Annotated in this window: 63 protein-coding genes and 1 CRISPR repeat array (2 of these 64 cut by a window edge); of the genes, 55 read left to right on the forward strand and 8 right to left on the reverse strand. The window is 44.9% G+C overall.

Going from position 1 to position 57,671, the window contains the following annotated elements:
• Window positions 1-3,125, forward strand: partial view of a DNA-directed RNA polymerase subunit beta' gene (rpoC, locus tag AC27FN_RS08375; protein ID WP_487167547.1) — the 3' portion only. 517 nt of this gene lie to the left of the window's left edge; only the last 3,125 of its 3,642 coding nucleotides appear in the window; the start codon falls outside the window, past its left edge; its stop codon occupies window positions 3,123-3,125.
• A 106-nt stretch (window positions 3,126-3,231) separates the two neighbouring features.
• On the opposite strand, the gene AC27FN_RS08380 is transcribed toward rpoC, so the two are convergent.
• From AC27FN_RS08380 to AC27FN_RS08390, 3 genes are all read right to left on the reverse strand, one after another.
• Window positions 3,232-4,911, reverse strand: coding sequence for an oleate hydratase (locus AC27FN_RS08380; RefSeq protein ID WP_487167548.1), 1,680 nt, complete (start codon window positions 4,909-4,911; stop codon window positions 3,232-3,234).
• Window positions 4,912-4,923: 12 nt separating this feature from the next.
• Window positions 4,924-5,271, reverse strand: a complete 348-nt coding sequence (locus tag AC27FN_RS08385) for an ArsR/SmtB family transcription factor (RefSeq protein WP_487167549.1) — start codon at window positions 5,269-5,271, stop codon at window positions 4,924-4,926.
• Between the two features lie 114 nt (window positions 5,272-5,385).
• Window positions 5,386-6,081, reverse strand: coding sequence for a prepilin peptidase (locus AC27FN_RS08390; RefSeq protein WP_487167550.1), 696 nt, complete (start codon window positions 6,079-6,081; stop codon window positions 5,386-5,388).
• Between the two features lie 270 nt (window positions 6,082-6,351).
• Here AC27FN_RS08390 and rpsL point away from each other — a divergent pair, with 270 nt between their 5' ends.
• The 3 genes from rpsL to fusA all read left to right on the forward strand — a co-directional run bounded on the left by rpsL (window position 6,352) and on the right by fusA (window position 9,464).
• Window positions 6,352-6,765, forward strand: a complete 414-nt coding sequence (gene rpsL, locus AC27FN_RS08395; protein WP_017262644.1) for a 30S ribosomal protein S12 — start codon at window positions 6,352-6,354, stop codon at window positions 6,763-6,765.
• Between the two features lie 20 nt (window positions 6,766-6,785).
• Entirely contained in the window at window positions 6,786-7,256 is a 471-nt protein-coding gene (gene rpsG / locus AC27FN_RS08400; protein ID WP_407884260.1) for a 30S ribosomal protein S7, read from the forward strand.
• A gap of 105 nt (window positions 7,257-7,361) precedes the next feature.
• Window positions 7,362-9,464 (forward strand): elongation factor G, encoded by a 2,103-nt coding sequence (fusA, locus tag AC27FN_RS08405; protein WP_487167551.1) that lies wholly within the window; start codon window positions 7,362-7,364, stop codon window positions 9,462-9,464.
• Between the two features lie 96 nt (window positions 9,465-9,560).
• Here the strand turns inward: fusA and AC27FN_RS08410 are convergent, their stop codons facing one another.
• Both AC27FN_RS08410 and AC27FN_RS08415 read right to left on the reverse strand, forming a co-directional pair.
• A complete protein-coding gene (locus AC27FN_RS08410) occupies window positions 9,561-10,982 on the reverse strand; it encodes a C69 family dipeptidase (protein WP_487167552.1) in 1,422 nt (473 codons plus the stop codon).
• Window positions 10,983-11,104: 122 nt separating this feature from the next.
• Window positions 11,105-11,665 carry a cysteine hydrolase family protein gene (locus tag AC27FN_RS08415; RefSeq protein ID WP_487167553.1) on the reverse strand — a complete coding sequence of 187 codons (561 nt, stop codon included), beginning with the start codon at window positions 11,663-11,665 and terminating at the stop codon, window positions 11,105-11,107.
• Between the two features lie 437 nt (window positions 11,666-12,102).
• Here AC27FN_RS08415 and rpsJ point away from each other — a divergent pair, with 437 nt between their 5' ends.
• The 42 genes from rpsJ to AC27FN_RS08625 all read left to right on the forward strand — a co-directional run bounded on the left by rpsJ (window position 12,103) and on the right by AC27FN_RS08625 (window position 42,231).
• On the forward strand, window positions 12,103-12,411 hold the full coding sequence (gene rpsJ / locus AC27FN_RS08420) for a 30S ribosomal protein S10 (protein ID WP_407884252.1): 309 nt from the start codon (window positions 12,103-12,105) through the stop codon (window positions 12,409-12,411).
• Between the two features lie 65 nt (window positions 12,412-12,476).
• Window positions 12,477-13,136 (forward strand): 50S ribosomal protein L3, encoded by a 660-nt coding sequence (gene rplC, locus AC27FN_RS08425; RefSeq protein ID WP_487167554.1) that lies wholly within the window; start codon window positions 12,477-12,479, stop codon window positions 13,134-13,136.
• A 26-nt stretch (window positions 13,137-13,162) separates the two neighbouring features.
• Window positions 13,163-13,789 carry a 50S ribosomal protein L4 gene (gene rplD / locus AC27FN_RS08430; protein WP_487167555.1) on the forward strand — a complete coding sequence of 209 codons (627 nt, stop codon included), beginning with the start codon at window positions 13,163-13,165 and terminating at the stop codon, window positions 13,787-13,789.
• Window positions 13,789-14,076: a 50S ribosomal protein L23 gene (rplW, locus tag AC27FN_RS08435; protein WP_487167556.1), complete on the forward strand. Its 288-nt coding sequence runs from the start codon at window positions 13,789-13,791 to the stop codon at window positions 14,074-14,076. Before rplD ends, rplW begins: the two co-directional genes overlap by 1 nt.
• Before the next feature lie 88 nt (window positions 14,077-14,164).
• Window positions 14,165-14,998, forward strand: coding sequence for a 50S ribosomal protein L2 (gene rplB, locus AC27FN_RS08440; RefSeq protein WP_487167557.1), 834 nt, complete (start codon window positions 14,165-14,167; stop codon window positions 14,996-14,998).
• 69 nt (window positions 14,999-15,067) lie between these two features.
• Window positions 15,068-15,346 (forward strand): 30S ribosomal protein S19, encoded by a 279-nt coding sequence (gene rpsS, locus AC27FN_RS08445; RefSeq protein ID WP_407879286.1) that lies wholly within the window; start codon window positions 15,068-15,070, stop codon window positions 15,344-15,346.
• A 16-nt stretch (window positions 15,347-15,362) separates the two neighbouring features.
• On the forward strand, window positions 15,363-15,710 hold the full coding sequence (rplV, locus tag AC27FN_RS08450) for a 50S ribosomal protein L22 (RefSeq protein ID WP_487167558.1): 348 nt from the start codon (window positions 15,363-15,365) through the stop codon (window positions 15,708-15,710).
• A gap of 12 nt (window positions 15,711-15,722) precedes the next feature.
• Complete coding sequence (rpsC, locus tag AC27FN_RS08455) at window positions 15,723-16,385, forward strand: 30S ribosomal protein S3 (protein WP_407884240.1); 663 nt, start codon at window positions 15,723-15,725, stop codon at window positions 16,383-16,385.
• Between the two features lie 2 nt (window positions 16,386-16,387).
• Complete coding sequence (gene rplP / locus AC27FN_RS08460; protein WP_487167559.1) at window positions 16,388-16,810, forward strand: 50S ribosomal protein L16; 423 nt, start codon at window positions 16,388-16,390, stop codon at window positions 16,808-16,810.
• Window positions 16,811-16,812: 2 nt separating this feature from the next.
• On the forward strand, window positions 16,813-17,013 hold the full coding sequence (rpmC, locus tag AC27FN_RS08465) for a 50S ribosomal protein L29 (RefSeq protein WP_407884236.1): 201 nt from the start codon (window positions 16,813-16,815) through the stop codon (window positions 17,011-17,013).
• 27 nt (window positions 17,014-17,040) lie between these two features.
• On the forward strand, window positions 17,041-17,304 hold the full coding sequence (gene rpsQ / locus AC27FN_RS08470) for a 30S ribosomal protein S17 (RefSeq protein ID WP_407884234.1): 264 nt from the start codon (window positions 17,041-17,043) through the stop codon (window positions 17,302-17,304).
• 47 nt (window positions 17,305-17,351) lie between these two features.
• Window positions 17,352-17,720 (forward strand): 50S ribosomal protein L14, encoded by a 369-nt coding sequence (rplN, locus tag AC27FN_RS08475; protein ID WP_017262660.1) that lies wholly within the window; start codon window positions 17,352-17,354, stop codon window positions 17,718-17,720.
• A 49-nt stretch (window positions 17,721-17,769) separates the two neighbouring features.
• Window positions 17,770-18,078, forward strand: coding sequence for a 50S ribosomal protein L24 (gene rplX, locus AC27FN_RS08480; RefSeq protein ID WP_407884232.1), 309 nt, complete (start codon window positions 17,770-17,772; stop codon window positions 18,076-18,078).
• A gap of 27 nt (window positions 18,079-18,105) precedes the next feature.
• The gene (gene rplE, locus AC27FN_RS08485; RefSeq protein ID WP_407884230.1) at window positions 18,106-18,648 is read left to right on the forward strand and encodes a 50S ribosomal protein L5; all 543 of its coding nucleotides are present in this window, start codon (window positions 18,106-18,108) and stop codon (window positions 18,646-18,648) included.
• Window positions 18,649-18,665: 17 nt separating this feature from the next.
• Window positions 18,666-18,851 carry a type Z 30S ribosomal protein S14 gene (locus AC27FN_RS08490; protein WP_407884228.1) on the forward strand — a complete coding sequence of 62 codons (186 nt, stop codon included), beginning with the start codon at window positions 18,666-18,668 and terminating at the stop codon, window positions 18,849-18,851.
• Window positions 18,852-18,939: 88 nt separating this feature from the next.
• Window positions 18,940-19,338: a 30S ribosomal protein S8 gene (gene rpsH, locus AC27FN_RS08495; RefSeq protein ID WP_407884226.1), complete on the forward strand. Its 399-nt coding sequence runs from the start codon at window positions 18,940-18,942 to the stop codon at window positions 19,336-19,338.
• A gap of 29 nt (window positions 19,339-19,367) precedes the next feature.
• Window positions 19,368-19,904 carry a 50S ribosomal protein L6 gene (gene rplF / locus AC27FN_RS08500; protein ID WP_487167560.1) on the forward strand — a complete coding sequence of 179 codons (537 nt, stop codon included), beginning with the start codon at window positions 19,368-19,370 and terminating at the stop codon, window positions 19,902-19,904.
• A gap of 82 nt (window positions 19,905-19,986) precedes the next feature.
• Window positions 19,987-20,343: a 50S ribosomal protein L18 gene (gene rplR, locus AC27FN_RS08505; RefSeq protein ID WP_407884222.1), complete on the forward strand. Its 357-nt coding sequence runs from the start codon at window positions 19,987-19,989 to the stop codon at window positions 20,341-20,343.
• An 18-nt stretch (window positions 20,344-20,361) separates the two neighbouring features.
• Window positions 20,362-20,862 carry a 30S ribosomal protein S5 gene (gene rpsE, locus AC27FN_RS08510; protein ID WP_487167561.1) on the forward strand — a complete coding sequence of 167 codons (501 nt, stop codon included), beginning with the start codon at window positions 20,362-20,364 and terminating at the stop codon, window positions 20,860-20,862.
• A gap of 14 nt (window positions 20,863-20,876) precedes the next feature.
• On the forward strand, window positions 20,877-21,062 hold the full coding sequence (rpmD, locus tag AC27FN_RS08515) for a 50S ribosomal protein L30 (RefSeq protein ID WP_407884218.1): 186 nt from the start codon (window positions 20,877-20,879) through the stop codon (window positions 21,060-21,062).
• Window positions 21,063-21,094: 32 nt separating this feature from the next.
• Window positions 21,095-21,529, forward strand: a complete 435-nt coding sequence (gene rplO, locus AC27FN_RS08520) for a 50S ribosomal protein L15 (RefSeq protein WP_487167562.1) — start codon at window positions 21,095-21,097, stop codon at window positions 21,527-21,529.
• Window positions 21,530-22,870 (forward strand): preprotein translocase subunit SecY, encoded by a 1,341-nt coding sequence (secY, locus tag AC27FN_RS08525; RefSeq protein WP_487167563.1) that lies wholly within the window; start codon window positions 21,530-21,532, stop codon window positions 22,868-22,870.
• A 2-nt stretch (window positions 22,871-22,872) separates the two neighbouring features.
• Window positions 22,873-23,541, forward strand: coding sequence for an adenylate kinase (locus AC27FN_RS08530; RefSeq protein WP_487167564.1), 669 nt, complete (start codon window positions 22,873-22,875; stop codon window positions 23,539-23,541).
• A gap of 185 nt (window positions 23,542-23,726) precedes the next feature.
• Window positions 23,727-23,942, forward strand: coding sequence for a translation initiation factor IF-1 (gene infA, locus AC27FN_RS08535; RefSeq protein ID WP_017262672.1), 216 nt, complete (start codon window positions 23,727-23,729; stop codon window positions 23,940-23,942).
• 30 nt (window positions 23,943-23,972) lie between these two features.
• Complete coding sequence (gene rpmJ, locus AC27FN_RS08540) at window positions 23,973-24,092, forward strand: 50S ribosomal protein L36 (RefSeq protein ID WP_081495882.1); 120 nt, start codon at window positions 23,973-23,975, stop codon at window positions 24,090-24,092.
• A gap of 24 nt (window positions 24,093-24,116) precedes the next feature.
• Entirely contained in the window at window positions 24,117-24,482 is a 366-nt protein-coding gene (rpsM, locus tag AC27FN_RS08545) for a 30S ribosomal protein S13 (RefSeq protein ID WP_487167565.1), read from the forward strand.
• 32 nt (window positions 24,483-24,514) lie between these two features.
• Window positions 24,515-24,904: a 30S ribosomal protein S11 gene (gene rpsK, locus AC27FN_RS08550; RefSeq protein WP_407884208.1), complete on the forward strand. Its 390-nt coding sequence runs from the start codon at window positions 24,515-24,517 to the stop codon at window positions 24,902-24,904.
• Between the two features lie 77 nt (window positions 24,905-24,981).
• Window positions 24,982-25,926, forward strand: a complete 945-nt coding sequence (locus AC27FN_RS08555) for a DNA-directed RNA polymerase subunit alpha (protein WP_407884206.1) — start codon at window positions 24,982-24,984, stop codon at window positions 25,924-25,926.
• Between the two features lie 30 nt (window positions 25,927-25,956).
• On the forward strand, window positions 25,957-26,340 hold the full coding sequence (gene rplQ / locus AC27FN_RS08560; protein WP_487167566.1) for a 50S ribosomal protein L17: 384 nt from the start codon (window positions 25,957-25,959) through the stop codon (window positions 26,338-26,340).
• Window positions 26,341-26,613: 273 nt separating this feature from the next.
• The gene (locus AC27FN_RS08565) at window positions 26,614-27,048 is read left to right on the forward strand and encodes a hypothetical protein (RefSeq protein ID WP_487167567.1); all 435 of its coding nucleotides are present in this window, start codon (window positions 26,614-26,616) and stop codon (window positions 27,046-27,048) included.
• A gap of 86 nt (window positions 27,049-27,134) precedes the next feature.
• Window positions 27,135-27,974: an energy-coupling factor ABC transporter ATP-binding protein gene (locus AC27FN_RS08570; protein ID WP_487167568.1), complete on the forward strand. Its 840-nt coding sequence runs from the start codon at window positions 27,135-27,137 to the stop codon at window positions 27,972-27,974.
• Window positions 27,950-28,813: an energy-coupling factor ABC transporter ATP-binding protein gene (locus AC27FN_RS08575; protein WP_487167569.1), complete on the forward strand. Its 864-nt coding sequence runs from the start codon at window positions 27,950-27,952 to the stop codon at window positions 28,811-28,813. The genes AC27FN_RS08570 and AC27FN_RS08575 overlap by 25 nt, the downstream gene beginning before the upstream one ends.
• Complete coding sequence (locus tag AC27FN_RS08580; RefSeq protein WP_487167570.1) at window positions 28,813-29,616, forward strand: energy-coupling factor transporter transmembrane component T family protein; 804 nt, start codon at window positions 28,813-28,815, stop codon at window positions 29,614-29,616. The genes AC27FN_RS08575 and AC27FN_RS08580 overlap by 1 nt, the downstream gene beginning before the upstream one ends.
• 24 nt (window positions 29,617-29,640) lie before the next feature.
• A complete protein-coding gene (gene truA, locus AC27FN_RS08585) occupies window positions 29,641-30,417 on the forward strand; it encodes a tRNA pseudouridine(38-40) synthase TruA (RefSeq protein WP_487167571.1) in 777 nt (258 codons plus the stop codon).
• Between the two features lie 128 nt (window positions 30,418-30,545).
• Entirely contained in the window at window positions 30,546-30,989 is a 444-nt protein-coding gene (gene rplM, locus AC27FN_RS08590) for a 50S ribosomal protein L13 (protein ID WP_407884192.1), read from the forward strand.
• A 13-nt stretch (window positions 30,990-31,002) separates the two neighbouring features.
• The gene (rpsI, locus tag AC27FN_RS08595; protein WP_407884190.1) at window positions 31,003-31,395 is read left to right on the forward strand and encodes a 30S ribosomal protein S9; all 393 of its coding nucleotides are present in this window, start codon (window positions 31,003-31,005) and stop codon (window positions 31,393-31,395) included.
• Between the two features lie 155 nt (window positions 31,396-31,550).
• Window positions 31,551-35,780: a type II CRISPR RNA-guided endonuclease Cas9 gene (gene cas9, locus AC27FN_RS08600; RefSeq protein WP_487167572.1), complete on the forward strand. Its 4,230-nt coding sequence runs from the start codon at window positions 31,551-31,553 to the stop codon at window positions 35,778-35,780.
• A 192-nt stretch (window positions 35,781-35,972) separates the two neighbouring features.
• Window positions 35,973-36,842 (forward strand): type II CRISPR-associated endonuclease Cas1, encoded by an 870-nt coding sequence (cas1, locus tag AC27FN_RS08605; RefSeq protein WP_487167573.1) that lies wholly within the window; start codon window positions 35,973-35,975, stop codon window positions 36,840-36,842.
• Complete coding sequence (cas2, locus tag AC27FN_RS08610; RefSeq protein ID WP_487167574.1) at window positions 36,839-37,159, forward strand: CRISPR-associated endonuclease Cas2; 321 nt, start codon at window positions 36,839-36,841, stop codon at window positions 37,157-37,159. Before cas1 ends, cas2 begins: the two co-directional genes overlap by 4 nt.
• Window positions 37,159-37,818, forward strand: a complete 660-nt coding sequence (gene csn2, locus AC27FN_RS08615) for a type II-A CRISPR-associated protein Csn2 (RefSeq protein WP_487167575.1) — start codon at window positions 37,159-37,161, stop codon at window positions 37,816-37,818. The genes cas2 and csn2 overlap by 1 nt, the downstream gene beginning before the upstream one ends.
• A gap of 36 nt (window positions 37,819-37,854) precedes the next feature.
• Window positions 37,855-39,408: direct repeats of the CRISPR family, unit length 36 nt; unit sequence GCTTCAGATGTATGTCAGATTAATGGGATAAAGAAC.
• Window positions 39,409-40,333: 925 nt separating this feature from the next.
• On the forward strand, window positions 40,334-41,470 hold the full coding sequence (locus AC27FN_RS08620; RefSeq protein ID WP_487167576.1) for a YncE family protein: 1,137 nt from the start codon (window positions 40,334-40,336) through the stop codon (window positions 41,468-41,470).
• Window positions 41,467-42,231, forward strand: a complete 765-nt coding sequence (locus tag AC27FN_RS08625; RefSeq protein WP_487167577.1) for a hypothetical protein — start codon at window positions 41,467-41,469, stop codon at window positions 42,229-42,231. The genes AC27FN_RS08620 and AC27FN_RS08625 overlap by 4 nt, the downstream gene beginning before the upstream one ends.
• 80 nt (window positions 42,232-42,311) lie before the next feature.
• On the opposite strand, the gene AC27FN_RS08630 is transcribed toward AC27FN_RS08625, so the two are convergent.
• On the reverse strand, window positions 42,312-43,265 hold the full coding sequence (locus tag AC27FN_RS08630) for an NAD(P)-dependent oxidoreductase (protein ID WP_487167578.1): 954 nt from the start codon (window positions 43,263-43,265) through the stop codon (window positions 42,312-42,314).
• A 388-nt stretch (window positions 43,266-43,653) separates the two neighbouring features.
• On the opposite strand from AC27FN_RS08630, the gene AC27FN_RS08635 reads away from it, so the two are divergent.
• From AC27FN_RS08635 to AC27FN_RS08665, 7 genes are all read left to right on the forward strand, one after another.
• Entirely contained in the window at window positions 43,654-45,138 is a 1,485-nt protein-coding gene (locus AC27FN_RS08635) for a cytochrome ubiquinol oxidase subunit I (protein WP_487167579.1), read from the forward strand.
• Window positions 45,131-46,129, forward strand: coding sequence for a cytochrome d ubiquinol oxidase subunit II (cydB, locus tag AC27FN_RS08640; protein ID WP_487167580.1), 999 nt, complete (start codon window positions 45,131-45,133; stop codon window positions 46,127-46,129). The genes AC27FN_RS08635 and cydB overlap by 8 nt, the downstream gene beginning before the upstream one ends.
• Window positions 46,130-46,177: 48 nt before the next feature.
• Complete coding sequence (gene cydD, locus AC27FN_RS08645) at window positions 46,178-47,923, forward strand: thiol reductant ABC exporter subunit CydD (RefSeq protein WP_487167581.1); 1,746 nt, start codon at window positions 46,178-46,180, stop codon at window positions 47,921-47,923.
• Window positions 47,920-49,668, forward strand: a complete 1,749-nt coding sequence (cydC, locus tag AC27FN_RS08650) for a thiol reductant ABC exporter subunit CydC (protein WP_487167582.1) — start codon at window positions 47,920-47,922, stop codon at window positions 49,666-49,668. The genes cydD and cydC overlap by 4 nt, the downstream gene beginning before the upstream one ends.
• A gap of 152 nt (window positions 49,669-49,820) precedes the next feature.
• Complete coding sequence (locus AC27FN_RS08655; protein WP_487167583.1) at window positions 49,821-50,978, forward strand: AAA family ATPase; 1,158 nt, start codon at window positions 49,821-49,823, stop codon at window positions 50,976-50,978.
• A 9-nt stretch (window positions 50,979-50,987) separates the two neighbouring features.
• Complete coding sequence (locus AC27FN_RS08660; protein ID WP_487167584.1) at window positions 50,988-52,349, forward strand: vWA domain-containing protein; 1,362 nt, start codon at window positions 50,988-50,990, stop codon at window positions 52,347-52,349.
• Complete coding sequence (locus AC27FN_RS08665) at window positions 52,346-52,642, forward strand: hypothetical protein (protein ID WP_487167585.1); 297 nt, start codon at window positions 52,346-52,348, stop codon at window positions 52,640-52,642. Before AC27FN_RS08660 ends, AC27FN_RS08665 begins: the two co-directional genes overlap by 4 nt.
• An 88-nt stretch (window positions 52,643-52,730) precedes the next feature.
• Here the strand turns inward: AC27FN_RS08665 and AC27FN_RS08670 are convergent, their stop codons facing one another.
• Both AC27FN_RS08670 and AC27FN_RS08675 read right to left on the reverse strand, forming a co-directional pair.
• The gene (locus AC27FN_RS08670; RefSeq protein WP_487167586.1) at window positions 52,731-54,833 is read right to left on the reverse strand and encodes a hypothetical protein; all 2,103 of its coding nucleotides are present in this window, start codon (window positions 54,831-54,833) and stop codon (window positions 52,731-52,733) included.
• Between the two features lie 160 nt (window positions 54,834-54,993).
• Window positions 54,994-55,968: a polyprenyl synthetase family protein gene (locus tag AC27FN_RS08675; protein ID WP_487167587.1), complete on the reverse strand. Its 975-nt coding sequence runs from the start codon at window positions 55,966-55,968 to the stop codon at window positions 54,994-54,996.
• 176 nt (window positions 55,969-56,144) lie between these two features.
• Here AC27FN_RS08675 and AC27FN_RS08680 point away from each other — a divergent pair, with 176 nt between their 5' ends.
• Entirely contained in the window at window positions 56,145-57,065 is a 921-nt protein-coding gene (locus tag AC27FN_RS08680) for a UbiA family prenyltransferase (RefSeq protein ID WP_487167588.1), read from the forward strand.
• Window positions 57,066-57,165: 100 nt separating this feature from the next.
• Window positions 57,166-57,671, forward strand: the 5' portion of a protein-coding gene (locus AC27FN_RS08685) for a glycoside hydrolase family 73 protein (RefSeq protein WP_487167589.1). 178 nt of this gene lie beyond the right edge of the window; 506 of the gene's 684 nt are visible here — the first part of the coding sequence; the start codon lies at window positions 57,166-57,168; the stop codon falls past the right edge of the window.

Consider the following 57,671-nt stretch of genomic DNA (forward strand, 5'->3'; position numbering starts at 1 on the left):
AAGCGATCCGTAAGTTATTAGCGACCGTTGACCTTGAAAAGGAAGCTGATGAACTAAAGGCGGAATTAAAAGAGGCCTCTGGTCAAAAGCGGACACGTGCGGTGCGCCGTTTGGACATTTTGGAAGCTTTCATTCAGTCAGGGAATCGTCCTGATTGGATGGTCATGGACGTTGTGCCGGTTATTCCACCGGACTTACGGCCGATGGTTCAATTGGAGGGTGGCCGTTTCGCCACTTCCGATTTGAACGATTTATACCGACGGGTGATTAACCGTAACAACCGCTTGAAACGGTTGCTCGATTTAAATGCGCCTGGGATCATCGTGCAAAATGAAAAGCGGATGTTACAAGAAGCCGTCGATGCCTTAATTGATAACGGTCGTCGTGGCCGTCCAGTCGCTGGGCCGGGTAATCGTCCGTTGAAGTCGTTGTCACACATGTTGAAAGGTAAGCAAGGAAGATTCCGCCAAAACTTACTGGGTAAGCGGGTTGACTACTCCGGCCGTTCCGTTATTGATGTTGGCCCAACTTTGAAGATGAACCAGATGGGTTTGCCAGTTCCAATGGCAATGGAGCTCTTCAAGCCATTCATCATGAAAGAATTAGTTAAGCGTGAACTCGCCTCAAACATTAAGAACGCTCGACGTAAGATTGATCGTCAAGATAATGATGTGTATGACGTGCTAGAAGACGTGATCAAGGAACACCCTGTGTTATTGAACCGCGCCCCTACTTTGCACCGTTTGGGTATTCAGGCCTTCGAACCGGTCCTAGTTTCCGGTAAAGCGATGCGGGTTCACCCATTAGTATGTGAAGCCTACAATGCCGATTTTGATGGTGACCAAATGGCCATCCACGTGCCGTTATCTGATGAAGCACAGGCTGAAGCACGTTTGTTAATGCTGGCAGCTGGTCACATTTTGGCACCTGCTAATGGTCGTCCAGTGGTAACCCCATCACAAGATATGGTGATTGGGAACTACTACTTGACGACTGAAGAGGCTGGTCGTGAAGGCGAAGGCATGATCTTTAAAGATCTGAATGAAGCTCGTGTCGCTTATCAAAATGGTTACGTACACCTTCATAGTCGTGTTGGGGTTCAAACAGCCTCAATGCCAACTAAGCCATTTACCGACGAGCAGCGCACTCGCGTCATGATCACGACGGTTGGTAAGATGATCTTTAATGCGATCTTGCCAGAAGCCTTCCCTTATCTAAACGAACCGACCGCTGCTAACTTAACGGATGGCATTGATGATCGTTTCTTCTTGGCACCAGGCGAGGATTTGAAGGCAGTTTTGAGCAATCGGCCTTTGAACGATCCATTTAAGAAGGGTTTCTTAGCGGACATTATCGCTGAAGTGTATAAGCGGTATAAGGTAACCGCTACCTCACTGTTGTTGGACCGAATGAAGGATCTTGGTTATTACGAATCCACAAATTCTGGTTTAACGGTCGGGATTGCGGATATTTCAACGTTAAAGACGAAAAATGACATCGTTCTTGAAGCCCGTAAACAGGTTGCCACGATTTCAAAACAATTCCGTCGCGGGTTAATCACCGATGATGAACGTTACCAACGGGTCATCGATGTTTGGAACACCGCCAAAGATGATATTCAAGAACAATTGGTTGATTCCATGGAGTGGAATAACCCAATCTTCATGATGAGTGATTCTGGTGCGCGTGGTAACATTTCGAACTTTACCCAATTAGCCGGGATGCGTGGTCTGATGGCCGCGCCTAATGGTCAGACGATGGAATTACCAATCGTTTCAAACTTCCGTGAAGGTTTGTCAGTGTTGGAAATGTTCATTTCCACTCACGGGGCCCGTAAAGGGATGACTGATACGGCCTTGAAGACTGCCAACTCCGGTTACTTGACTCGTCGGTTGGTTGATGTCGCACAGGATGTTATCATTCGTGAAAAGGATTGTGGCACGGATCGTGGTCTAACCATTCATGCCATTACGAATGGAAACGAAATGATTGAATCACTGTACGACCGAATTCTTGGCCGTTACGCGATGAAGTCTGTCAAGCATCCAGAAACTGGTGAGACTTTAGTTAACGCCAATGAAATGATTGACGAAGACGTGGCCCAGGCCATTGTTGATGCGGGTGTGACCGAGGTTGTGATTCGTTCGGCCTTTACTTGCAACACGCAACACGGGGTTTGTGAACGTTGTTATGGTCGGAACATGGCCACTGGTGATAAGGTTGAAGTTGGGGAAGCCGTTGGTACGGTTGCTGCTCAATCAATCGGCGAACCAGGGACGCAGTTAACGATGCGTAACTTCCATACTGGTGGGGTTGCCGGTGACGATATCACCCAAGGGCTTCCTCGTGTGCAAGAAATTGTGGAAGCACGGAATCCTAAAGGTAAAGCTGAGATTTCTGAAGTCACTGGGACTGTTGTCTCAATTGAAGAAAACCCAGCTGAACGGACTAAAGAGGTTACGGTTAAGGGTGAAGCGGAGACGCGGACCTACACGTTACCACTGCGGGCACGGATGCGTGTGGCTGAAGGAGACTTTATCCACCGTGGTTCTGCATTGAATGAAGGGTCAATTGATCCGAAGGAATTGTTGAAGGTGCGTGACGTTCTATCGACTGAAAATTACTTACTTCGTGAAGTGCAACGGGTTTACCGGATGCAAGGGGTAGGGATTGCCGACAAGCATATCGAAATTATGGTTCGTCAAATGATGCGGAAAGTTCGGGTCATGGATCCAGGTGATACGGATATGCTGCCAGGAACGTTGATGGACATTGCCGACTTCAAGAATGCCAACACCAATACGCTGATTGCCGGGGGGATTCCGGCGACTAGCCGTCCCGTAATCCTGGGAATTACGAAAGCTGCTTTGGAGACAAATAGTTTCTTATCAGCTGCGTCATTCCAAGAAACAACTCGTGTCCTGACGGATGCTGCCATTCGTGGCAAGAACGATCCGTTAGTTGGTTTGAAGGAAAACGTCATCATCGGGAAGATTATTCCTGCTGGGACGGGGATGCCAGATTATCGGAAGATTCAGCCGAAAGAAGCTGAAGCGACTGGTACTGAGGGTGTCTATTCCATCAGTGACCTAGAAAAGAAAATGCATGAGGAAGATGCAAAGTAAGTGAGCCACGGCTGATGAGCTGAGTGTTTTCTGACGAAATCAAAAAGGATCTTGTTTCAAAATGTCACTTTGGCATTTTGAACAAGATCCTTTTTTGATTTATTTTTTATCGCAACATGGTGTGTAACGCTTTGGCCATGACTTTAGGATCCTTTTCGTAGTGATGCATCTGAGTCAGCTGACTTTCTGGAATACCAAGGAATTTATACACGGCAACTTGCGCACAGCGGATGGAATATTGTTCAGTAAATACCATATCAAATGGTAACTCGGCAAATTGACTGATGAAGGCTAGGTTGTGACTGTGGTCAGGAACGACTTTGGGTCGATCACCAACGGCGCGCCGATTAAAGAGTGCGCTGGCGTATGGCATAAATACGGGGATGACATTTTCAGTGCTGGCCATAATCTCTTCAAGGTGATCGCCAATTTTATCTTGACTCTCGTCGACTTCGTTCAGATGACCGATTAATTCGGTTAAAATCTCGCGTCCGGTCATTTCCATGAACGTTTTATCAACATAATCACCCTTACGTCGAGGGTACATGACATAACCCCAAAAGGTCGTTTCATTCTCCTTTTGTGCATGAAAATGTGGTTGATGGTGGACCACGATGGACATTAGACCGTTGCTATCGATCCAAGTATTTAACGCGTTACCTGGCTGTTGTTGAGTAATACGGGTAATTTGGTTAAGCAAGTAGTGGCTGTCATTAGTAACGGTATAGCTTAACCACTCGCTTTGTCCCCGATCGTTAAAGAATTTGTCAGGATGGCCTAAGTTGTAGAAGTGCTCTGTCGCTTGTTTCCACAATTGGGCGCTAGGTGCGTATTCGTGATTTTCTGTAACTGGGGTATCCATATCGCCAATGGACGAACTGTCGGTCACTGAGCCGTTTGTATCGAAAACAAAGTCAGTTTCATTAACATCGACGTGACCGGTTCGATGATCACCGTCTATCTCTTCATAATCAAAGCCAGTCACAATAATGTCGTCTCGCAACGGGGTATCTTTAAAAGTTAGTTGGGTGACTTTGCGGTTGTTAATGAAAGTGACACCTTGGTCTTGTAAAAATTGCCGCATTGGCAAGATGATACTCTCATATTGATTGTAGGGTGTTCGAGTCACGCCGGCCAGTGTATTGATGCGGCTAAATTCCAGAATCATCCGATTCATGTATCGACGCAGTTCCATGGCAGAACTTTGACGTTTGAACGCAAAAGTCGTCTGCCACATGTGCCAAAAGTTAGTCGTGAAGAAATGCGGTGAACTGGCAAAATACTCATCGATTCCGATATCATTTAACTGCTGTTCCTTACTTTCAGGCAGCATTACCAACTTCGTCAACAAGTATCGATCACGATTGTCAAATTGCATGTGGCGATAGTCATTTTCATCACCTTTGTTATGAATTCCGTTGACCTTATCCATTAAACGAGCAACATCGTGGGTCGGATGTGCATGATCAAAATCTAGGATTTCTTCAGTGATTGATTTTCCGGGTTGATCAAGTGAGGGAACAAAGCGGCCAATGTCCCATAAGTTTTCGTATGTTTCTTCATTTAACATCCGGCCACCTTTAGCTAAAAAGCCCTGATCGTTAGTAAGCTTTTTATTGCCGTATTCTGTTTCAAAGTCGGTGGTGGGTGCGCCATCATTAGCACCATGGGTTTCTAAGCCGTACATGGTGATTTGGTCGCCATGCCAGCCACCATCACGAATCAAATACAAACCAGCAGATAAATTTCCAATACCAGTCCCAATCATGTATGCATGTTGTGCCATTTTGACAACCTCCTACAGTTGATTACTGTTTCTGATCGTGGTTAAAAGATGTTCAACTTGTGATAATGCGTTATCGAAAGTTAAATAATACCGATGATGAAGACCCTCTTGGGTAATCGCCACTAAACCAGCTTGTCGCAAAATTTTTAGATGATGGGAAACCGTTGGCTGAGATAAATTCATCTGCGCCGTTAATTCAGTGACGGTTAGACCACCTTGTACGTGTGCACCCAACAGGATAATGAGACGTTGTCGATTAGGGTCGGCAAGGGTGTTGAGTAGGTCCAAATTATCAATAAATTCTGTTAAAGCTTGTTGCTGTGCAGGTGTTAATTCCGTATTTGAATTGTCTTCAGACATAATGACGACCAGCCTTCATTGATACATTTAACTTCATGAATATTGTAACGCCAAGTTTCAACTACTGCAATCGCTTACATCGCTGTTCCGTCAGCAAGATATTGGATCGTTATCTCAATATGAATAAGAGAGTCGCCACAGGATAACTAAACTGGTCGCCACCCATAGGTAAGGGAAGAAGGGGAGTTTTGTTTGTTTGCTATGGTGGCAATTATGGACGAGAGCCAACATCGAAGCTGTAAAGATGATTAAAGTAGTCGTTTGAAAATTGAAAGTTAGCCAACTGATCGCAAAAAAATCTAAATCGCCCTTACCCAGCCACCCATCAGTGAGGGGACATTTATTTAAAAACAGGTAGCAAATAAGGACCGTTAGTAAGTGGTAAACGGTGGGGGGATTTAATAATAGCCCGGTTAAAAGCAAGCCGAGTAAACCGAGCACCGGTACTTGCAGGTGGATTGCGTCAATGACGCTTAAAGCAAGCAGGATCAAAATGAACAATAAGTGCAACAAGAGTTGTTGCGGTGTCCGCATTTCGTAAGCTAAAACACCAACCGCGCCTGTCATTAATTCGGCTAGTGGGTAGCTTAGTGAGATTTTTTGCTGGCAGTTGTGACACCGGCCAACCTGTAACAACCACCCTAAGCAAGGTAACAGTTGCCACCAAATTAAGGTCATGCCACAATAATCGCAGTGTGAGCGCGCCAATAAAATCGGTTGATGTTGTAAAGAGCGGTTAGTTACACACATCACCGTTGATGCAAGCGAGCTACTGACGGCAAATGTGAGGCCGATCAGAATGAATGTCATCAGCAAACCCTCCATTTTTTATTCAAACATACGGAAATCGACTGAAAATCAATGTGAAATCCATTGAGAAACCTTGACGATAAGTAGGTCTGATGATATTCTATTAAAGGTGCTTTTTTGTGAAAGTGTCTGCCATCTATGGCGGCTGGAACTTAAACAGCAATCATTTGTGGAAAACAGATTTGGGTTTTCTTTTTTTAATAGTCAAAAAAGAACCGCCTGGATGTGTGGACTTAAACTGAAACGAAAATTTGGAAGGAGGACTTTTAGATGCCAACGATTAACCAACTCGTTCGTAGTGGTCGAAAATCTAAAACGTCAAAATCAGATGCCCCAGCTTTAAACTTCGGGTACAACAGCTACAAGAAGGAACAAACCAATAATGCAGCACCACAAAAACGTGGGGTCGCCACTCGTGTCGGTACAATGACACCAAAGAAACCTAACTCAGCTTTGCGGAAATATGCCCGTGTGCGTTTGTCTAACTTGATTGAAGTTACGGCTTACATTCCAGGTATCGGTCACAACTTGCAAGAACATAGTGTGGTCTTGATTCGTGGTGGTCGTGTGAAGGATTTGCCTGGGGTTCGTTATCACATCATTCGTGGTGCGCTCGATACTGCCGGTGTGACTGACCGGAAGCAGAGCCGTTCTAAATACGGTACTAAGAAACCTAAGGCTTAATCAAGAAAGGAAGATAGACGATGGCTCGTAAAGGACATATTCCAGCACGTGAAGTGTTGCCAGACCCAATTTACAACTCAAAGCTGGTTACCCGTTTAATCAACCGCTTGATGTTAGACGGTAAGCGGGGGACAGCTTCAACAATTTTGTACGCTGCCTTTGATCAAATCAAGGAAACAACCGGCAATGAACCTTTAGAAGTATTTGAAGAAGCAATGAACAATATCATGCCTGTATTGGAAGTTAAGGCTCGCCGTGTTGGTGGCTCTAACTACCAAGTGCCGATCGAAGTTCGTCCAGAACGTCGAAGCACATTAGGCTTACGTTGGTTGGTGCAATACTCACGGCTACGTGGTGAACACACCATGACAGAACGTTTAGCACGTGAAATCATGGATGCTGCCAACAACACTGGTGCGTCAGTTAAGAAGCGTGAAGACACTCACCGGATGGCAGAAGCCAACCGTGCCTTTGCTCACTACCGCTGGTAATCATCCCTGGCCCCTTAGGCTGGTAGCACGCCTTGACACCCATCATTTCATGCGGTGTCATTTTTGGGGTAAAGGGTTGTTAAACGTAATTTAAAGGAGATAACAATGGCTAACAAACGTGAATTTCCGTTGGAAAAGACGCGTAATATCGGAATCATGGCCCATATTGATGCCGGTAAGACGACGTTAACTGAACGGATTTTGTATTACACGGGTAAGATTCATAAAATTGGTGAAACCCATGATGGGGCTTCACAAATGGACTGGATGGCTCAAGAACAAGAACGTGGGATCACGATTACTTCCGCTGCCACGACTGCCCAATGGAAGGATCACCGGATTAACATTATTGATACACCAGGACACGTGGACTTCACGATTGAAGTTGAGCGTTCTTTACGAGTGTTGGATGGTGCGATTGCGGTCTTGGATGCCCAAGCAGGGGTTGAACCTCAGACAGAAACAGTTTGGCGTCAAGCTTCTACCTACGATGTTCCCCGTATTGTGTTCGTTAACAAGATGGACAAAATGGGGGCTGACTTTGACTTCTCCGTTGATTCATTAGGGGATCGGTTACAAGCTAATGCGCACGCGATTCAAATGCCAATCGGTGCTGAAGATGATTTCGAAGGGGTCATTGACTTAATCGAAATGAAGGCCGACCTGTATGATGAAGATGCATTAGGGACGGAATGGGACACAGTTGATATTCCGGAACAATACGCCGCAGAAGCGCAAAAACGGCGTGATGCATTGGTTGAAGCCGTTGCTGAATCAGACGACGATTTGATGGAAAAGTACTTGAACGGTGAAGAAATCAGCAAGGAAGAATTAAAGGCTGGAATTCGTCGAGCAACCTTAGCTAACGAATTCTTCCCCGTTCTTGCCGGCTCAGCTTACAAGAACAAAGGGGTCCAGATGTTAATGGACGCCGTTGTCGACTATCTTCCTTCGCCATTGGACGTTAAGCCTTACACGGCGACTGATCCAGAAACTGGTGAAGAAGAGGACTTAGTTGCCGGAGATGACAAGGACTTCGCTGCCTTGGCCTTTAAAGTGGCTACTGACCCTTATGTTGGTCGTTTGACATTTATCCGGGTTTACCAAGGAACTTTGGAATCCGGTTCATACGTGTTAAATGCCACGAAAGGTAAACGTGAACGGGTTGGTCGTTTGCTACAAATGCACTCAAACCAGCAAAACGAAATTCCTGAAGTCTTTTCTGGGGATATCGCAGCGGCCATTGGTTTAAAGAACACGACTACTGGTGATTCTTTGACTGATGTTGACCACCCATTGCACTTGGAATCAATGGTCTTCCCAGACCCAGTTATTCAAGTTGCTGTTGAACCGAAGACTAAAGCTGACCAAGACAAGATGAATAATGCCTTGCAAAAGCTGTCTGAAGAAGACCCAAGTTTCCGTGCAGAAACAAACCCTGAGACCGGTGAAACCTTGATCTCTGGGATGGGTGAACTTCACTTGGACATCATTGTTGACCGGATGAAACGCGAATTTAAGGTGGACGCGACTGTTGGTGCCCCTCAAGTTGCGTACCGTGAAACAATTACCAAGTCTGCCCAAGTTGAAGGTCGTTTCATTCGTCAGTCTGGTGGTAAAGGTCAATATGGTGATGTTTGGATCGAATTCACACCTAACGAAACCGGTAAAGGTTACGAATTCGACGATGCCATCGTTGGTGGGGTTGTGCCACGTGAGTACATCCCGTCAGTTGACCAAGGACTTCAAGAAGCCATGGCAAACGGGATGATCGCTGGCTACCCAGTTGTTGACGTTAAGGCCAAGCTTTATGATGGTAGTTACCATGATGTCGACTCCTCTGAAGCTGCCTTTAAGATTGCCGCATCCTTAGCTTTGCGTGAAGCGGCTAAGAAGGCTGCACCGGTTATCTTGGAACCAATCATGAAGGTTGACATCGTTGCCCCTGAAGATAACCTTGGGGATGTTATGGGTCACGTAACTGCTCGTCGTGGGACGGTTGATGGTATGGAAGCACGTGGGAACGCGCAAGAAGTTCATGCTTTTGTACCATTGGCTGAAATGTTCGGGTATGCGACAACCTTGCGTTCATCAACGCAAGGCCGTGGGACCTTCACCATGACATTTGACCATTATTCAGCTGTACCAAAGGCTGTTCAAGAAGAAATTATCAAGAAAAATGGTGGTAACCACCACCCAGAAGACTAATTCTTATTAGTCGGTAAAAGAAAAAGTGGTTCACCAAGCGACTGTGACGTTGCCTGGTGAACCACTTTTTTTATCAAAGCAATTGGGGAAACCTAATTAGTAGTTGTCGCGAGTGAAAGCGCCAAGAACGTGATTGCCTCCTTTGGCAACCACTGTGGTGAGCAGCTCGCCAGTCGCGGCCATAATATGGTCAGCAGTGACTTGGTTGGCGCTTGTTAACGCATCAGTCAATTCGTCACCAGTCAGGTCGCTTAATTGCTGGTCTAGTTCGGCGATTCGTTGGTGACCGTAGCCAAGCGTTTTTTCTTGGTAACTTTCAACATCACTAATGAGTAACTGAAAATGGTCGGCAACGATTAAACTAATCAGGCGGTTGGCCCAGTAAGCATTGTGACTATTGAGGACATTAGTGGTGTCGCGGTAACTAGCGGGGGTGTCATTAACATTGGTGAAGAAGGGGACCAATGTGTTAAATGGATTGGCAGCCATGGCAACCCACTGAATCGCGGAACGACCAGCTGGCAAATTAGGACGTAGTTGTAAAACGCACAGTTCTTGCGTGCGATTGATGCCAATCGGTCGAAACGGTGCAGTGGTTCGAGAAGCACTCAAGGCAAACGGGTCATAGGGGGTGTCTTGATAATGCGAACTGAGCACATATTTGATATCTTCGATGGTGATCTTTTTGTCTGCGTAACTAATGAAAGATAAGTTATCACTCATGGGACCTTGATCGGTGACGCTACTTGGACTGAAATAACGCTGTGCATACCAAGCTCGTGGCGTATTGTAGTGATGATCCAATTGGGAATGGGAGCCGAAGATTTCACGGAAGTTGAACCCCTGTCCCAAATTTAAATGATGATCTTTAACGAATTGTTGTAAGTCATCAGCAAACATGAAGTGATCAGGATCAGCAAAGTCAATTTCTTGAATGCCAGTTTGGTTGGGTGCCACGACATAGGCGTCATCGGGAATACGTTGAGCAACCCAGTGGTGGCCACCAGCCGTTTCCATATACCAAATTTCATTAACGTCTGAGAAAATGATCCCGTTAGATTCATAGGTGCCGTGATTTTTGAGAATTTCACCAACTCGTTTAACCCCTTCGCGTGCTGAATGAATGTACGGCAAAGTAACGGTCAGCAAATCTTCTTCACCGACACCATCTGCAACGAGCGGGTCGGCGCCTAGAATACGTTCATTGGTAGTGATCGTTTCGGTCGCACTCATAGCCACGTTATCGGCGTTGATGCCAGCTTCACCCCAAATGCCGCTAGTAGCAACCGCGTTGGGAATTGCGGTATAGCGTAGTGGATTATCAGGAAGTCTTACAGCAAACTTGCTAAGTTTAGCATGGTAATCGCGTGGTTGATCAGCTGCTTTAACGACAACAAACTTTTTAGGGTCAACCGCGGCGCCCGCGTCTTCATTGCGGGCAATCAGTGTTGAACCATCGTAACTAGCTAACCGTCCGACTAAAATGGTCGTACAGGTGCTTAATTCAGATAAGGACATAATAAAAGCCTCCAAAGTGTAATAACAAACAGGATTCTCTGTCAGCATAACACTTTTGGTGGCCTTTATTTTTTGCGTTTCTTCTATATAAATAAAGATAGCAGTTTAGAATACATGGCTTGTTAATCAGTCACCTTAGCCCCTAAGGTCTGTTCAAAGTGGCGTAATGCCCATTCGTGGCCAGCTTGATCAAAAGAAGCCACGGCTTGACGAGGGATGGTGAGTTGATAGTCAAGATTATATGCGTCAACAGCCGTATGCAGGACGCAAATGTCGGTGCAAACGCCAGCGAGCGTCAGGTTAGTGATTTGACGACTACGCAGATAATTATCCAGATTCGTATTAGCGAAGGCGCTGTAGCGATTTTTGTCGAAGTAATAGAGATGGTCGTTGTCACGATGTTCTTGGTACCAAGTTTCTAAATCACCAAAAAGTTGTCGACCCCAAGTGTCTTTTAGATTATGGGGTGGGAAAAGTTTGGTTTCAGGATGGTAGGGGTCGACACCATCGTGTAAATCAGTTGGCAAAATGACGTAATCATCGTTGTCCAAGAATTGATTGGCGAGTGATAAAATTGCGGGGGCGATCTGTTGGCCAGGTGTGCCGGTCGTTAATGCCCCTTTTTCGGCGACAAAATCATTCGTATAGTCGATAATGAGTAGGGCCTGCTTGCCAAAATCCATGACATTTTCCTCCTTGAGCAGTAAAAGATAGGTAACCGCAGCTGAACAAAACTAGTATAAGGGGTTACCTTTAGAAAAGAAAAGGATTTTCACTAATTGCTCAAAATAAGTTGAAAATAAAATGAAAATTAACTGAACCCGGGGATTAAATAATGGGATCGTGTTATGTTACGTTAGTTGCTGATTGTACGGCACCAATTTTGTCATCAAAATGCAATTTACAGTTTTTAATAAACCCTTGTCATTACAGCTTTCTGCTGGTATAGTAGTTAAGTGCTTGTGCGAAACAAGGGACAATTGTGCTCTGATTCGCACGGTATCAAGCGAGCAATGATGTGAAAGGTTGCGACACACCCGGCCGCTTTGCCACGGAGGTGTGGCGGTAATTTTCACGGAGCTAGCCTATTTCGAAAAATAGACGTGAGGAGGGAACATTTATGGCAAGTAAGAAAATTCGTATTCGCTTAAAGGCTTATGAGCACCGAATCCTTGATCAGTCAGCTGACAAGATCGTGGAAACGGCTAAGCGGACTGGTGCTGAAATTTCAGGGCCAATTCCGTTACCAACAGAACGGGTATTGTTCACAGTGCTACGTTCACCACATAAGTTCAAGAAGTCTCGTGAACAGTTCGAAATTCGGACGCACAAGCGTTTGATCGACATTGTCAACCCAACTGCTAAAACAGTTGATTCATTGACTAAGCTTGAATTGCCAAGCGGTGTTGATATCGAAATCAAGCTTTAGTTTGGTTCTATCTGGTGAGTAATCACTATATGAATACTTAAATACAATATATTGGAGGTGTACTCATGACCACAAAAGGAATCTTAGGGAAAAAGGTCGGGATGACGCAGGTCTTCACCGAAAATGGGGAATTGATCCCAGTTTCAGTTATCGACGTAACTCCTAACGTAGTTTTGCAGGTTAAGACTGTTGAAAATGACGGTTATAACTCAATCCAGTTAGGATTCGATGACAAACGTGAAGTTCTGTCTAACAAGCCCGAACAAGGTCATGTAGCAGCAGCAAAAACGGCTCCTAAGCGCTTCGTTCGTGAAATTCGCGATGTTGAGCTAGGAGACATGAAAGTCGGTGACGAGCTCAAGGCTGACGTCTTCGCAGAAGGCGAAACAGTCGACGTCACGGGTATCACTAAAGGACATGGGTACCAAGGTAACATTAAGAAAGACGGACAACATCGTGGACCAATGGCTCACGGTTCTCGTTATCACCGTCGCCCAGGTTCAATGGGTGCCATTATCAACCGTGTTTTCAAAGGCAAGCCACTTCCGGGACGGATGGGTAACCACAAGGTAACCATGCAACACTTGCAAGTTGTTCGTGCCGACGTTGAAAACAATGTTTTGTTGATCAAAGGTAACGTGCCTGGTGCTAACAAATCATTTGTAACAATTAAAAGCTCTGTTAAGGCTGGCTTGAAGAAGAACAACCGCCACAGTGAAAAATAATTTAAGGGAAGGGAGGACAAACAGCTATGACTACCAGCGTTGATTTATTTAAACAAGATGGGAAGAAGTCAGGCACAGTTGAACTTAATGATGCTGTGTTTGGCATCGAACCTAATAACAATGTCATCACCGATGCCGTATTGATGCAACGTGCATCTTTGCGCCAAGGCACGCACGCCGTTAAAAACCGCAGTGCTGTCTCCGGTGGTGGTAAAAAACCATGGCGTCAAAAAGGGACTGGCCGTGCTCGTCAAGGTTCAATCCGTTCACCACAATGGCGTGGCGGTGGAATTGTCTTTGGACCAACTCCACGTTCGTACGCCTACAAGTTGCCACAAAAAGTGCGTCAATTGGCAATGAAGTCTGTTTTGTCACAAAAGGTATTAGACAAAGCCTTGGTTGTTGTTGATGCTTTGGAATTCAAAGCACCTAAGACAGCTGAATTTGCCTCAGTTTTAAACAACCTGAAAGTTGCTGAAAAGACCCTTATTGTGGTTGAAGATGACAACGAAAACGCAGCTTTGTCTGCACGCAATTTGACTAACGTTACGGTATTAACGGCCAAAGGCGTTAACGTTTTGGACGTTGTTAACAACGACAAGATGGTGATTACCCAATCTGCTCTTTCTCAGGTAGAGGAGGTGCTCGCATAATGGAAGCACGTGATGTGATTTTACGTCCAGTTATTACCGAATCTTCAATGGCTGACATTGATGACAAACGGTACGTTTTCGACGTTGACACTCGTGCAACCAAGACTCAGGTTAAGCACGCGATCGAAGAAATCTTCGATGTAAAAGTGACTAAGGTTAACATTATGAATGTTAAAGGTCACTTGAAGCGTCAGGGTCGTTACAGTGGTTACACAAAGAAGCGTCGTAAGGCGATCATTACTTTGAGCGCTGACTCAAAGGCAATTGAACTATTTAACGAAGAATAATCTCAGCTTCAAATCTATGCGCCGCTGGTGTTCGGCTCCTCACAAGGGACAACCAGCCACGGCACGAAAATCTTAGGAGGAAAGTATAGTGGGTATTAAGAGTTATAAACCAACCACTAACGGTCGTCGTAACATGACCGGCTCCGACTTTAGTGAGATTACCAAAACGACCCCTGAAAAGTCGCTGTTGGAATCACAAAGTCACCGAGCAGGGCGTAACAACCAAGGCCACATGACAGTTCGCCATCGTGGCGGTGGTACTAAGCGCGCCTACCGGATTATCGACTTTAAACGAATCAAGGATGATTACAAAGCAACGGTCAAGGCGATCGAATATGATCCAAACCGGACTGCAAACATTGCTTTATTGGTTTATGAGGACGGCACAAAGTCATACATCTTAGCACCGAAGGGTCTGGAAGTTGGCACTGTTGTTGAATCTGGTCCAGAAGCAGATATCAAGGTTGGGAATGCCTTGCCATTGGTAAACATTCCGGTTGGTACTGTTATCCATAACATTGAATTGAAGCCTGGTAAAGGCGGACAGCTTGCTCGTTCAGCTGGTGCTTCAGCTCAGTTGTTGGGTAAAGAAGGCAAGTATGCCATGCTTCGTTTAGCTTCCGGTGAAGTTCGGATGGTCTTAGTCGCTGGCCGTGCTACGATTGGTGCGGTTGGTAACGAACAACACGAACTGATCAACTTAGGTAAAGCTGGTCGCAAGCGCTATTCTGGCCAACGTCCACATGTTCGTGGATCAGTTATGAACCCTAACGATCACCCACATGGTGGTGGTGAAGGTAAAGCGCCAGTTGGTCGTCCGTCACCGATGTCACCATGGGGTAAGAAGACTGCTGGTAAGAAGACGCGGAATCACAAAGCTCTGTCTAACAAGCTGATTGTGCGTGACCGTCGGAAGAAATAAGCACGTCGATAATTAGTCGTTAATAACATGAACGCGTTAGCTAACCGCTAACTGAGAGGAGGCCACACGATGGGTCGTAGTCTTAAAAAAGGACCTTTCGCCGATGAACATCTGCTGAAGAAAATCGCTGCACAAGCCGATTCTGAAAAGAAAACTGTGATCAAAACTTGGTCACGTCGGTCAACGATTTTCCCTAGCTTCATCGGATACACAATCGCTGTTTATGACGGACGGAAACATGTCCCAGTGTTCATTTCTGATGACATGGTTGGTCACAAGCTTGGCGAATTCGTGCCTACACGGACATTCCGTGGACACGCCGGTTCCGACAAGGTAACTGGTAAATAATTAGGAGGACTGAACAATGGCTGAACAAGTTACAACTGCAAAAGCAACTGCAAAGACTGTTCGTGTCGCTGCTCGTAAGGTTCGCCTAGTTGTTGACCTTATTCGCGGCAAGAGCGTCAATGAAGCATTTGCCATTTTAAAATTCACGCCTCGCGGTGCATCTGCGGACGTAGAAAAAGTTTTGAAGTCTGCTGTTGCAAACGCTGAAAACAACTTTGACTTAGATCGTGCTGATCTAGTTGTTTCTGAAGCATTTGCTAATGAAGGACCAACCCTAAAGCGGTTCCGTCCTCGGGCTAAAGGTTCCGCATCACCGATTAACAAGCGGACGAGCCACATTACAGTAGTCGTATCTGAAAAGTAGGAGGGAACGAGCGTGGGTCAAAAAGTAAATCCAAATGGATTTCGTGTCGGCGTTATCCGCGATTGGGAAGCCAAGTGGTATGCGGATAAAGATTACGCAACTTGGTTAATCGAAGACGTGAAAATCCGTAAGTTTATTGATCAAAGACTTGCCGACGCATCTGTTTCAACCGTTGAAATCGAACGGGCTGCTGGTCGGGTGGTATTATCCATTCACACTGCAAAGCCTGGGATGGTTATCGGTAAAGGTGGGTCAGAAGTTGAAAAACTCCGTAAGGAATTGAACAGCTTAACTGGCAAGCAAGTTCACATCAACATTATTGAAATCAAAAAGCCTGACTTGGATGCTCACTTAGTTGGGGATTCAATTGCCAAGCAATTAGAGCAGCGGGTTGCCTTCCGTCGTGCAATGCGTGGCGCGATCCAACGTTCCATGCGTGCAGGTGCACACGGAATTAAGACGATGGTTTCAGGCCGTTTAAATGGTGCTGACATTGCCCGTAAAGAACGCTACTCAGAAGGAACGGTTCCGTTGCATACATTGCGGGCGGACATTGACTATTCTTGGGATGAGGCCCGGACCACTTATGGGATGATCGGCGTGAAAACATGGATCTACCGTGGTGAAGTACTTCCTGCCAAGAAGTCAACAAATAATCAACGAGGAGGGAAATAATCATGCTGGTACCTAAACGGGTTAAGCACCGTCGGGAATTCCGCGGTCACATGCGTGGTGAAGCAAAAGGCGGTAAGACCGTTGCTTTTGGCGACTTTGGTCTGCAAGCCACAACTTCATCATGGGTTTCTAACCGTCAGATTGAAGCGGCTCGTATTGCAATGAACCGTTACATGAAGCGTGGTGGTAAAGTTTGGATCAAGATTTTCCCTCATAAGTCCTACACCTCAAAGGGTGTCGGTGTTCGTATGGGTAACGGGAAAGGGGCACCTGAAGGTTGGGTTTCTCCTGTTAAGCGCGGCAAGGTAATGTTTGAAGTTGGCGGTGTATCAGAAGCCGTTGCTCGCGAAGCATTGCGTCTTGCTAGTCACAAGCTACCCGTTAAGACGAAAATCGTGGCGCGTGAAGAAGTAGGTGGCGAATAATTATGAAAATGACTGACATTAACAAATTAACCACTGCTGAAATGCTTGATAAAGAAAAGGGCTACAAAGACGAATTGTTCAACTTGCGGTTCCAATTGGCAACTGGCCAATTAGAAAATACTGCTCGCTTGAAGCAAGTTCGTAAGAATATTGCCCGGTTGAAGACGGCTCTTCGTCAACAAGAATTAAGCCAAAGCAAGTAATTAGAATACGAAAGGAGAAGTTAACCTATGACTGAACGTAACGCACGTAAGGTTTACCAGGGCCACGTGGTTTCTGATAAGAATGACAAGACGATTATTGTCGCTGTTGACACTTACAAGAACCACCCAGTTTATGGTAAACGGGTTAAATACACCAAGAAATTCGTTGCGCAAGATGATAACAACGAAGCCAAAACTGGCGATATTGTACGGATCATGGAAACGCGGCCGTTGTCTAAGACCAAGCACTTCCGCCTCTTGAATGTCGTTGAAAAGGCCGTCATCCTGTAATAACCATTTCTACGTATTCTAATTAGTTGCGGAAGGAGGATAAAACCGTGATTCAACAAGAAAGTCGTTTAAAAGTTGCTGATAACTCGGGTGCCCGTGAAATCTTGACGATCAAGATTCTTGGCGGTTCAACACGGAAGTCAGCCAATATTGGTGACATCATCGTCGCTACTGTTAAACAAGCAACACCAGGTGGCGTTGTAAAAAAAGGTGACGTCGTAAAAGCTGTTATCGTACGGACTGTTTCTGGTATGCACCGGACTGATGGTTCTTACATCAAGTTTGACGATAATGCTGCAGTCATCATCTCTGATGACAAGAGCCCTCGTGGCACACGGATCTTTGGACCAGTTGCTCGTGAACTTCGTGAAGGCAACTTCATGCGGATCGTTTCTTTAGCACCTGAAGTGCTTTAATCAAGTAATCAAGCTGAATGCATAAGTTGAACAGGAGGTGCACAGCAGAATGTTCTTAAAGACTGGAGATCAAGTACGCGTTATCGCTGGTAAAGACAAAGGCAAAGAGGGCGCTGTTAAGCAAACGCTTGTCAAGTCTGACCGCGTCGTCGTGGAAGGCATCAACATGGTGAAGAAACACCAAAAGCCAAACAATGACTACCCACAGGGGGGGATTGTTGATGTTGAAGCCCCAATCCACGTTTCTAACGTCATGTTAATTGACCCATCCACTAAAGAACCAACTCGGGTTGGTTTTAAAGTCGAAGATGGCAAGAAGGTTCGAGTTGCCAAGAAATCTGGTAACACAATCGCATAACTTTTGGGAAAGGAGGAAACGTTTAGAATGGCTAATCGTTTGAAAGAACGCTACGAAAAGGAAATCAAACCTTCCTTGATTGAAAAATTCAACTACACGTCAAGCATGCAAGCCCCACACATCGACAAGATTGTGCTGAACATGGGGGTTGGTGATGCGACCACTAACTCAAAGAACTTAGACGAAGCTGTTGAGGAATTAGGCTTGATTGCTGGTCAAAAGCCAGTTATCACTAAGGCTAAGAAATCAATTGCCGGCTTCCGTCTTCGTGAAGGAATGTCCATTGGTGCTAAGGTAACTTTGCGCGGTGAACGGATGTATGACTTTTTAGACAAGTTGATCAATGTGTCATTACCACGTGTTCGTGACTTCCATGGTGTTTCTAACCGCTCCTTTGATGGACGTGGGAACTACACTTTGGGGGTTCGTGAACAACTGATCTTCCCTGAAATCAATTACGATAATGTTAACCGGGTCCGTGGCTTAGATATTGTTATCGTCACGACTGCTAACACTGATGAAGAATCCCGGGAACTGTTAGGTCAGCTCGGGATGCCATTTGCCAAGTAATAGGAGGCGCCACATACATGGCCAAGAAATCAATGGTTGTTAAGAGCGAACGCCCAGCCAAGTTCTCAACGCAGGCTTATACCCGCTGTGAACGTTGTGGCCGTCCGCACTCAGTTTACCGGAAGTTCCATCTTTGCCGTTTATGCTTACGGGATTTAGCTCATAAGGGTCAAATTCCTGGCATGAAGAAAGCAAGCTGGTAGGCTTCGGTTTTTACTGAGAAAATTCGATTTGGATTCCTTTCAAGTCGTTTCATTTGTTTATATCGATACTAAAAGGAGGCAAATATCGATGTCTATGACAGACCCGATTGCAGACTTTCTGACACGGATTCGTAACGCGAACATGGTTCGTCACGATTCAGTTGAAGTGCCTGCGTCAAAGATTAAGCGTGACATTGCCGAAATCTTGAAGAACGAAGGTTTCGTACGCGATGTTGAATACATCGACGATGATAAGCAAGGTATTATCCGTGTCTTTCTCAAATACGGTAAGGATGGCGAACGTGTCATTTCCGGTTTGAAGCGGATCTCTAAGCCTGGTTTACGTTCATACGTGAAGGCTGATTCAGTGCCAAAGGTTTTAAATGGCCTTGGTATTGCGATCATTTCCACGTCTGAAGGTGTGATCACTGATAAAGATGCTCGTCAAAAAGACGTCGGCGGCGAAGTGCTCGCTTACGTTTGGTAATCACTAAATAAGGATTGGAGGTGTAAATCGTGAGTCGTATTGGTTATAAAGTTGTAACTTTACCCGCTGGGGTTGAAGTTAAACAAAACGGCAATGATGTGACTGTTAAAGGCCCTAAGGGTGAACTAACACGGACATTTGCTGACATTATTACTATGAAAGTTGACGGGACGGAAGTTTCATTCACACGTCCTAGCGACGATAGCAAAGTGAAAGCTATTCATGGGACGGCCCGTGCCAACTTCGCCAACATGGTTGAAGGGGTTACTGATGGTTTCAAGAAGACGCTGAAGCTAGTTGGGGTTGGTTACCGTGCACAATTGCAAGGTAAGAAGCTCATCATGAACGTTGGTTACTCAAACCCCGTTGAATTTGACGGTCGTGAGGGTGTCAGTGTTGAAGTTCCCGACAACACAACGGTTATTCTGTCCGGAATCTCTAAGCAACAAGTCGGTGACTATGCTGCTGAGATTCGTGGTATTCGTCCACCTGAGCCGTACAAAGGCAAAGGGATTCGTTACGAAGGCGAACAGGTTCGTCGTAAGGAAGGTAAGACAGGTAAGTAAGCAGATCAGCTTATTCATTTGTTTTGGCTTAAGGTGTCGCAGTGCACAGATTCACTGCGAATAAAATATGAGGTGAATTGTTGTGATTTCTAAACCAGATAAAAACAAAACACGCCAACGTCGTCATGCACGTGTGCGTGGTAAGATTTCTGGTACTGCGCAGCGCCCACGCTTGAACGTTTTTCGTTCTAATTCAAACATCTACGCGCAAGTAATTGATGACGTAGCGGGTGTGACGCTGGCAAGTGCCTCAACGTTGGATAAAGACGTTAAGGGAACCACAAAGACGGAAAAAGCAGCTTCCGTTGGCGAATTGGTTGCCAAACGCGCCAACGACAAGAAGGTCACAGATGTGGTCTTCGATCGTGGCGGTTACTTATATCATGGTCGGGTAGAAGCATTGGCTGAAGCCGCTCGTGAAAACGGACTTAAATTCTAGAGAAGGAGGAATTAACCAATGGCTTTTATCGACCCAAGCAAGTTAGATTTAGAAGATAACGTCGTTTCAATCAACCGGATTACTAAGGTTGTTAAGGGTGGTCGTCGTCTTCGATTCGCTGCCTTAGTCGTTGTGGGAGACCACAATGGTCACGTTGGTTTTGGTACTGGTAAAGCGCAAGAAGTACCAGAAGCGATTCGTAAAGCAGTCGAAGCAGCTCACAAGAACTTAGTTGAAGTGCCAGTTGTTGGCTCGACATTGCCTCATGAAGTACTGGGTGTTTACTCAGGTTCTAAAGTGATGTTGAAGCCAGCCGTTGAAGGTTCTGGGGTTGCCGCTGGTGGCGCCGTTCGTGCCGTTATGGAATTAGCCGGTGTTGCCGATGTTACAAGTAAGTCTCTTGGTGAAAGCACACCTGTTAACGTTGTGCGTGCCACCTTTGAAGGACTTAAGGACTTAAAGCGGGCTGAAGATGTCGCTGCATTACGTGGCGTTTCTGTCGAACATTTAGCTGAATAAGGAGGACGTAACTCATGGCTAATCAAGTCAAGATTACTTTAGTGAAAAGTGCCGTTCACCAGAAGCCAAAAGTTCGTAACGTTGCGTATGGCTTAGGCCTTGGACGAGTTAACAGTTCTGTTATTCGGCCAAACAACGACGCGACTCGCGGCGCTATCATGAAGATTGCGCACTTGGTCACTGTTGAAGAAGTTAAGTAAATTCAATTTACGTGTAAGGAGGTGCCAACGAAATGAAGTTGAACGAATTACAACCAAACGAAGGTTCACGTAGTAAGCGGATGCGTCGCGGTCGCGGCGTGTCTGCCGGCAACGGTAAAACTTCCGGCCGTGGTCAAAAAGGCCAAAAGGCGCGTAGTAAGACGCGTGTCGGGTTTGAAGGGGGCCAAATGCCACTGTACCGTCGGATTCCTAAACGTGGTTTTACCAACATTAACCGCAAGGAATTCGCGATTGTGAACTTAGCTTCATTAAACCGTTTTGATGATGGTGCTGACATTACGCCAGCAGCGCTCGTTGAAGCAGGTTTGGTGAAAAACGAAAAGAGTGGCGTTAAGATTCTTGGCAACGGTGCCGTTGAAAAGAAACTTACGGTTCACGCTAACAAATTCTCAAACGCAGCAGTTGCTGCAATTGAAGCAGCCGGCGGTAAGACTGAGGTGATCTAGTTGATCTCTACGATTTCGAACGCTTTCAAGACACGTGAAATCAGAAATAAGATCTTCTTCACTTTGTTTGTTTTAATCGTCTATCGGTTAGGTTGTTACATTACCGTTCCCGGGGTTAATGCACGTGCTTTACAAGCAGTCGCAAGCTCCGGGCTTGTTAATGTACTGAATATCTTTTCCGGTGGTGGGTTAACGAACTATTCGCTGTTCGCCATGGGGGTTTCCCCATTCGTGACGGCACAAATTGTGGTTCAATTGCTCCAAATGGATATTGTGCCGCGATTTGTTGAATGGAGCAAACAAGGGGATGTAGGTCGGCGTAAGTTAAATCAAGCGACTCGTTATTTAACGATTGCTTTGGCTTTCGTCCAGTCAATTGGGATTACGGCGGGATTTAACGCCCTTAGTCCCATGCACTTAGTGAAAACGCCAAATCCACAAACGTTTATTATGATCGGGATTTTATTAACCGGTGGAACGATGTTTGCGACTTGGTTGGGTGATATGATTACCCAACGTGGTTTAGGAAATGGTGTTTCAATGCTGATTTTTGCCGGGATTATTGCGCGTACGCCCGTTGGAATTCAACAACTTTGGCGTGAAAACATTACCTCAGTTGCTAAAAGCCAGTTATGGCGTGGTGCGTTGTTCTTAGCTGCCATTGCGGTTCTCGTAATTATCATCATTGTTTTTGTTACGTGGGTCCAACAGGCTGAACGACGGATTCCAATTCAGTACACGCGACGTGCAACTTCGGCTGGTTCCGGCAGTTATTTGCCTTTAAAGGTGAATGTTGCCGGGGTGATTCCCGTAATCTTTGCCAGTTCCTTAATTTCGACACCACAAACGATTTTACTGGCGTTCCAGAAGAATCATGGTGCTGATGACTGGTATCAGATCATGTCCAAGATTTTTAATATGCAAACCACTCAGGGGGCAATCCTATACACGGTGTTAATCGTGCTGTTCACATTTTTCTATGCTTTTGTTCAGGTTAACCCTGAAAAATTGGCGGAAAACTTGCAGAAACAAGGTGGCTACATTCCGAGTGTTTGGCCTGGACATGATACACAAGATTACATTTCACATTTGCTAATGCGATTAAGTACGGTCGGATCGTTGTTCCTTGGCTTGGTTGCGTTAATCCCATTGTTAGCTAGTGATATTTGGGGATTAGATGAATCAATCGGGTTAGGTGGAACGTCACTATTGATCGTGGTTGGTGTTGCAATTGATATGATTCGTCAACTTGATGGTCTGATGATGAAGCGCCAATATGTTGGTTTCATTCAGGATGATCAGTTGGCCAGCCACGAGGCAACGGAAGAACAGGAGGATTAATCATGGCACTCAACTTGATTCTGATGGGCTTGCCAGGTGCCGGTAAAGGGACTCAAGCTCAAAAGATCGACGATGAATATCAAGTTCCGCACATTTCGACGGGGGATATTTTTCGGGAAGCGATGGCGAACGAGACTGAAATGGGTTTAGCTGCCAAAGCTTACATTGATAAAGGTGAATTGGTTCCAGATGAGGTCACGAACGGTATTGTTCGTGAACGTTTGAGTCAACCAGATGTCTTGAAAAACGGATTCATGTTGGATGGTTATCCACGAAATCTTGATCAAGCGGCTGCGTTAGACCAAATGCTGGCCGACTCGAAGCGTCACCTTGATGCCGTGATTAACATCGACGTTGATCCTGCAGTGTTAGTTGATCGTTTATCTGCTCGGTTTATCTGCCGAGTTTGTGGCGCAACTTATAATCGAATCAGTAATCCACCAAAGGTTGAAGGAACTTGTGATGTTTGTGGATCGCATGACTTCTATCAGCGTGACGATGATAAACCTGAAACGGTTAAAAACCGATTGGCTGTCAATATTAAGATGAACACGCCGTTAGTTGATTATTACCAAGGTCAGGGTGTCTTACACACGATCAATGGCCAACGTAAAATCGACGATGTTTTCGAGGACGTCTCCACTGTCTTGCAGTCTGTCAGTGAATCGTAAATTTTGGGGTTGACAAGTTCGAACCCAGTATTTGCAGGACCCTTAAGAATGTGATAAAATCTCTTGGTATGGTTTGCGCAGAGTGGTGCGCCAAGGGGGTGGAAACGACTGTTTTCGCCGTTTTTCCGTCGTTTTTGCCACCGTATCGTAAGAATTAAAGTTCATTTAAGGGGAGGGAATTCTGTTTGGCAAGTGACGTAATTGAAATCGAAGGCACTGTTAAAGAAACATTGCCTAATGCGATGTTTAAAGTAGAACTTGAGAACGGTCATGAAATCTTGGCTCACGTGTCAGGTAAGATTCGGATGCATTATATTCGAATTTTGCCTGGTGACAAGGTCACTGTTGAAATGTCACCGTACGATTTGACAAAGGGTCGGATTACTTACCGTTTCAAGTAATCGTCGCCTCATAATTATGGAGGAAAAATCATGAAAGTAAGACCATCAGTAAAGCCTATGTGTGAACACTGCCGTGTGATTAAACGTAACGGTCGTGTGATGGTGATTTGTTCAGCAAATCCAAAGCACAAGCAACGTCAAGGTAAATAATTCAGAAAAAAGGAGGTAATTGTTATGGCTCGTATTGCAGGTGTTGACCTTCCACGGGACAAGCGAATCGTGATTGGTTTAACTTACATTTTCGGAATCGGTAATTCATCAGCGCAAAAGATTTTGGCTGATGCTGGTGTTAGCGAAGATATTCGAGTTCGGGACTTAGCGCCTGAAGACGAAGATAAAATTCGTGCAATTGTTGACAACTATAAGGTTGAAGGGGATCTTCGCCGGGAAGTCAGCTTGAACATCAAGAACTTACAAGAAATTGGTTCATACCGAGGCATGCGGCACCGTCGTGGTTTACCAGTGCGTGGACAACACACGAAGAACAACGCGCGGACTCGCAAAGGCCCAGCTAAAGCAATTGCTGGCAAGAAGAAGTAATTCATTTCAAATAAAGGAGGTTAGCATTTCTTATGGCAGGTAGAAAAACATCACGTAAGCGTCGTGTCAAAAAGAACGTTGAATCAGGTGTTGCACACATTCACTCAACGTTTAACAACACGTTAGTTATGGTTACCGATGTGCAAGGGAACGCTGTAGCATGGTCTTCAGCTGGTGCCCTTGGCTTTAAAGGTAGTCGTAAGTCAACGCCATTCGCTGCTCAAATGGCTGCTGAAGCCGCTGCAAAAGGGGCAATGGAACATGGAATGAAGACGGTTGAAGTTGCTGTTAAGGGACCAGGTTCTGGTCGTGAAGCCGCTATTCGTGCTTTACAATCAACTGGTCTTGAAGTGACTTCAATCCGTGATGTGACTCCAGTTCCACATAACGGATCTCGTCCTCCAAAGCGTCGTCGTGTTTAATTGATGACATCACTTTGTTGGAGTGATGAACGTTCATTGATTAAATCAGACGAGTTTTGAAAGGGGTAAACAAAAGAATGATCGAATTTGAAAAGCCAAACATTCACAAGATCGATGAAAGTGATAACTATGGGAAGTTCGTTGTTGAACCACTAGAACGTGGCTATGGAACGACCCTGGGTAACTCGCTACGACGAATTCTACTTTCATCATTGCCTGGTGCGGCTGTCACTAGTATTCAAATTGATGGTGTACTTCACGAGTTCTCCACTGTTGAAGGTGTTGTGGAAGATGTTACACAGATCATTTTGAACATGAAGAAAGTTTCTTTGAAAATGGCGACCGATGAAGAAAAGGGCATGGACATTGATGTCAAGGGTCCTGCGACTGTCACAGCAGGTGACATTCAAACGGATGCTGATGTTGAAGTGATGAACCCGGATCTTTACATCTGCACAGTAGCAGACGGTGCCACTTTCCATATGCACTTAACTGCTAACAAGGGCCGTGGTTATGTTTCAGCTGATGAAAATAAAACTCGTCAGGATGATATGCCAATTGGCGTGTTACCAATCGATTCCATTTATACCCCAATCGAACGTGTAAACTACCAAGTTGAAAATACTCGTGTTGGTCAGCGTGACGACTATGACAAATTAACTTTGGATGTGTGGACTGATAGTTCCATTTCACCAAGTGAGGCCATTAGTTTAGCTGCCAAGATCTTAACAGAACACCTTGCGATGTTTGTCGATTTAACCGATACAGCAAAGAACGCTGAAATTATGGTTGAAAAAGAAGAGACACACAAGGAAAAGATGCTCGAAATGACCATCGAAGAGTTAGATCTGTCTGTACGTTCATACAACTGTTTGAAGCGTGCTGGAATTAACACAGTTCAAGAGTTAACTGATCGGACAGAGGCTGACATGATGAAGGTTCGTAACCTTGGTCGTAAGTCACTTGAAGAAGTTAAGGCAAAATTAGCTGGCCTTGGTCTTTCTTTGAAACAAGAAGACTAGTCAGACTTATTGATAGAAGGAGGGTTCAGCATGAGCTACCGCAAATTAGGGCGTACCAGTTCTCAACGTAAAGCTTTGTTGCGCGATTTAACGACTAGTTTGATCGTTAACGGTCGCATTGAAACGACTGAAGCACGCGCCAAAGAAGTTCGTAAAACTGCCGACCAAATGATTACCTGGGGTAAGCAAGGCGACTTGCACGCACGTCATGAAGCTGCTAGCTTTGTCCGCGGCGTGATCGCTGATGTTAAAGAAGACGGTGACAATGTTAAGGCACAGAGTGCTTTGCAGAAGTTATTCGATGAATTAGCACCACGGTTTGCCGAACGTAATGGTGGTTATACACGGATGTACAAGACCATGCCGCGTCGTGGTGATGCAGCACAAATGGTCATCTTGGAATTCGTTGACTAATCATTAACGACAGTGTGAATAGCTGTCCTAAGTTGATCGACGGGTCACCTTAGTATTTGAATATTCAAAATAATCACTAGTGCCAATGGTATAAAGCGTTATGATGATGGCGATCGCGTTCGCCCAGTCTAGCTTGAATGAGCTGATGCTCGCGCCGTGGTACTAAGTGATTTTTTTGTATCCAAAATGAGTGGTCATTGGCGACAGCGCTTGCATGGTGGCCGGCTTTTCGCTAAAATAGTGCGGTATTAAGCGTTTCATAATGAGGTGGCAATGGTGCAGAGACGTCGGGCAAAATTGATTACAGGGTTGGTTGTGTTCGTCTTGGCCGGCCTAGCATTGGGCGCAACTGCGATTACGACAATTAACGCCGAACGCGAACATGCTGCTTATGAATCAAGGCTTCGGCAGCTAAGTGAAAAGGCAGCTAAGGTCTTACCGAAAGAAGCGTTTAAACCCGGTCACTATTCATTACATGAGACGCACTACGTTAATGGCTATCGTGTGACTGCTTACGCAATGGTCGATGCTCACGGACATCTGGATTATTTGGAATTCGACCAGCTGGACGCGTTTGGTCTCTTTAATCCCACGACAAGTGCTAGTGTAGAGTTATGGAATCAGCAACTGCTCAATAACCCGAATGTTAATGATTTAAAGCGACTTGGGGCGGATCCAGCATTTTTTCATTGTATCAAAAGTATATGACGCAATTAATTCATGCGGCACATACGGGTGAGGTCTTTAAAATTACGATACATAATCAGGCGAGCACGAAGAAATGAGGACTTACTGTGGCAGACATTATTAAGGTTGAACAATTAACCTACCGTTATTTGCAAGCAGATCAGTTAGCGCTAGATCATGTTTCTTTTTCTGTTGCCGCCGGAGAATGGGTCGCAATCGTTGGTCACAATGGTAGTGGCAAGAGTACGTTGGTGCGCGCGATAGATGGCTTGATCGACTATGAAGAAGGGTCAATCACGGTTGCTGGTACCGAGTTGAATCCGGAGTCGGTATGGTTAGTCCGCGAACACATTGGGATGGTGTTTCAGAACCCGGACAATCAGTTTGTCGGCGCTACCGTTGCTGACGATGTTGCTTTCGGTTTGGAAAACGCGAGTGTGCCCCGAACGGAGATGCAAGAGCGTGTTAAGGCGGCACTTAGCGAAGTCGATATGCTGGATTTTGCTGATCGGGAACCGAGTCGATTATCCGGTGGGCAAAAACAACGAGTTGCGTTAGCTGGGATTATTGCGATGAATCCTAGCATTATCGTACTAGACGAAGCAACTAGCATGTTAGATCCTCATGGCCGCCAAACCGTATTAGCCGTCTTAACCAAGTTGCGCAAGGCGGGACAGGCGCCGACCATTATTTCAATTACCCATGATTTAGCGGAAGCGGCGCAAGCTCAGCGCCTGTTAGTTATGGATGATGGCAAATTGATTACCCAAGGTACGCCAGCGGCGATTTTTAGTAATGATGAATTGCTGCAGGCGACAGGGTTAGACGAACCTTTTACAACAAAGTTAAGCCGGGCATTAGCACAGCGACAGTTGGCTAATCCAACCGGTTATTTGACGGATGATGAAATGGAGGAATGGTTATGGCAATCTCATTCGACCATGTAGACTTTACTTACCAGCAAAACTCTCCATTTGAGGCAGTAGGGCTGTCAGACATCTCATTTCAGATTCCGGATGAATCGTTCACGGCGATCATTGGACATACGGGGAGCGGCAAAAGTACGCTGGTGCAACATTTAAATGGTTTGTTAAAGCCAACTAGTGGGACGGTGACCGTCGATGAGTTTACCTTGACAAATGCGACCACTAATCGAAATTTAAAAACGTTGCACCAACATGTGGGCATGGTTTTTCAATTCCCCGAGAATCAATTGTTTGATCAAACGGTGGCTAGAGATATTGCGTTTGGGCCACTGAATTTCGGTTATTCCGAGGCGGAGGCGACTGAACTTGCTCACCAAGCTGCCCATGATGTTGGCTTAAGTGGTGATTTATTGGCGCGGTCGCCATTTGAATTATCCGGTGGTCAGATGCGCCGGGTTGCGATTGCTGGCGTATTAGCGAGCCGGCCGCGTATATTGGTGCTAGATGAGCCAACGGCCGGACTGGATCCTCGTGGTCGCCAAGAGATGATGCAGATGTTTGCACGATTAAAGGCCGAACAACACCTGACGATTATGTTGGTAACGCATCAGATGGATGATGTGGCTGACTATGCAGATCATGCGCTGGTGATGGCGCATAGTCAGTTGGTTAAATTTGGGACGCCGACTGATATTTTTAGCGATCAGCAGTGGGTTACTGAACATGAATTGGAGTTACCCACGGCAGCCAAATTTGCACAGCGTTTAGCTAATCGAGGTTTTCGATTTGATTCATTGCCATTGACGGACGCCGACTTGGCTAACGCTTTGATCGGTCAATTACCGAGGGGGGACGCATAATGTTAGAGCAACTTACATTAGGGCGTTATATTCCCGGACAATCTTGGCTTCATCGGCTAGACCCACGTGCCAAATTACTATTAGCCTTGTATTTAATCATTATGGCGTTTTTAACAACGACGTGGGCGACCTATGTACTGCTCTTCGCGTTTGTCGGTGGGTTGATCTGGTTAACGGGACTTAGTTTAAGCTACTTTATTCGCGGTATTGGCCCATTGATTTGGCTGATTGTTTTTACCGCATTATTGCAATTATTATTTACCCCGGGGGGGCATGTTTATTGGCACTGGGGCGTTTTGATGATTACCCAGACCGGGATCGAACTGTCTACCGCAGTCTTCTTACGTTTTCTCCTAATTATTACTGTTGCCACGGTGCTCACATTAACCACCGCACCATTGGCGATTGCGGATGGTGTTGAGTCGATGTTACGTCCGTTACGGGTGGTGCATTTTCCCGTTGCGCAAACTGCGCTGATGTTGTCGGTAGCTCTGCGATTTGTGCCAACGTTGCTTGACGAGGCGCAAACGATCATGAACGCCCAGCGGGCCCGTGGTGTCGAATTTAACAATGGCGGTTTGATTAAACGTCTCCGGGCCATTGTTCCTTTACTTATTCCACTCTTCGTTGGCGCGATTGGTCGAGCAGATGACTTAGCGACGGCCATGGAGGCGCGTGGTTATCAAGGTAGTGAGCACCGTACCCGCTATCGGGTGATTCATTGGCACGGCTTAGATACAGGTGCTGTGATCGTTGTTATCGTTGTGAACATTGCGCTCGTCTTCTTACGGCATTTGGGTTAATTGAAAGGAGAGTCAACTAACTTCATGTCACAACGTTATAAAGTCGTGATTGAGTATGACGGTACCAATTTTGCCGGCTTCCAAGTGCAGCCAAATCAGCGCACAGTGGAAGCTGTTTTAGTGGACGTCGTGAATCGGATTGCGAAAAATCCGCAACCAGCAATTGCTGTCTTTGGTTCAGGACGGACAGACGCGGGAGTTCATGCGCATGGTCAAGTGGTTCATTTCGATCTACCTAAACCGATTCCGGCAGCTAATTTACGCTTGGCTTTGAACAGTATGTTTCCCCTGGATATGAGCGTGAAGACAGTGACCGAGGTGGATGATGATTTTCATGCACGGTTTTCAACTCATGGTAAACGGTATCGATATATTGTTTCTACCACGCCCTTTGTTGATCCTTTTAAACGAAATTATACGGGACACTATAAGTATCCACTTGATGTGGAGAGAATTCGGCAAGCGCTACCTGATTTGATTGGTGAACACGATTTTACCAGTTTCGTTGCTTCTGGCAGCCAGGCTAAATCAAACGTCCGCACAATTTACGATATTCAAGTTGCTAATCGACCAGTTGATCATGAAGTGATTTTTGATTTTTATGGAAATGGATTTTTGTACAATCAGGTGCGGATCATGGTAGCCACGTTGTTGGAAATCGGTAATGGGCGACGAGCAGTCGATTCACTGCCAGCTCTACTAGCTGCCAAAGACCGTGAACTAGCTCGGGAAACGGCCCCGGCAAGTGGCTTGTATTTAGAAGAGGTTGTTTATCCGAGCAATCCGGACGAAAACAAGTGATGTAACTGATTTGTCATTGACAGGGCGGGGTCTGAACAGTACACTGTTACTTGGTATTGGTTGCCCCACGATAAGCCCCGGAAAGTTTTATCGAGTGTCAAACAGACAAGAAATTGGAGGAAAATACCGTGCGTACAACTTATTTAGCAAAACCAGGTGAAGTAGACCGTAAATGGTATGTGGTTGATGCCACAGACGTTCCTTTAGGACGTTTAAGTTCAGTCGTTGCTTCAATCTTACGTGGCAAGAACAAGCCAACGTTTACCCCTAATGTGGATACGGGTGACTTTGTGATCGTTCTTAACGCCGGCAAGGTTGGTTTAACGGGTCGGAAGGCATCAGACAAGATGTACTACCACCACTCGAATCACCCAGGCGGTTTGAAGTCACGCACTGCAGGTAACTTACGTGAACAAAACCCAGTTCGGTTAATTGAAACTTCCGTTAAGGGTATGTTGCCAGCAGGAACGCTTGGTCACAAACAACTGCTCAAGCTTCACGTCTATGCAGGTGACCAACATGATCAAGCTGCACAACAACCTGAAGTTTTAGACATCACGAAATTAATCTAAGGGGGAAATCACATTGGCTACTGTTCAATACGCCGGCACTGGTCGTCGGAAAAACTCAGTTGCGCGGGTTCGTTTAGTACCCGGCACTGGTAAAATCACAATGAACGATAAAGATATTACTGAATACATTCCATTCGCTAACTTGCGTGAAGTGGTGTTACAACCATTCACTGCTACGGAAACGACTGGTAATTATGATGTTTTAGTTAACGTCAATGGTGGTGGCTTCTCCGGTCAAGCCGGTGCCACTCGCCATGGGATCGCCCGTGCATTGTTGACGGTTGATCCTGACTTCCGTGCGCCATTAAAGTCAGCTGGGTTATTAACTCGTGACGCCCGCATGAAAGAACGTAAAAAGCCAGGTCTCAAGAAGGCCCGTAAGGCTTCACAATTCTCAAAGCGTTAATCTTTGGATTATCGATTGGGCAGGCACATCTCCGTATTGGGGATGTGTTTTTTTGTTTTTTTCGCCAGGTGAGCATACTAAACCATTTGCTACTTGTGGAAAGCGTTAACATTGCGTAATATTTTAAACAGATCAATAGGTGAGGGGTTAAAATTATGAGCAATCACGGTGGATATTCAGTTGGTTTAGATATTGGTACTGGTTCAGTGGGGTGGGCTGCAATCGATGATCACTATCGGTTAAAGCGAGCAAAAGGGAATCATTTAATTGGCGTCCGGTTATTTGATTCAGCGGATACAGCTGAAGAAAGAAGAGGCTTTCGATCTACGCGACGGCGCCTGTCACGACGGCGCTGGCGGTTGAAGTTGCTCCGAGATATGTTTGCACCAGAATTAGCCAAAGTCGATGAAAACTTCTTAGAACGATCAAAATATTCTTGGGTTCATCCTGCTGACGAACTTAATCCCCAGGTCAATGAAGAGGCTGGGGTGGCCAATGGGGCCTTGTTCGGATCAACGGTGGCGGATTCAGCCTTTCATCATGCTTACCCAACGATTTATCACTTGCGCCAGACGTTAATGCAGGATACCAAGCAACATGATCTGCGCGAAATCTATTTAGCCATTCATCACGCAGTTAAATATCGTGGTCATTTTCTACGCGAGGGTGAAATCTCAGCAGCAGATTCGTTTGACGTCGAAAATCTTGTTCAACTTTTAACGACCTTTGTTGAACAGATGATGCCAGACTTTTCGATTACGTTTGATGCCAATAAATTATCGGCAACTTTGACCAATGATAAACTTGGTAATTCGGGGCGAGTTGATCAAGCACTTGCTGACATGAAATTTAGTGGTGACGCTAAACTGGCCAAGCGCTGCTTTAAGTCCATTTTTAGCGGTTTGGTTGGCAACCAAATTGATTTAACAATCGTCTTTAACCTGCAAGGTTTAACAACTGAGGATAAGAAATCTTATAGGTTCAAGTTTAGTGACGGTGACATTGACGCTAAATTAGCTACGGTAGACGGTTTGTTAGAACCAGAACAATATGAATTTGTTCTAGCTTTGCAGCGGGCCTTCAATGGGTTGACCTTAAAGATGCTGCTCGGTGATGCAAAGACCATTTCAGCTGCGATGGTCAAGCGATATGATGATCACCATCAACAACGTGAAGCACTAAAGGGACTGCGCAAGCAAGATCGCGCCACCTTCGATCAGAATTATCAATTATGGTTAGCTGCCGACTCTGATGACAAGTTAACAGCACCGAAAGCATTCTTTACTAAGCTAATTGAAGACTCGAATTTACCGCAAAAAGCTGATTACTTACAGAAAATTGAAGACGGACAATTTTTACCACGCCAACGGACGAAGGAGAATGGCTCAATTCCACATCAACTACATCTGAATGAAGTGCGTCAGATTATTGAACATCAAAAACAGTATTATCCATTCTTGGCTGAAACGTACACGCAAGCAGACCGAACGGATACGAAGATTGCGGGACTGATCAATTTTAGGGTGCCCTACTATGTTGGACCGCTTGTCAGCAAGCTTCAAAGTGATGCCCAGTTTGCTGGTGAAGAAAAGAATCACTGGCTGATTAAAAAGAAAGATGCCACGATCACACCATGGAACCTGTCAGATGTTGTGGATACTGATGCGACAGAAAATGCGTTTATCGATCGATTGATCGGTACGGATACTTACTTGATTGGGGAACCAACATTACCGGCCAATTCAGTGACTTATCAGACCTTTACCGTCCTGCAGGAATTAAATAATATTCGTTTAGAGGTTACTGAAGATAATCGTGAGCGACGCTCGCATCGATTGGATGTTCAACTGAAACAAGCAATTTTCAATCAACTGTTTAGACGACAGAAAAATGTGAATGCTAAGAATGTCGAAACCTTTATCACGGAAAATACCGGTCAGTCTGTCAAAGTTGTCGGATTAAGTCAAAAGACCAAATTTAGTAATAGTTTGAGTGCTTATTTAGACTTGAAGCAGGTATTAGGCGATCAAATAACTGAATTAAGTAATGATCAGTTAGACGAAATCATTAAATTACAGACCGTTTTTGAAGATAAGGTTGCCTTAAAACGACAATTGAGTTTATTGAGTTATTTATCAGCCGAACACGTCACTGCGTTAGCTAAAAAGCATTACACCGGTTGGGGGCGTTTATCTAAGAAGCTATTGACCAGTCATATTGTTAACCACGTCGACAGAATTAATAATCGCACGTTTGATGACGATCAAGGGGCGAAAACCTTACTTGATGTGTTTTATCAAACTGACCTAAATTTCATGGAAGTGGTTGGTAATGTGGATGACCGTTTCGGTGTAGCTGCTTGGATTAAAGCGCAAAATGAAGCACCGGAAGCGGCCCATAACGTGTACGATGAAATTCAAGAGCTACCCGGCGATAAGAAGACCAAACGTGGGATTGCGCAATCATTTCGAATTTTGGATGACCTTGTGCGGGCTACCGGGCAACAACCAGATAAAATTTATTTGGAGTTTGCGCGTGAGACCCAGGCCAGCCAACAAACGCGCCCTCGTGCTCGGCAATTAAGCGAGTTGTACAGTGGCGACAAGGCGCTAAAGACTTGGTTTGATGAAATTAGTGCCGAGTATAAGGACAATAATGCCTTACAAAGGACTCGGCTATACCTTTATTTCCTGCAGCAAGGAAAAGATATGTATCGACCGGATCATGTGCTAGATATCGACCATTTGTCTGATTACGATATCGACCATATCGTGCCACAAGCCTTTACGAAGCGAAATTCATTGGACAACATGGTGCTTGTGGATCGAACGACGAACCGAACGAAGTCGGACGCTGGGACGGTGCCGACAGAGATTCGCCGGGCGATGCGTCCATTTTGGAATCGATTGTTAGCTACCGGATTCATGAGTCAACAAAAATTTGATGCCTTAACACGGGACCAAATTGGCGAAATGCAAAGAGAGCGTTTCATCGCCCGTTCATTAGTGGAGACGCGTCAAATCATCAAAAATGTCGCTACTTTAATTGGCACCCATTTCAAAGAGACTCAAGTCGTCGCACTACCGGCTTCTCTAACTAGCGACATGCGCCGCTACGTAGACTTGCGTAAGAATCGGGATCTCAATGATTATCACCATGCGCATGATGCGTTAATGATCGCAACGGTCGGCAAGTATATCGATCGTAAAGGATTCTTTGATCAAGGCCGTCTGAGTGATCAGATGGGGAATTACTACAACAAGTACACGAAAGAACGAATTAAAGCAGCTCGAGATCACGTGCAAGCACAAAATAAGTTTAAATTTGAATTGACAGATCAAGAGGCGACCGCTCAACGTGAAGAGGAACGCATCAACCCATTTAGCTTTGTTGTTGGGTCCATGGCTGCAGCGACACGGGGTCACAAGCTGGTGGCTTCTACTAATGTTGAAACGGGAGAAATTGTTTGGGACGAAGATAATTTCAAGTATTTGGTGGATGGTCCGCTGAAGTATAAGAAGATGTTGGTGACATTGAAGACAAGGGATGATTCGGGAGCTTTTTATGACCAAATGATCATCGGTGCAAAAAACGCTGGGAGAAAGCATGCTCAAGAGCCTTTGAAGAAAGATAGAGACATCAGCTTGTATGGTGGATACAACAATGTGAACAATGCTTACTCAGCCATCATTTATGGTAAAAAGGGCTATCAAATGGTTTCCATACCAAGAATTATAGAGAAAGATTGGCGGAAAATGACTGATAGAGCCATAAAATGGTTAAAAGAAAATTATCAGGATGCAGAAGTCGTTTTGAGTCACGTTCCGTATGAACAATTAGCGTTGATCAGTAACACTTCTGATCCTGAAGATCAAAATCTTAAATTTGCAAAAGTGACGATCGCTTCTGGTAAAGAGTTACACAATGCTGAGCAAATAATTGTATCCGCAAAGACAAACCAAATTTTAAGTGTCATGAACCGTAACACAGATGACTTTTCAGATTCAGATTTATCTAAAGCTTTTGATGAATTGGTTGATATTTTATCCAATAGATTTTCTTACTCAGTTCACGTGAGAATTGCTCAAGAGTTAAAGACTAATAAGTCTATGTTTGATGAAATGCCAAGGTTGGCAAAAGTGAATGTGTTATCGGCAATTTTGGGATTTATGCACGCTAATAAGAGGAGGTTAGGAGCCTTAAAGTCCATTGGTGGTAAGGCTAATGGAAAGACCTATGGTATAGCAAACAAAACTTCTGCTGGTCAATTGACTTGGAGTGGGCGTTTACAACCACACGATATTCTGATCTTCCAATCACCAACAGGTTTATACGAAAAACGAATTACAATTGAACGGTTAGCAAAACAAGCTGGCATAAAGTAAAAGCAACCCCCGCTAGTAGGTAGCGGGGGTTGCTTTTATATGTAAGTGGCCATACGGCCCTTTATAAAAAGTGGTGAGCTCAGCCGAAGCTTTGCTTTACTTCAATTCTGTATGTCAGATTAATAGGCGGGAGACCCATTAAATGTGGTCTGACGTTGACCACAAATATATTATAGCAAAGGTTGATGAAAAATGGCATGGCGAAATGTATTAATTACCCAACATTCGAAATTATCCTACAAAATGAATCATCTGGTTGTTAAAACTGAAACAGATGTTCATCAAATCCCTTTAGATGACATACAGTGTCTAATTATTGGGACGACACGGGCGGTTATCACCAGTTATGCGGTGATGATGCTGCTTCGGCATGATGTTAAGATTGTGTTTACTGATGACAAGTCATCACCAATTGGTGAAATCGACGGTTATTATAATAATCATCAGCGTAATTCACGACTAAAGAAGCAAATGATGTGGAAAGAGGATCATCGCCAAAAATTATGGCAACAGGTCATCAGAAATAAAATGAAAAACCAGCAGCAACTTCTGCAAGACTTGAGGCAAGATTGTGAGCAGTTTACTGAATTAATAGATGGCGTTGATGAAGGCGATACGACCAACCGAGAGGCGGTGGCGGCAAGATTATATTTTACACGCTTAATCGATACTGGTTTTACACGGCGAGATGAAGAGCAACCGGTTAATGCGATGCTCAATTATGGTTACTCAATTTTACTTTCTGCCTTTTCCAGAGAAATAAATGCTTTAGGATATTTGACCAATTTTGGTATTCATCACGATAGCACGGAGAACCAATATAACCTGGCAAGCGACTTGATGGAACCGTTGCGTCTCTTAGTCGATGAAGTGGTTCAACGGCATAAAGAGGAACCGCTGTCGTTGGATATCAAAGTTGAATTGATTAGCTTACTGTCCGACCCAATCAATTTCAATGGCCATGAGGCGTTAGTCGCGAGTGTTTGTACGGAAATGGTTCGTGATAGTGTTGGCTATCTTAACGATGAGGCCAGTTTGCCACATTGGGAGTTTGAGCTATGAGGTATCGAATTATGCGATTAATGGTGATGTTTGATTTACCGACTGAAACGGCGCAAGACCGTAAAAATTATCGACAGTTTCGAAAAGCACTTTTATCTGAAGGATTTATTATGATGCAAGAAAGTATTTATGTTCGCATTACTGTGAATAAAAAGGCCGCCGAGCTGCTGGAACAACGCGTTGCTCAAGTTGCACCAGCAGATGGCTTGATCCAAACATTGACGGTCACAGAGCGTCAATATGCGTCGATGAAGTTCATGGCAGGTACGCCGAATACTGAGATTGGTAATCAAGATTTAAAGGTGGTGGTTATTTAATGGATCAACTAACTTATTATCCGTTTGAGCCCATTAAGCTACAAGCAGGATTGAACTTTTTAACCATTACGAATGCGAATACGTTGTGGGAAATTACCAGCCATTTACGTGAATATGATGAAAAAATCGTCTGTAGTGATGCAGGCAAACAGCTGGTTTGTAATAAGGCGCTGATTTATTTTGGCAGCCTAAATGGGTCATTTGATATAAATACTTTTTTCAACCGTCAAGCCGTTAAGGTGCTGATTGATTGCTTGGATGAGGAAGAATTGCGAAATTTGTACGAATTGGATTGCCAAGAAAAGACACTTCTAACTCAAGTTATCTTTGAGAATAATTTGCCATTAAAGATTCAGGATACACGGGATTCAAAGACGGCAATTAAGGATCAATCAATCATGATTGATCTGCCCCAGACGCTATCACCGTATGATAAAATAGAGGCAGTGATAACGATTATGAATGAATTAAACGATCACCGACTCTTAGTATTAACTGACGTTTGTTTTTTCTTAACAACCGATCAGTTAACGGAACTGGCAGAGTATGCCGGTTCACTTGGTGTCAAAGTTTTATTCATTGAGAGGCAAGTTAATGATGTTGAAGCGTCTGATTACATTTGGAAAACGACTATTGACGAGGATTTCGTCCAATTTTAGCGCTGTGTACCTGACGAGTATACGAACGCGTGGTCTGCTTCAGATGTATGTCAGATTAATGGGATAAAGAACGTGAATTGTTTCGGTTGAATAGAGATATGCGCTTCAGATGTATGTCAGATTAATGGGATAAAGAACCAGTCTTTTCTAAATCTCGGGCGGAACGCGGCTTCAGATGTATGTCAGATTAATGGGATAAAGAACGTACATCAAAATACTTTCCGTCCCACACTCGCTTCAGATGTATGTCAGATTAATGGGATAAAGAACCGTCATTACGTTTCCCCGCAAGAAGTTCTAGCTTCAGATGTATGTCAGATTAATGGGATAAAGAACTGGATGATCTGACTGACGAGCGTGACGACTGCTTCAGATGTATGTCAGATTAATGGGATAAAGAACTTCTTAAATGAAGCCGTGCCTGGTAATAGGGCTTCAGATGTATGTCAGATTAATGGGATAAAGAACAAAGGAAAACGAGCAACGAGACACTGTGATGCTTCAGATGTATGTCAGATTAATGGGATAAAGAACAAATGGTCGTCGTGCCATCAGCGTTATCAAGCTTCAGATGTATGTCAGATTAATGGGATAAAGAACCGTTGTGTAGGTTCCTAAGTCAAACTGACCGCTTCAGATGTATGTCAGATTAATGGGATAAAGAACTTGTTCTCCTAAATGATGTTATTAAACGTCGCTTCAGATGTATGTCAGATTAATGGGATAAAGAACACCTTTGTTTACCGTGTCGTCCTTGATTGAGCTTCAGATGTATGTCAGATTAATGGGATAAAGAACGTTAATTGAAGATTATCTACAATTGTGGCTGCTTCAGATGTATGTCAGATTAATGGGATAAAGAACTAGTTACGTCCAAACATGCCCGTCTGTGAAGCTTCAGATGTATGTCAGATTAATGGGATAAAGAACTCAGGAATCAAACTATCAAGCGCAATATAAGCTTCAGATGTATGTCAGATTAATGGGATAAAGAACGAAGTACCTAAGTGATGTCTACGAGCCGACGCTTCAGATGTATGTCAGATTAATGGGATAAAGAACCGGCAATTCGAGATTTAATCATGAAGCGATGCTTCAGATGTATGTCAGATTAATGGGATAAAGAACTCCAATTTGTGAACGACTTGAAGCGTTTGAGCTTCAGATGTATGTCAGATTAATGGGATAAAGAACAGCGCGTTTTATTCGCACAAAAGCTTATTAGCTTCAGATGTATGTCAGATTAATGGGATGAAGAACGTGGACAGACTCCACTTTTATTCACTCAATGCTTCAGATGTATGTCAGATTAATGGGATGAAGAACTGAGAAAGACAAGTTAGAGCGGCAATACTCGCTTCAGATGTATGTCAGATTAATGGGATGAAGAACGCGCTAGCGGCAACACTGGCGGCACTAGCTGCTTCAGATGTATGTCAGATTAATGGAATGAAGAACGGAACGATTGCATAACATCGCCAGCGTTTAGCTTCAGATGTATGTCAGATTAATGGAATGAAGAACAAATAATACGGCGGCCGACCCGCAGTTTATGCTTCAGATGTATGTCAGATTAATGGGATGAAGAACTAGTGGTTTATCAACCGAAGCGGGTCAAGTGCTTCAGAAGTATGTCAGATTAATGGAGATGAAGACCCTTTGCTCGGCCAACGTCAAGGTGAACATTATATTCAGCTTTTAGGTCAATACGATATTGCAACAGCTACGCATAGCAGGGATGAAGGTCGAGATTTTGATGTAAGCTCAATCATTGAGCGAATGTAACATATTCTAGATGTTTATCTGTGCAGCAGGATGATGATTGATTTTAAAACACAATCAAGCAATCATATTACGTCGTGTTTAAAAAGTTCCAACTCAGATCGAATATAATCGCTGTAAGGAATGGCTAAATTGGACAAGAAACTAGTTGATAACGGGAGCGTTCAATGACTGAAATTGTTAAAATGCCAACTGACGATTTTGATTTTTTAAATGATTTAGTTCCGGAAATATTGAATTACGCTAATTCTATTTTTAAGCAGAATTCTGATACAATCCTAACATTTTAAGAAGCTCGTTATGAAGAATTTAGAAATGATTATGAATTCGCGATTATCCATTTTGGGATGACACCAAGTCCAGTGTATGACATAACGCCAGTTGGTGAACGATTGGAACATATCTTAGATAGATACTTGCAGTTTAGCAAGAATATATAGGTCATTCGGTGAAAGTGTGATTAAATGAGCAGCCTTTTTTGCTAATTTGCAGATCATGGCTAGTTTAATATGACCTTTAAAAAGCCAGACTTATAGCTAATTTAGCTGGTCAAACCCGTTAAGGTACACTGGCTGATGAGCCTGAAAATTAGTGACGAAACTGTAGCGAGGGTCACATTTGCCGACGATCAGGCTATCAGCTATAAACCTTGTTTTTTTTGCAAGCACCATTAATCGCCCCTACCTAAAAAGATCGGTATCCTATTTTCATGACACGATCAAGGGGGAATTGGATGAGCAACAACCATCACATGAAAGGACAGTTGGCCGCAATTGCTGGTTTATTACTACTTAGTATCGCGGCGTGGACCATTTGGGGACCATTGCGACCACCGAAGGCTGTAACGAAGGCGGCTAACGCCCAGATGCGCAGTCGTTTTAGTCTGGCAAACTTGCGACAAGATTTGGGACGATATCCTGGATTGGTTCGTGCGTCCTTGGATGCATACCCAGGCCAAAATGACGAAGGGACATACTTAGTCCCTGGGTTAACCGAACAGGAAACCTTGAAACCGGTAGGGCATAAGTTTGTGCCGATACGGAGTCAATTTATGACGCCGCAGGGGGTGACAGTCACACCCAAGTATGTGATCACGACTGCCTATGATCACACAGATCAGGGAAATTCGGTACTGAACGTCTTAGATCGCCAGAATGGGAAATTCGTTAAACGAGTGATTCTGCAAGGGCGCCCCCACGTTGGTGGCATTACCTATCAACCAGATGCCAAGGTGCTGTGGGTTTGTGGGGCAAAAGGCGGGCGAGCTCAGTTATTTTCAATCAAACTAGCTACCATCGATCGGTATAACGCTAAGACTAATCGCCCAATTGCATATCAACACTCCGCTCTATTGCCAACTATCCAACGAGCTTCACTGGTGGCCTATCAAAATGGTTATTTATGGGTTGGCTTCTTCAGCCCATTTGGTAATAGTACCGTACAACGTTTCAACGTTCGTGATGTGGAAACTAACTCTCATACTCTAAAAAGCCGATTTAAAGCTCAAGGGCTGTTCGATGGTGTGTTCCAACGCTTAACATCGCAAGAAACAATCGGTAAAATCCAAGGATTGAGTTTCTATAAAAATAACGTGTACTTATCACAGTCTTTTGGTCCTGAGGATTCTTGGTTGTATATTTACCACAAAAATTTACACCGCCAGCGGTTCACAGCTGATCAAGCAGTTGCTAGAGTCAGAATGCCTGCCCATTTAGAACAGATTACAATTCAAGGAGATCGCCTGTATGCGATTTTTGAATCTGGTGCCCGCGCTTATTCGGTGCATGAAAACACCCGCATTGGCCGCGTTGTCTCCTTTGATGTGCGAAAGTTGCCACCGTATACGATGAAAGGGGATGATGAGCGATGAAAGTAAAGACGAATCAAAATAATTTAATTGAATTGCCAATTAGATCAGTCATGCTTGCCTTGTCGTGGGGGCTCACGATCGTCATTTGTTACTTGACCTTATTCAACACGAATAATAATATTGCTCGACTCATGAGCCCATCGCTAGTTCATCTAAGTTCGCTCGGCCTGTGGACCGGCTGGTTGTTGGCGCTCATCAGGGTTGGCTTATCAATCGGAATTTTATGGTTGATGGATCATTTGATTTTGCGTCCATTTCAATGGCGAAGCGTGACCCGCCGGCCACAGTGGCGGGCCAGTTTAAGTGCAATAGGCGATCTAGTTGTAGGAGGACTCTTGTGGCTGCCATTATATTTATTGACGTACACTTTTTTGCGGGATATCTTAGCTGAAGATCTAGCGGGTTTAATTTACCCTGACAAACTCTGGTCCACGTTGATTATTTCAATTCTCCTTGATGTAGCGGATATGGTGGTGTTACTCAGCTTTGCCAGTATCTTTTGGCTGGTGATCAACCAGGGCATCCAGCGCCTTATCGTGGGACATCCCTTTGGCCAACGAGTATTGACAACCTTAGTGGTCATGCTGATTTTAATCGCCATAACGTTGTACTTCATTCCCAGCCAGACGCTTCAACTAATTCCGATTATTATTGGTCTGTTTCATTTTCAAAAGTATCGTAACTTTTGGCTACTTTTACTGGTTGGTGTGGGGCTTGACGTATTGATTTCGGTAATGACGATGTTGCCTTTACTCGTATAAGTTGAAATAACGAAAAATCCCATCAGTTTGCCGGAATACACCGGAAGCCAATGGGATTTTATTTTGTGTGAATTAAATGATCAATAACCAGCGCTTAAGTCGACTTCGTTACGAACGAGTGAACCATCCTTAACAAACGACTGTAAATTCTCTTGTAGAATTGGGAACAGACGTTGGTCCAGATGATCCATAATGCCGGAAATATGGGGCGTGAGTAAAATATGATCATTGGTCCACAATGGCGAGTCCTTAGGCAATGGCTCTTGGTCAGTCACGTCCAGAGCCGCATAGTTTAATCGGCCACTCGCTAAAGCAGCTTCTAAATCAGCATTGACCACCGCACTGCCGCGACCAACATTAATGAATAGCAGCTTATTTTCTAACTGATCAAAGAATTTTTGGTTAAAGTAGCCATTCGTTTCTTTGGTTCCAGGCATGATGTTGATGATAATGTCAGCCTTGGCAATTCCCTCAGCGGGATCACTGAAGGCATAGGTTTGATCAAAGTGATTAGCGGCATGGCCAGTAGTGTTGACGCCTTCGACATGGACACCCATGTCTTTCAACAACCGAGCTGTCTCGACGGCAATATGACCGGTCCCAAAAATGAGGACGCTGACTTCATCGGCGACGAGCTGATGGTCAGCCGACTGTTGCCACAATCGTTGTGGTCGGCGCTGCTCAGCGGTCCACAGGCCACGGGTAAAGTAAAAGATATAGCCGAGAATCGATTGAGCAATGGCCGCAGCATGAATGCCACTGGCATTAGTGACCAGCACATGCTGTTGGGCAAACTGATCAAGGGGTAAGTAGTCGACCCCTGCCGAAAAAGTTTGCACCCATTTTAACTGACTGTGAGCCGCATTGGCGACTTGTTGACCCATTTGCGGATCCCAACCATAAATGATGGTAATGTCCGCTGGATTAACGGTGCCGGCTTTAATTTCAGTGGGGGTGATCACTTTGACGCCCAGACCATTAACCGAGGTTACTTGCGCGTCGGTGAGCGGAAATAGAGCTAATAGTTGTTCCATCGTTAAGCACTTCCTTTAAGTTAGAATACAAGTTCATTATGGTCGTTTTGACAGCCAGACGCAAAGAAAAAGGCGTTAAAAAGGCTTGCTAGCAGTTGTCAAGCAGCATAGAAATTAACCCGGCATTTCATTTAGTTAACAACAATGTGCCAACGCATTTGAAAAAGATTGAACAAATATGGAATATCGTTTGAAAACTCATTTATCACTCGATATAATCAAATCAGAGAGCGGTTACATTTGGGCAAAATTGTCGGCTAACTTGTCTACAATCAAATTGACCACTACATAACTTGCTAGCTAGTAGCTCAAACTCTAGTCCAAGTTTGGTCCGCTAGCTAGCAAAGTCGCGAACTTACTCGCAATTATTCTAAAGGAGCGCTGTACGATGACAATATTCGGCTTGAGCATTCTTTCGTTAGCGCGTTTCCAATTTGCAATGACCACGGTGTTCCACTTCTTCTTCGTTCCGTTTTCGATCGGAATGGCGTTGGTCGTTGCTATCACGGAAACCAACTATGTCATCCAGAAAAAGGAAATCTATAAAAAGATGACCCAATTTTGGGGCAAGATTTTTCTTTTATCCTTTGCTGTCGGGGTTGTGACTGGAATTATTCAAGAATTCCAATTTGGGATGAACTGGTCACAATACTCACGGTTTATGGGGGATATCTTTGGTGCACCATTGGCCATCGAAGCACTGGCGGCTTTCTTCTTGGAGTCAACATTCATTGGACTGTGGATGTTCACTTGGGATCGATTTAAACCAGTGTGGCACTGTTTATTCATTTGGTTAACAGCGCTAGGATCCGCATTATCAGCTGTTTGGATTTTAGCAGCCAATTCGTTCATGCAGGATCCTGTTGGCTATGCATTAAAGACAACCAACGGCAATACTAAGGCAGTGATGGTTAGTTTTGCTGATGTCGTCAAGAATCCCCAGTTGTGGTACGAACTACCGCATGTTTTATTCGGGGCCTTCATCACGGCGGCATTTGTGATCGCCGGTTCTTCAGCTTGGCGCCTACTGAAAGGCAAGGATGTTGAGTTTTGGCGTAAAAGCATTAAGGTTAGTTTGATTGTTGGATTGGTTGCTGCCGTTGGTGTCACAGCCGCAGGGGATCAACAGACCCAATACATCATTAAAAACCAGCCAATGAAATTTGCCGCCACCGAAGGGATTTACAAGACAACGGCGACGCATGCCTCCTGGTCAGTTGTGGAGGGGATGGACACCAAAGGGCATAAGGTTAAGTGGAGTATTGAAATTCCTTATGTCTTAAGTATTTTGTCTTACCACAAGACCAGTGGGGCCGTACAAGGGGCAAACCCAATTAACAAAGAGTTACATCAGAAGTATGACAAGAAATTTGGCAAGGATATGAACTACTTCGTGCCAATGCGAACCTTGTTCTACAGCTTCCGTGTCATGGCGGTCTCGGCCGGTGTCTTTGCGCTAGTCGCTATTTTGGGGCTGTACTTTAACCGCAAGAAGTCGGATCAAATCGTACGTTATCGTTGGTTCTTATACATTTTGGGCTTATGCCTCTGGTTACCCTTTATCGCCAATACGGCGGGCTGGTTCATTACTGAATTAGGCCGTTATCCCTGGGTCGTTTATGGTTTGTTGACGATTGCTGACGCAGTTTCACCTCATGTCACAGCTGGTTCATTACTCTTTAGTAACATTATTTACTTCTTACTGTTTGCTGGCATGGGTGCTGTGATGGTTGTTTTAGGCCATCGGGTACTGGTCGGTGGCCCAGATGCTGACGATTTGGATCCAAGCTATGTTGAGGACGATGAGGACGATGACGATGATAGTCAAAAAGCCGTCGATCCTTATGCAAAGGGGGCCTTCAACCATGAGTAACTTACAACTATTATGGTTCATTTTGATTGGGCTGCTATTTGCCATCTTCTTCTTCCTTGAAGGGTTTGACTTTGGGGTTGGTATGTCGATGCACACGTTAGCACGGACCGATCGAGAACGAAATAATTTAGTGGCGTCAATTGGTCCGCACTGGGATGGTAACGAGGTATATCTGATAACGGCGGGTGGTGCCATGTTTGCATCATTTGGTGCTTGGTATGCCTCCTTGTTCTCAGGCTTTTATGTCATGTTTTTACTTGTTTTAGTTGGTCTGATCATGCGGGGAGTTTCGTTTGAATTTCGTAAGGACATGCGGACTAACTTTTGGAAACGATTCTGGGAGTGGTCATTGACGATCTCTTCATTGGCAGTTCCGTTTCTACTGGGCATGATTTTTACAGACATGGTCAAAGGAATGCCAATTAACGCGCAAGGTGACATTATTGGACACTTCACCGACTACGTGAACTGGTTCTCTATCGTCGGTGGGGTTGCCGTTGCCTTATTGAGTTACTTACATGGGCTAAACTTTGTGCGGTTAAAAGTTGCGGGAGCATTGCGTGATCGGGCCCGGACTTATGGTAAAGTCCTTTATCCAGTCCTTTTTGCCGGTGAAGTCGTATTCGCAATTTTGGTGTACGTCTACACAGACTTTTTTACCAAGAAACCGGTTTTGACGACAGCCATTTTAGCGATTATCGTTCTACTAAGCTTGATTGCTTATATTGGAACATTGCGTGATTGGGAAGTAACTTCCTTTATCGCTGGTGGGTTGACGTTGCCAGCAGTTGTGACATTATTGTTTGTCGGCATTTTCCCACGGGTCATGGTGGCCAACAATGGTGTTAATAGTATTTTGATTAAAAATGCGTCTAGCTCCGCTTATACGTTGAACTTAATGACTTGGGTCGCGTTTGGAATTTTGCCATTTGTGCTGGCTTACCAAATTTGGAGTTATTGGGTCTTTTACAAACGGATTAAAGCAAGTTAGTCACTCATTGTGATGTTACTGCCAGGAAATTAAGGAGATCGAGAATTAATGATTGATCGACGTGTATTTCGCTTACCTGGCATTACCAAGATTTTACTAATGCTTGCAGGGCTGGTGGTCCTGCAAGCATTTAGTATTTTATTCCAAGGGCGATTTTTGTCGCGAACGTTAACTAATTTATGGAATCGGCAACCAGAGTCGACTATTTTGGTGCCCGTTCTATTATTTGCCGGTGCGTTCGCCTTACGTCAAGTATTGGTAATGCTCAAAAATCGAGTTATGCAGCCATGGGTTGACCGAACCGTGTTTAACTTACGGCAACAATTGCTGCAGAAGCTTGTCAATATTGGCCCAGCCGTTGTTGCTAAGCAGGGAACAGGCAATGTTGTCACGATGGCTTTAGAAGGCATGAATCAAGTGACGACGTACTTGATGTTAGTCGTCATCAAAATATTTGATATGATGATTATCCCCACAGTACTGATTGTTTATATGTTCTTCTTACGATGGCCAGAGGCATTATTTTTACTGTGTATTTTTCCCGTCATTATTCTGTTTATGATCATTTTGGGCTATGCGGCCCGCGATAAAGCCAATCGCGAATATGCTAGCTATACTCAGTTGTCGAACAATTTCGTTGATGCTTTACGAGGCTTACCAACGCTCAAGCAGTTGGGCTTAAGCCAAAAGTATGCCAACAACATCTATGCGGTGTCCGAAGATCATCGCAAGAAAACCATGGGCACCTTGACCATTGCAATCTTATCGACCTTTGCATTAGACTTTTTCACAACACTGTCGATTGCCGTGGTGGCGGTCTTCCTTGGTCTGAGTCTTGTTGCCGGACGCATCGCATTATTTCCAGCGTTGACCTTATTAATTTTGGCACCGGAATACTTTTTGCCAATCCGTAATTTTGCTAATGATTATCATGCCACTCTGAATGGTAAAAATGCGCTAACGGCGGTTTTAGAAATTTTAGCGCAGCCGGAGCCAACCGATCGGGATGTATTACCGATGCAACAACCTAGCTGGACGGAAGATAGCTCGTTGTCGTTAGCTCATATCAACTTTAGTTACGATGCCGAGCAAGTTCAGAAGTCGCTAAAAGATGTCTCGTTAACTGCTCGAGGGTTTGAAAAAATTGGCATTATCGGACCTTCTGGCTCGGGGAAATCAACCTTAATTAACCTTCTCGGTGGTTTCTTGTTACCAGATCAGTCAGATGATCAAAAGATATCGGTTAATGGAACCACGGTGCCACATTTAAGCCAAACTAACTGGCAGTCGCGTTTTCTTTATATCCCGCAGGCGCCATATCTGTTTCATGCGAGTTTAGCTGATAACATTAAATTTTATACGCCATCTGCGAGTCCAGCGGATGTAGAACGAGCTGTCGCTCAGGCCGGACTAACAGATTGGGTGGCAACATTACCGGCAGGTCTAAAAACACCGATTGGTGAGGGAGCACGGGGAGTCTCAGGTGGGCAGGCCCAACGAATTGCATTAGCACGGGCTTTCCTAGATCGAGATCGACGAATTTTACTCTTTGACGAACCAACCGCTCATTTAGATATTGAAACAGAGGTTGAACTGAAAGAAGCGATCAAACCGGTGTTTAAAAATCACTTAGTGTTCTTTGCGACGCATCGCTTACATTGGTTAAATGAGATGGATTATCTCTTGGTGATTGAACATGGGCAGATTGTTGAACAGGGAACGCCAGCTCAGTTAGCGGCTAAAGATGGCGCTTATACAGCGTTACGGCGAGAAATGGGAGGTGACGAATTATGAAGGGCTTTTTTGACACATTTCGTCATGACTCCTGGGTCATGCCTTACCTGCGAAAATATCGTACCCTGTTAGCGACGGTGTTGGTACTAGGGATTTTAACGACAATTACCGGATCAGCCTTAATGTTTACCTCCGGTTATTTAATTAGCCGAGCTGCACAGCATCCCTTTAATATTATGTTGATTTACGCGACGACCGTGTTGGTGCGCGCTTTCGGGATTGCGCGGCCCTCTTTAAAATATGCAGAGCGTTTAACCAGTCATAACTGGGTACTGCGAATTGTCTCAGATTTTCGTAAAAAGCTTTATCAATCTGTGGAACGGGATGCTGTTGCGATTCGTCAACGACATCAAACCGGGGATATTCTTGGGCTACTAGCTGAAGATATCAACCACATTGAAAATTTGTATTTGCGTACTGTCTTTCCACTTATCGTAGGCTGGGGTTTATATCTTTTTGTCATCATTGCATTAGGCACCTTTAACTGGTCATTTGCCGGGTTAATGTTTTTACTACTTGGTGTAATCGTTATTATTATGCCGTTAGCTTCGGTCGCATTGAACGGTGCTCGTGAGTTCAAGCAAAAGCAAGTTCAGCAACAGTTGTATACTGCAATGACGGATGCTGTCTTGGGGGTTGGCGATTGGATGATTTCCGGGCGGCAAACTGATTTTATGGACCGCCAGTTAACGCCCATTAAAGCAATGGGAAAGTTGCAAGATACAGACGATAAATTCCAGTGGTGGCGTGACTTAGTTGTACAACTTGTCATCGGCGTCATTGCGATTTGCATGATTTACTGGGCCGGCCATTATTTTAATACGACCCATCTTGCCATTAATTGGATCGCGGCCTTTGTTCTAGCGATTTTCCCAGCTACGGACGCATTCGCCTCATTACCCCAAGGTGTGTCAGAATGGCCGGTCTATCAAGATTCGATTAAACGCGTCAATCAACTAGATCAAACCGCACCAAAAACAGTTCCCCAACAGCAGCTGGCGGTGGCAGATTTTGAAACGCTTGAACTAAAAGAGATTTCGTTTCAATATGAGTCGGCTAGCCAGCCCGTGTTAGATCATCTCAACTGGACCATTGCTCGCGGTGACAAAGTCGCGTTGCTTGGACCTTCGGGGACAGGAAAGTCGACATTACTTAAATTGATTTTAGGGGATGAGACCCCCACTAACGGAACCGTTAGCGTTAATGGAATTCCAATTGCATCGCTACAAGAACAACGTGGTCAATTATTTGGGGTGTTAGATCAACAGCCGTACTTGTTTAATACAACGATTCTTAATAATGTGCGCTTAGGAAATCTAAACGCGACGGATGAACAAGTACGTGCGGCCTTAAAGGCGGTCGAATTAGACGGCTTAGTGGCCAGTCTTCCCGATGGCGAAAATACCGTCGTGGATGAAGCTGGCGCACGGTTTTCAGGTGGTGAACGACAGCGCTTCGCATTGGCGCGAATTTTGTTGCAGGATGCGCCAATCATTATTTTAGATGAACCGACTGTTAGTCTTGATCCAATTACTGAACACGAGTTGTTGAATACGGTCTTTGATCTATTATCAGATAAAACAATTATTTGGGTAACCCATCACTTGGAGGGGATTACGCACGTTAAATCTGTCCGCTTTATGGAGGATGGTCGGTTTGAACTGGCAGGTGATCCACATGAGTTATATCAAACAAGTGCACGATTCCGGCGCCTTTATAATTTAGATAAAGGCCGGACCGATTGAGCAATTTGGCTCGTTAATGATCATTGAACCGCTAGAAATTAGTATTCATGCTAATTCTAGCGGTTTTGTTGTCAGTGGCGTTTAGTTAGGTGCTTTAAGCCGAGAACGACTATAATGAGATCACCAATAAAATGAACGAGGAGGAGTTGACGTTGGCGTTATCTTATCAGACATTAAAAAAAGTCATTCCCGCGATTCTCGATGCTGGCAATGTTCCTAATATTGTGGGTGAAGCTGGTATCGGTAAATCAGCGTTAGTCGCTGACGTGGCAGCCTCGATGGGCGCTAAATTATTCACAACGGTGGTTAGTTTGTCTGAAAAAGGGGATCTTGTGATTCCAGTACCGCCATTAACCGAAGCTAGTTTTGTTCAGACGACGGCATATGGCAGGTTGGCAGATGTGCAATATGGTTATGCACATACGCTCATTGAATTAATTCAGTATGCCCAAGCACATCCGCAACAACCGATTATTTGGTTTCTTGATGAATTCAATCGTGGTTCACAGGCGGTTCAAAGTGAACTAATGAATCTTGTGTTGCAACGCCAAATCAACACGCTCGCCTTACCCAAACAAGTGAAATTGATTTTAGCAGCTAATCCAGATCCAACTATGAATGGTTTCAATGATCGTTTCTATGGGGTAACTACCGGCGATGATGCAATTAAAGACCGCACGACGCGGCTGGTCATGCAAGTGGAACTCGACGATTGGTTGCAGTGGGCAAAGCAAATAAATGATCAGGGACAAGCTAACATTGATCAGCGTGTCCAAAATTATTTACGTGAACATCCTGACGATTTACGTCCGTTACATCCTGACGCTGATTTGTATCCGACGCCTCGGGCCTGGACGCGAGTTGCTAATAACTTGCGAGCGCTAGCCAAACTATCCGAACCGGTGCAAGCAGCCGTCCTGTTTGAGGTCATTTTAGGTGATCTCGGGGAGACGGTTGGGTCACGTTTTCACGCTTGGTTGAATCAAACATTAACCGTTCCTGAACTTTATGCAGAGCTGGCTGCTCCTTTATCAGCTGACCTGCAAAATCGTTTCACCAAACTATCAGTTGCACAGCAACAAGCGTTGCTAGTTAGCGCGGGGATAAATGAGGACTTTCCGCTAACCGAATCCGCGAATGCGACGCGTTTTCAAACGTTGATTCAATTGCTGCCCATTGATGGCCAAGTTGCCGTGTCGACCACCCTCAGTCAGCGACCAAAATGGTTGGCGACGTTACAGGCGTCTGATCAAGCAACCAGTCGCCAATTATTACAATTAGTGTTACGGCGATTAAATGGGGGAGCTTAAAGACGTTCAATGGCGAATTTAGATCAGCAATTGCATCATTTACAACAGAATTTTGAGGGGACTGGCGGTAGTGAAGCATTTGTCAGTGATTTGTTAACGGCCTTCCTGCGCCAGCAGCCATTTTATGGGCATCTACTTGTTCAATTGCCACGTCGCTATGAACATACGGCGCGTACATTATTTGCTTTAGGCTGGCAAGGCACGCAGCTGGGATTACTGATTAACGATCGATACTGGTCGACGGTCGTTAATATTGACGAAATTCAAGCGATGTTAGTGCACCTTAGTTTGCATCTCTTGTGGGAACATCCACTGCGTTACGCGTTTGATACTGATGTTGATACAGTGGCAATCGCGACCGATGTGGCGGTCAACCAAGTGATGGATCCTCCTTTACCGCAAACATGGACGTTAGCCGCATTGAACCAGCGGTTGGATCGCCACTTACCAGCAAATGCAGATTCGCAACTTTACCTAAAGGCCTTACGGGAAAGTGGCGCCCAATCGGCAGTTCTTGATAGTTCAACTGATTTCAAGCAAATCAAGCTTAATGATGCTAGTTCTCAGCCGACTGCGGTGCAACATCATCAAAACGACCGCCAGCGTGTAGATCAAATTAAGTCAGCAATGCGGCAGCTGGTTGACGATCCAAGTACTTGGCAGACGTTATCGCGCCGTGATACTCAATCAGCTAACGAGCAAATTCACAGTTTATTTCAGCAAGCCCTTGAACAAACAACGTCCGTGCAGCGCGGCCGACTACCAAGTACCGTCACCGCACAAATTTCCCGGTTAAGGCAACGATGGCGAAATCAGCCGTGGCAATCTCGGTTGGCCCAATTTATCGGTTCAACGCCGCAGGGGCAGCAAACTAGTCATGCGCGCTTTAATCGGCGACAACCTTACCGAATGGAATTACCAGGACAGTTGCAACGGCGAGTAGCTGAGCTGGTCATTGCAATTGATGAGTCAGCCTCCATTGATTCGGACACGTTGGCAACTTTTTTAACGACGGTTCAAGCGATTATGCGAAGCACACCAGCGCCGATTATGGTTTTATTTTTCGACGCGAAAGTGCAACGTTCGGTGACATTAGCCGCTGGCCAAACGAAATTACCGATGACCTTTTTGCGGCGTCAAGTCGGTGGTGGCACGCGTTTTCAAGCGATATTTGATTATTTAACAAGTCAGGCAAAGCTGGGGATGCCGCCGATCGTATTAGTTTTAACAGACGGTCAGGGAGAATCGGTGATCACAGCGGGCGGTTTTACACGAGTCTTGTGGCTAGTCACAGCTGGACATGAGCTGAGTGTGCAATCACCACCTGGTTGGGTGTTTCCATTAACACAAGGTGGAGGTGAAGTTAAGTGATTCAGCTTTCGGAAGAACAGTGGGCGGCCATCGCGAATCGCGAGCCTAGTTATCTTCGTGCCCGAGCAGTACTGGATAATGATTGGCAAGCCGTTGTCTTGGATAATCCGTTGTTTGTTAGTTACATCACGGTGGCGGATTTACAGTTTGCCAGTCAATTAGTTGACGCCGCAGTCGTGAAACGGCCAATGAATCAGTTGACAAATTTTGCCCAGCGACAAGTATCTCGGCGACGATTGGCGCCCTTTTTGTCACCGGAGGCAATGTCTTGGCTTAATCGAGAAGATGGGTAACTAAACAGCGTGACATCGGTCAAGTCGACTGATGTCACGCTGTTTAGTTAGGTCTATTTAATTGCCAAAATTTCGTTTTGCTAATTAATTAATCAAGTTGCGGTTCTTGCCAATTGGGATCTGGCCAATATTCCAATCCTAATGCGCTAATGATCGCTAGGATCGCGAAACTAATAAACAATAATTGATATTGTTTGTTTGTAATAATGGGTGTACTAAACACGTTCAAGACTCGATAACGCAAGTAGTGAGCTGGATGCCCGTTGATCGACCGCTCAGCCAGTGGTAGATAGGGACTGGCTGTCGTCGGCAAACTGAGTGAATGAGCCGTATAATTGGTGATTTTTAACGTATAATGTCCAGGATCTTGGAGTGTGTTGGCCAATCCTGCATTGATATCGTCGGCCGACCATTGATAGAGTGTGTGACCATTCAACTGCAGGCCAACCGATAGTTTATCAGCTTGATTAGCGACTTCTGGTAGCATCAATTGGCTGAATGGCCGATTGGCAACAATGGGTTGAATAAGCGAATGATGTGGTTTGATGGTTAATAAATCTCGTTGGGCGTAATTGGAAACAAGTTGCGAGCTAACCACTTGGGTTTGTGTCACAGCGGTCTCAACGAGCGGCTGACGATTATGATGGTCTGAATACCCTAGGCCAATTGCAAAGATCAGTAAGACAACGATGCCGGTCCATGTACGGCCGCGCTCACCATAGGCTGGATGAGCAAAGAACTGCCGTAACAGATCGCTGATGTCATGCAAGCCAGTGGCTGCCATCATGAAGAGTAGTGGTAATGTCACGTACGCAAAGTGCGGATCAACGGTCCAGAAGATCGTATGCATGCTGTAAATGCCGAGCACAATTAACTCATAAAACAAGACTTGGTTGCGCCTTGGTGCGAGCATTTCAAATACTGAGCCAATCAAGAGGGCTCCAAGTACCGTAATGTAAATGACCTGAGTGAGATTAATAGCTAAGAATTGGAGCTTGTTTTTGTGGACTTGATAGAATGTGGGTTGTTTGAAAAATTGATCGGGTGATTGGAACATGGTTAAACTCCCAGTCGACCACATATTCATCGTCTTTTGATAACCTTGCTTAATCACGCCCCAAACACCTAACTGGATTAGGCGCTCGTGAGCTAATCGTTGCGTTGCTCGGTGGTTGGCCTGGGGTGAATTTCCACTCATTTGTTTAGCGTCAGTTTCAGTGAATTGTCCACCGCTATCCGCGTTTAATCCCATAACTGCCCAACTTGCGGTCGGAAGCTTTTTACTTTGGTTGAGGTGATAGCCGTAGTTAGTTTGCACGACATGACTGACGCCAACACCAGCAAACCAGATCACTAAGAAGACGGCAAACCCGGCCAGCCCGCGAATTACGGAAGTGCGATTAATCCTAGCAGCCAGGCACCAGTATAGAAAGATGGCAATTGGAACAATTAACAGATTTGGCTTGATTAGATAGCCTAACGTAAAGATTAATGCCATCCAACCAGCATAGGTCATCTTACCGATGGGGTCATGACGAGCAAAATAACGATTGAGTAAGACAATCATCATCAGCGGGATCACAACGGCCAAGCTGTCGACATAAAAAGTTAGTGCGAACCAATAAAATGGTGCAAAGCAAGCAGCAAGTAAGGCAAACATCGCCGCCGAACTGGTGGCAACGTAACGTTTGATCAAGCGCCAGCTCATGATCAAGGTAAAATCAATGAGGATGAAGTTGACGATGTTGAGGAGATAACCAACCGCCAACGTTGATTTGACATGAAATAATTGAATTAACCAAGCTAAAGCAATGGTTAAGTTGACATTGTGCGGATACCAAGTGAAGTAATTAAACCAATGATGGGAGCCATTAGCTAGGTTCATGGCCTGCAATCGAATTAAGGCGGGATCACTAGACCCGATGCCGACAAAGCTAAATGCCATATATCCTTGAATAGCAATCGCAATGACTAAAATTACGAGACTGATCCAATTGGACCATCGATCGGATAGTCGCCCGAGCCACAGGTTAATCACAACCATGAAGACGCCGACGGTTAAGGACATAAAAAACAAACTGGAGGGTAGTAGCCACAACGCGCCGCTAACGTCACCAGTTTGGCGAGCAAGTGCGGTGAAGAAAATAATGCCAAAAATAATTGCGGTGATTGCTGCTACCGCTCGACGCAATGCAAGTTGAATGACAAGCCCCTCCTTTAAAAAAGCGAGTTTAAGCGTTTTTTCGTTAAACTCGTTCTGATGTCGGTATTAAGTTCATTTTACTCATCCTTAGTAGCGAATGCTACCGCTTACGACACGAAAAGAAAATTAGTCGTTGGCTTGCTTTACGTTACGATTGACGCGTTAACAGTGCGGTTAATAAGTCGTGTAATTGATCGCTAATGGGCGCCGGCAATGATTGACTGAGTGTCAGAGCTTGAGTCGTATAAGTTTGAACCTGTTGTTCAGCTTCTTTGGGCCCATCTAGCGCAATAATTTTATTGTTAATTGTGAGAACGTCCTGATCAGTTAAATCAGCTGGGTGAGCAAGGGCCGTTTCAAACCAATCCGGTGCCTTACGACAAGCAAGTAATAATGGCAGTGTGTAAACCCCTTGTCGCAGATCATGGCGGACGGGCTTTGAGGCCACCGTTGGGTCGGCGATGACATCTAAAATATCATCGCGAATCTGATAAGCCATTCCTAGGGACAGCCCGATTGATTCAGCAGTTGTTTGGACTACTTTATCGCCGTGACTTAAGGCAACACCCATACCAGCAGCGAAGGAGAATAACCGGGCAGTTTTGCCTTCAATTTCATTCAAATAAGCCGTGATGGTGGCGTCGGTATGAAAATTCAGAGCCAATTGATCTAGCTCACCGACTAAAATTGTCCGCATAATGTCATTGGCGGTTTGGATTTGCTCGCGGGTTTCTGCCGCTTTTAAAATTTCTGTAAAATAGCTGGTAAATAGAAAGTCTCCGGCGTAAATGGCCGTTCGGTTTCCAGTGACAATTTGTAGCGCTGGCTGGCCGTGACGTTGGTCGGCATTATCGAGAACATCATCGTGAATCAAGGTTGCTGTATGTAATAATTCAATGGCAGCAGCAGCCGAACGCAATCGCTTAGGATCGGCCTGCTGACCTAGCTGGGCGAACATATAGAAGAAGCCAGGGCGCAGCAACTTGCCGCCAGAGCTAATCAGGGTTTTCATTCGGCTATCAATCATCGGGTTGCCAGACTTGATTAAGGTTGGCAAATAAGCGACCAGATCTTGAAGCTGCGCGTTAATTGTTGGAAATCGTTGCCAAAGGGACGAAGTCATATGTAATTGGTCCTCTTCTTTCTCAATTGGGTCACGAGAAAAGCGCCGTGACACCAGTAGTTATCTGTTTTATGCTACAAGAAGTGAATTAAGCTTGTCAATGTAAGCCGCTCGGCGAATTGATCAAGGAACTTACGCGGTAAAAGTAAAATCTTCAGAGAGTTGGTCATCTACATATGAAACCAAAAGTTTTTTTAGAATTTGTCGAAATTCAATCCATGGTCGCCAGCATATTGCCATTTATTATAGGGCTGTTGTATGTCTGGTACAACGCGCATACGTTTCATTTGGGCGTTAGTTTGCTACTTTTTGTGGTGATTGAGCTCATGCATATGGCGGTCAATGCCAATGACAATACGCAGGATTTTATTCACGCGAAAGATGAGCAAACATTTAAAAAAGTCACCAATGTTGTCGGTCACTATCAAATTTCACTCCGCTTAGCTGTCGAAATCATCCTTGGGTTAAGCGGTCTAGCTGCTATTTTAGGGTTAGTGATCACAAAGTTAACCTGGGGGCCGTCCAGTGGCTGGTTTTTGACTTTAGGAATCGTTGGCTATGTCGTTGGTTATTTTTATGCTGGCGGACCGTTACCGATTTCGCACACGCCGTTTGGTGAAGCTTTTTCCGGATTGACCATGGGGTATTTAATCATGTTGGCGACAGTTTATGTTAATCTTCCCCCACAGCTTGCGCTGACATGGGCAATGGCCGGTCATGTCTTTTTGGCTTCGGGATTAGCGGTTTTTGCAATTAGCAATATTATGTTGGCTAATAATTTGTGTGATGTGGAAGAAGACCGACTTAATGGGCGAAAGACAATCGTTGTCTTGTTGGGACAACGATGCATGTTGATCATCTGGTGGCTTAGCTACGGCCTCGGCTACCTCATGCTCGTGGCCAGTGTCGTAGTTGGATTATTGCCGAAGCTAACGCTCTTAGCCTTACTTTCGTTTCCGTTAGTTTGGCGGAATAATTTGCGTTTTAGTGCAGTTATGATCAAGTCTAAAAGTTTTGTCTATGCTATTAAAAATTCCGTCATTTTGACCGTTTCTTTTGCATTAGCGATGGGTATTGGTATTTTATTCAATGTGTAAATGGTAAAAGTTAATTTTTTGTTGGATGCTGGTTTGGTCGCCACCGCTCTTTCTACGAATGTGGTTAAATAAAAGCAACTATCATGAAGGGTTGAATTCAGTGGCCAAAAAAAAGCGACAATTTAAATTAAAACGGACGTGGAAGCGTTGGCGGCGGCAATTGAAACGTTTTTTCCTTTATCGTGGGCATCTGCGCTGGTTCAATACAGGATTGGTTCTTTTTGGAACTGTCATCATCGTCTTGACCGTGACCGGAGTGGGTCAAAAAATTTTGACACCCCCGACGAAGCCAACGCCACAGCAAACCACGGCGCAGGCCCGTCGCACCTTTATTCGGCGGGTTGCACCGTACGCACAGTCTTTGCAGCAACGGACGAAAGTGCTGGCCAGTCTGCAAATTGCGCAAGCAATTCTAGAGTCTGATTGGGGCACATCCACGTTATCAAAAACGTATCACAATTATTTTGGCGTAAAGGCCGGTAGCAACGAACCAGGCGTCGTCTTGAGCACGCAAGAATTTGTCGATGACCATTATGAAACGGTTAATGCACGGTTCCGAACTTATCCCAATTGGCAGGCATCTTTTACGGCTCATGCACAGTTATT

The sequence above is a fragment of the Furfurilactobacillus sp. W61-4 genome (assembly GCF_057545565.1).

Excerpts from the sequence above, each read along its gene's own strand:
- AC27FN_RS08625 (WP_487167577.1), top strand. The coding sequence starts at position 41,467 with ATGAAAGTAAAGACGAATCAAAATAATTTAATTGAATTGCCAATTAGA.
- rplE (WP_407884230.1), top strand. The coding sequence starts at position 18,106 with ATGGCTAATCGTTTGAAAGAACGCTACGAAAAGGAAATCAAACCTTCC.
- AC27FN_RS08635 (WP_487167579.1), top strand. The coding sequence starts at position 43,654 with ATGACAATATTCGGCTTGAGCATTCTTTCGTTAGCGCGTTTCCAATTT.
- rpsQ (WP_407884234.1), top strand. The coding sequence starts at position 17,041 with ATGACTGAACGTAACGCACGTAAGGTTTACCAGGGCCACGTGGTTTCT.
- cydB (WP_487167580.1), top strand. The coding sequence starts at position 45,131 with ATGAGTAACTTACAACTATTATGGTTCATTTTGATTGGGCTGCTATTT.
- rplW (WP_487167556.1), top strand. The coding sequence starts at position 13,789 with ATGGAAGCACGTGATGTGATTTTACGTCCAGTTATTACCGAATCTTCA.
- cas2 (WP_487167574.1), top strand. The coding sequence starts at position 36,839 with ATGAGGTATCGAATTATGCGATTAATGGTGATGTTTGATTTACCGACT.
- fusA (WP_487167551.1), top strand. The coding sequence starts at position 7,362 with ATGGCTAACAAACGTGAATTTCCGTTGGAAAAGACGCGTAATATCGGA.
- AC27FN_RS08565 (WP_487167567.1), top strand. The coding sequence starts at position 26,614 with ATGGTGCAGAGACGTCGGGCAAAATTGATTACAGGGTTGGTTGTGTTC.
- rpsG (WP_407884260.1), top strand. The coding sequence starts at position 6,786 with ATGGCTCGTAAAGGACATATTCCAGCACGTGAAGTGTTGCCAGACCCA.
- AC27FN_RS08580 (WP_487167570.1), top strand. The coding sequence starts at position 28,813 with ATGTTAGAGCAACTTACATTAGGGCGTTATATTCCCGGACAATCTTGG.
- AC27FN_RS08675 (WP_487167587.1), bottom strand. The coding sequence starts at position 55,968 with ATGACTTCGTCCCTTTGGCAACGATTTCCAACAATTAACGCGCAGCTT.
- rpsM (WP_487167565.1), top strand. The coding sequence starts at position 24,117 with ATGGCTCGTATTGCAGGTGTTGACCTTCCACGGGACAAGCGAATCGTG.
- AC27FN_RS08530 (WP_487167564.1), top strand. The coding sequence starts at position 22,873 with ATGGCACTCAACTTGATTCTGATGGGCTTGCCAGGTGCCGGTAAAGGG.
- AC27FN_RS08410 (WP_487167552.1), bottom strand. The coding sequence starts at position 10,982 with ATGTCCTTATCTGAATTAAGCACCTGTACGACCATTTTAGTCGGACGG.
- cas1 (WP_487167573.1), top strand. The coding sequence starts at position 35,973 with ATGGCATGGCGAAATGTATTAATTACCCAACATTCGAAATTATCCTAC.
- cydD (WP_487167581.1), top strand. The coding sequence starts at position 46,178 with ATGATTGATCGACGTGTATTTCGCTTACCTGGCATTACCAAGATTTTA.
- rplC (WP_487167554.1), top strand. The coding sequence starts at position 12,477 with ATGACCACAAAAGGAATCTTAGGGAAAAAGGTCGGGATGACGCAGGTC.
- csn2 (WP_487167575.1), top strand. The coding sequence starts at position 37,159 with ATGGATCAACTAACTTATTATCCGTTTGAGCCCATTAAGCTACAAGCA.
- rplV (WP_487167558.1), top strand. The coding sequence starts at position 15,363 with ATGGCTGAACAAGTTACAACTGCAAAAGCAACTGCAAAGACTGTTCGT.
- AC27FN_RS08660 (WP_487167584.1), top strand. The coding sequence starts at position 50,988 with ATGGCGAATTTAGATCAGCAATTGCATCATTTACAACAGAATTTTGAG.
- rplO (WP_487167562.1), top strand. The coding sequence starts at position 21,095 with ATGAAGTTGAACGAATTACAACCAAACGAAGGTTCACGTAGTAAGCGG.
- AC27FN_RS08415 (WP_487167553.1), bottom strand. The coding sequence starts at position 11,665 with ATGGATTTTGGCAAGCAGGCCCTACTCATTATCGACTATACGAATGAT.
- AC27FN_RS08620 (WP_487167576.1), top strand. The coding sequence starts at position 40,334 with ATGAGCAACAACCATCACATGAAAGGACAGTTGGCCGCAATTGCTGGT.
- cas9 (WP_487167572.1), top strand. The coding sequence starts at position 31,551 with ATGAGCAATCACGGTGGATATTCAGTTGGTTTAGATATTGGTACTGGT.
- AC27FN_RS08575 (WP_487167569.1), top strand. The coding sequence starts at position 27,950 with ATGGCAATCTCATTCGACCATGTAGACTTTACTTACCAGCAAAACTCT.
- rpsK (WP_407884208.1), top strand. The coding sequence starts at position 24,515 with ATGGCAGGTAGAAAAACATCACGTAAGCGTCGTGTCAAAAAGAACGTT.
- AC27FN_RS08385 (WP_487167549.1), bottom strand. The coding sequence starts at position 5,271 with ATGTCTGAAGACAATTCAAATACGGAATTAACACCTGCACAGCAACAA.
- rpsS (WP_407879286.1), top strand. The coding sequence starts at position 15,068 with ATGGGTCGTAGTCTTAAAAAAGGACCTTTCGCCGATGAACATCTGCTG.
- rpmD (WP_407884218.1), top strand. The coding sequence starts at position 20,877 with ATGGCTAATCAAGTCAAGATTACTTTAGTGAAAAGTGCCGTTCACCAG.
- rpsL (WP_017262644.1), top strand. The coding sequence starts at position 6,352 with ATGCCAACGATTAACCAACTCGTTCGTAGTGGTCGAAAATCTAAAACG.
- rpsE (WP_487167561.1), top strand. The coding sequence starts at position 20,362 with ATGGCTTTTATCGACCCAAGCAAGTTAGATTTAGAAGATAACGTCGTT.
- AC27FN_RS08380 (WP_487167548.1), bottom strand. The coding sequence starts at position 4,911 with ATGGCACAACATGCATACATGATTGGGACTGGTATTGGAAATTTATCT.
- rplD (WP_487167555.1), top strand. The coding sequence starts at position 13,163 with ATGACTACCAGCGTTGATTTATTTAAACAAGATGGGAAGAAGTCAGGC.
- rpmC (WP_407884236.1), top strand. The coding sequence starts at position 16,813 with ATGAAAATGACTGACATTAACAAATTAACCACTGCTGAAATGCTTGAT.
- truA (WP_487167571.1), top strand. The coding sequence starts at position 29,641 with ATGTCACAACGTTATAAAGTCGTGATTGAGTATGACGGTACCAATTTT.
- AC27FN_RS08630 (WP_487167578.1), bottom strand. The coding sequence starts at position 43,265 with ATGGAACAACTATTAGCTCTATTTCCGCTCACCGACGCGCAAGTAACC.
- rpsH (WP_407884226.1), top strand. The coding sequence starts at position 18,940 with ATGTCTATGACAGACCCGATTGCAGACTTTCTGACACGGATTCGTAAC.
- AC27FN_RS08490 (WP_407884228.1), top strand. The coding sequence starts at position 18,666 with ATGGCCAAGAAATCAATGGTTGTTAAGAGCGAACGCCCAGCCAAGTTC.
- rpsJ (WP_407884252.1), top strand. The coding sequence starts at position 12,103 with ATGGCAAGTAAGAAAATTCGTATTCGCTTAAAGGCTTATGAGCACCGA.
- rplX (WP_407884232.1), top strand. The coding sequence starts at position 17,770 with ATGTTCTTAAAGACTGGAGATCAAGTACGCGTTATCGCTGGTAAAGAC.
- AC27FN_RS08390 (WP_487167550.1), bottom strand. The coding sequence starts at position 6,081 with ATGACATTCATTCTGATCGGCCTCACATTTGCCGTCAGTAGCTCGCTT.
- rpmJ (WP_081495882.1), top strand. The coding sequence starts at position 23,973 with ATGAAAGTAAGACCATCAGTAAAGCCTATGTGTGAACACTGCCGTGTG.
- rplP (WP_487167559.1), top strand. The coding sequence starts at position 16,388 with ATGCTGGTACCTAAACGGGTTAAGCACCGTCGGGAATTCCGCGGTCAC.
- cydC (WP_487167582.1), top strand. The coding sequence starts at position 47,920 with ATGAAGGGCTTTTTTGACACATTTCGTCATGACTCCTGGGTCATGCCT.
- AC27FN_RS08680 (WP_487167588.1), top strand. The coding sequence starts at position 56,145 with ATGAAACCAAAAGTTTTTTTAGAATTTGTCGAAATTCAATCCATGGTC.
- rplQ (WP_487167566.1), top strand. The coding sequence starts at position 25,957 with ATGAGCTACCGCAAATTAGGGCGTACCAGTTCTCAACGTAAAGCTTTG.
- AC27FN_RS08555 (WP_407884206.1), top strand. The coding sequence starts at position 24,982 with ATGATCGAATTTGAAAAGCCAAACATTCACAAGATCGATGAAAGTGAT.